Genomic DNA, 45,423 nt, shown 5'->3' with positions numbered 1-45,423 from the left:
GTGTAGCAACCCTAAAATCTAGGTTTAGCTTGCCGCTTTCATGCTCGCTAATACACGGTCAGCCGCTTCTAAGGTCAAGCGCAGTTCTTCTTCGCCATGGGCCATAGACAAGAAACCAGCTTCATAGGCGCTCGGTGCCAAGTACACGCCTTCATCTAACATGCCGTGGTAGAAAGTACGGAACTGCTCGATATTGCATTTTGTGACTTGGTCGAAACGGGTGATCTCTGCTTGTTCTGTGAAGAAGAAACCGAACATGCCGCCAACATAGTTGATCGCCATTGGAATACCGTGCTTGTCAGCTGCCGCTTTAAAACCTTCGGCGATACGTTTGGTTTTCGCGCTCAACTCTTCGTAAAGACCTGCTTCACATAGGGCGTCCATTTGTGCCAAACCTGCTGACATCGCAATAGGGTTACCCGATAACGTGCCCGCTTGGTAAACCGGACCCGTAGGCGCGATAAACTGCATCACATCTTTACGACCACCGAAGGCACCCACTGGCATACCGCCACCAATCACTTTACCAAGCGTGGTTAAGTCTGGTGTGACGCCGTAGTAACCTTGAGCGCCGCTTTGTGATACGCGGAACCCTGTCATCACTTCATCGATAATCAACAGCGCACCAAACTCATCACACATATCACGCAGACCTTGAAGGAAACCTGGGATAGGTGGAATGCAGTTCATGTTGCCAGCAACGGGCTCGATGATGATGCAAGAAATCTCAGTTGGATACTGCTCGAACAAAGTTCTGACTGAATCTAAGTCGTTATACACAGCGGTTAAGGTGTGCTTGGCGAAATCTTCAGGAATACCGGGTGAGCTAGGTTGACCTAAGGTTAACGCGCCAGACCCAGCCTTAACTAACAGGCAATCTGCGTGGCCGTGGTAACAACCTTCGAATTTTAAGATCTTGTCTCGACTGGTAAAACCGCGTGCTAAACGAATGGCGCTCATAGTAGCTTCAGTGCCTGAACTCACCATACGCACTTGCTCGATAGAAGGCACCATAGAGATGACTTTCTCGGCCATTTGCACTTCAAGCTCAGTTGGCGCACCAAAAGACAGGCCATTTTCCACCGCCGCTAATACCGCAGCACGGATTTTAGGGTGATTGTGGCCGAGGATCATCGGGCCCCAAGAACCGACATAGTCGATATAGGCTTTGCCATCGGCATCGTAGATATAAGCGCCGTTTGCTTTTTCAATAAACAGGGGCGAACCGCCGACACCATTAAATGCACGAACCGGAGAGTTAACGCCGCCGGGGATGGTTTTTTTAGCCTGTTCAAATAGCGCTTCGGAACGGGTCATGTTTAGTCCTTAAAGTCTGTAGCCAACTAGCGATCGGCTTTACGTGAATACCAATTAACCGGACACTCATATTTTTCGAGTTGATGATCAACGCCGAGTGTCAATGCAAACAAAGCCATGCGAATTAACAGCCCATTATCCGCCTGTCTGAAGATGGCGAGATTGGGATGGCTGTTCAAATCATTGTCTAACTCATTGGCTTGCGCGCGTGAATCCCTTGGAAGCGGATGCATAATGACAGTGTTAGATTTGCAATGCTGAGTGTAAATACTGCGATTTAAGCGGAACTTGCCGCGATACTTATTCGCTTCTTCCTGTGAAGGGAAGCGTTCTTCCTGAATGCGAGTGAGATACAGAATATCTGCTTTATCTAAATGGCCTTCAAGCTGGTCGGTTATTTTGATGCTATGGCCAGCATTTTCAATGTCGGAGATCACATAATCAGGCATCGCTAATTCAGCAGGTGAAATCAGTGTGAAACTGATGTTCTTATACATGCAGAGTAAGCGTGATAGTGAATGCACGGTACGGCCAAATTTTAAGTCGCCGACCATTGCTATGTGCATGCCATCGATACCGCGGCCGGCACATTTGAGTTCTTTTTGGATAGTGTATAAATCGAGTAGAGCTTGGGTCGGATGTTCGTTCGAACCATCGCCACCGTTGATCACTGGGACGCGACTGCCTTCGGCAAACTCTTTCACTGAATAAGAGTCTGGATGGCGCATGGCAATCACATCGGAATAAGTGGATAACACGCGCGCCGTATCGTACAGGGATTCACCCTTAGATAAAGACGACGAAGCCATACCTGTGGTTTCACGCACATGGCCGCCAAGCAAGTTAAAGGCACAGCCAAAACTTACGCGGGTACGGGTACTGGGTTCGAAAAACAGGTTACCTAAAATGGCGCCATCGAGCACATTATTGCGCTTCTCTCGAAGTGCATAGGGCATCATACGGCTAGCGACATTAAAAATAGTTTGGATTGAGTCAAGATCTAACTGGTTTACGGAGAGGATATGGGATCCTTCGAACTGATTCATCAGCCTGTTTTCCAATTTGCTAGGGGGCATTTTAAGCTGCGGTATCGCGCTTATCTGCCCTGATGTTATGTAGGGTGGCTGAGGCGCGATTGTAGCAGAAGCACAGGGGCAACGAAATAGCCACATTGCCACTGTGTTAGATTTTTGCGATGAAGCCCAAAGCTTTTAATCTGCCGCCTTAGGTTTGGTATCAAGGTTTGGCATCGATATTAGGTTTTGCATCACTATCAGATTTTAAATTGATATCAGGTTTTAAATCGATGTTTTAAATTGACGTTAGGCTTGGCCTAAGCGAATTTCCTGTTGCAGGTTTGACCAACTGATCACCCCGACCACGTTATCGGGCGTATCTTGATAGATAAACACCTCACCGCTGCGCTTGGGTGACAAGAGTAAATAGGCTTCATTGAGCGTAGTGCTGTCGCTTAAGCCTTGCATGGGATGGCGCGATAGCGTGGTACTGTCATCGTAGGATTGCATTTCAAGGCTGAGCATTTCGATAACGCCATCGGCATTGCGAACCAGCACAGGTCGACCTTCTGCCCGTTTAAGCACTTCGAGTAACAATTCATCGTTGTTATTGACGATAACAAAGCGTTTATCCATCAAGGCTCGCACGCCTTTTTTCTGCAGCGCTAAATTTACTGGCGCAACTTTATAGCCTAGCCCCATGATTTCTAATTGTTTAAAGAAAATAGAGTTAGTCTTAAAACCTTGATAGGCAATCAAAAATGCCGGAATAGTCACAAACATCGCTGGCAGAATAATACTGGCATCATTGGTCATTTCTAGCAGGGCGACTAACGCCGCCAGCGGCGCGCTTAAACATACGCCCATCATGGCCGTCATGCCGATCACAGTGTAAAGCCCTACATATGGAGCGATCGACGGGAATAAGATGGCACTGATCAGCGCCAAAATCGCCCCGAGCAGCGCGCCGATGCCATAGAGTGGACCAATCAAACCACCTGGAATACCTAAGCCAATCGCCGCAATAGTGGCAATGATTTTGGCAAATAATAGGGCAATTAACAGCAACAGACTTGGATGTTGACTAATGGCTTCGCTAATGGCGAGATCGCCCGTGCCAAGGGCTTGCGGTAATACTAGACCGATTAGCGTGGTGACGCTGCCCGCCAATAATAGTCGGTAAATCAGTGGCCAATTTTGCCCCGTCGCGGTGACTTTTAAGAGTGAGTAATTAAACAGCGCCGCAGCGCAGCCTAATACCACGCCGCCGATAGCGAGAATAGGGTAGTGATCTAAGGGAATGTGGATCACTTGAATACGGTCAAATTCGTGCACATTACCAAACACTAATTGGCTTGAAACCGCGCCACAAATTGCGGAGAGCATAATCGGGAAGAAGTAATGGACTTTATATTCGCGGACAATCACTTCGAGAACAAAAATCACTGCCGCCAAGGGCGCGTTAAAGGTCGCGGCAATCCCTGCGGCAATGCCACTGGCGCACATAATGCGCACACTGTTATCGGGAAGATTGAATTTTTCGGCGAGAAAGCTGGCACTGACAGCACCCAGATGAATGGCTGGACCTTCACGGCCGACGGAGAAATTTGTGCCGAGGGCGAATAATGCTTGAAAAAATTGCCCTACGGCAGATTGCAACGGAATTTTACCGTAGTGCAGTTTAACTCTATGTAACACATAGGCTATTCCCATGCGCTTATAACGTTTGGAGCCCAGCTTAGCCACAATCCAAATTAATATTGCGCCTAAAAGTGGTAACAGGGCTCGCCAGTCGGCGACGTTCCCCGTAAAATCCAGCGCCTGTATTTGGGTGTAATGATTGGCCCAAACGAGCAAGAGTCGAAACAGTAAGATCACGCAGGATGCGAAAATGGCAAACAGCAGTGCCAGTATGCACAGTTGCGCACTGATCCTCGCTTGGGATAAATGGTCACGTAGCTCATTGGTTAAATACTTTTTGGCTGTGACTATGGCATGTTGAATAGCGACTTTATTTATCGTTAATTGCACTGCATTGGCCTGAGTTGTATTGTATCGAACTCGTTCTTGAGTTGATTGTATTTTATATAAGGGGCTGTTACCTAATGCCAAATTATCATCGTTGGCTAGATCGGCTGCAAGTGATGGATCTCAAGTATCGTCCATCTTCAGTGTATTTATCGCTTTTAGTGTTAGTTTCTATTCTTTTTGGGGCTTGGATAAGTTTTCTGCTACTAAGCAGTGATGAGCCCGTGGTTAAACACATCAGCAGCAAAGCCCAACGCTTGAGTGCTGAATTAGAAACACAGACCCAATTACTAGCGACCCGAAATCTAGAGCTGTCCGTCGAGCGTGAGGCTAACGCCCAAATGCAAGATATGTTTGGCCAGCAGATGAAAAAGCAAAAAGAATTGGAACATGAGCTGGCGTTTTACCGTAGCATTATGACACCGGATGATAATGCCGAAGGTGTCGCCATCCACGGACTTGAAATGACGCCGGGCGTTTTAGCCGATGAGTACAATCTCAAACTGGTATTAACTCAGCTGCAAAAGCGCAAGCAAGCGATTCAAGGTCGAGTCGAATTGACATTAATTGGCGTGCAAGAGGGTAAATCCGTTAGCTTGAGTGTGAACAAACTCACGGGTTCTAAGTTGGAATTTGATTTTCGCTATTTTCAGGTCATAGATACCAAGGTCACTGTTCCTGCAGGTTTTAGTTTACAGCAAGTGAAAGTCAAAGTGCTTGTGCCTTCGAGCCGCTGGACCAAGAATTCGCAGACAGAACATGTCTATAGTGCCCCTGAGTTATTACAGGGTGAAAAAGAACCACGGGTAATACTTGAACAAAACAGTCAGGTAAAGGATAATTTGCCCCAGAAAACTGATGTAAGAGGTAGTAATGACTGATCAAGCTGATACAGCAATGCCAATCCAATTTACCGATGCGGCAGCCGCTAAGGTGAAAGGTTTGCTGGAAGAAGAGCAAAATCCTGCACTTAAGCTACGAGTCTATGTGACTGGTGGTGGTTGTTCTGGATTTCAGTACGGCTTTACCTTTGATGAAAAGGTCAATGACGGCGATTTTACGATAGAAAAACAAGGCGTCCTCTTAGTTGTCGATCCTATGAGCCTACAATATTTAGTCGGTGGTGAAGTGGATTACACTTCAGGACTCGAAGGTTCTCGCTTCTTTGTGAAAAACCCTAACGCAACCACAACTTGTGGCTGTGGTGCCAGTTTCTCTGTGTAAAGAGTTTCTCTATAAAGACTGCTCACTTAGCGCCTTTAAGGTGTGAAGTGAGAGCAAAAAAGCCGTCGCAATGACGGCTTTTTGTTGGGCAAAATTCAGTATGCTACGAACTTAACTCATGATATTCAGGTTAAGCTTAGGTTTAAACCACGCCTTTACCTTTTTATCAAAAGCGACCCAGACTTGCAGTAATGACAAGATGATTAACGCGATAAAAATCACATAGTCAGGCAGTTTGCCCTGCCATTCACCTAAATGCACCGTCGTCGGGCCTACCACTAAATTGCCGGGATCGTACATGATCACTGGCAGCATGCTAATCAAGCCAAGCTGCACGACTGTGTAGCCACGCAGCATAATAAGCGCCGCCTTTTGTCGACCAATAATGGCAATCACCATTAAAAGTGTTAGTAGACAAAATAACACGCCTTGTTTAGCGACTAAGCCACTCACGGACGCAACAACATACACTAGCAGCAGGGCAATCAGTCGTTTGGGTAAACGTGAACTCACGGCCGCGTCAGCCTTAGGTGTCGGTATAGCCGATTCTTGCTCGCTCATAGACATTCTCGCTTAGCGATTGAGATTAATGGCTTTGCTTAGGCGCTAATCGTTGATCTAACTCATAAGGTGGGATAACCACACCTAAATCATCTAATACTGGGAACACGGCAACGAACAGGTCGTCATCTTCCATGCCTGGCACCCATCTTTCGTGAAATTCATCGAATGGGATCGCTAATGTTTGGCAATCGCTCCACTCATCCACAGCCCAAGATTCAGCCGCTTCTTCGGTTGGCCACATTGGAATGCAATCTTCTTCTTCAGTGGTCAGCATTACGCAACCGTCTTGGTCTTGTAATGTCCAAAGAACTTTATGTTCTTTGACTTGCTCAACGAGGTAATCGTAACGGGCTTCTGGTGTCATTGCTGCTGTCTCAGCGAGGGTTTTAACAGTCTTGCTCATGAAAAATATCTCTTTTGCTTGAATAGGGCGAAGCCTGTTGTGTCTCTAATGTAAAAACCTAGGGCACAGCAAAATTCACCAGTTGGCTAAATGGTAACATTAGAGCGGGATTAGAAAAAGAACAACAGCGCCAAGAGGGCGCTGTTGTGTTAGATCTTCGATGTTTATTCTGCCGCGCGGAAGTAGCGATAGATAAAGCCTGCCAAAATGGCGCCGACAATCGGGGCTACCCAGAATAACCAGAGCTGCGATACCGCCCAGTCACCGACAAATAACGCAGGACCTGTACTGCGAGCAGGATTTACCGAAGTATTGGACACTGGAATACTGATAAGGTGGATCAAGGTTAAGCCTAGACCTATGGCAATCGGGGCAAACCCTTTTGGCGCGCGTTCATCGGTGGCACCTAAAATAATGATCAAAAAGAACAGTGTCATAACGATTTCGCAAATCATGACCGACAGCATGCTGTAGCCACCCGGTGAATGTTCACCAAAACCGTTAGAGGCAAATCCACCCGCAAGTGAAAATCCTTCCTGACCAGAAGCAATAAGATACAAGATACCCGCGCCTGCAATCCCGCCCGCGACTTGGGCTATGATATAGGGCAATAATTCTGCCGCTGGAAAACGTCCGCCAGCCCAAAGGCCGAATGACACCGCTGGGTTAAGGTGGCAACCTGAAATATGGCCAATCGCAAAGGCCATAGTGAGAACTGTTAAGCCAAATGCGAGCGCGACACCGAGTAAGCCTATGCCCACCTCGGGAAATGCAGCGGCAATTACCGCACTGCCACAGCCTCCAAGGACTAACCATAAGGTGCCAAGAAATTCCGCCGCCATTTTTTGTGACATATTCATTGATTGATTTCCTATTTAGTCGATTTATGTCTGTGTGGCTTTTGACGCCATTACATAAACCCTTGTTTATCTCGCTGGTTAAGTTTAGCTAGATAAATAACCATTCCCTTAATTAAAGTTTTGCACGCCCAGATTGTTCATGCCAAAGCTGGCCATCACAATCAGAGTGTTGTGTCTTTACTGCTTAGTTAACAATCACTTTAGTTCGTTTACATGGCATAACTGTGATCAAGCATAGATGGGTTTTCATATTGTGCATTTTTGATCATGGCTTATTGCGTCAATGAGCGGATTTTCTGGGGTATTAGCCATTTTTGTTTTTTTACCTGCATAGATTGTATAGATGGCAACCTGGTGATTGAGGGATTGCTTTTCCCTCACCTCTTGCGTATCAAGCCGTTGAGTTATTCTTATAAGTTATTGAAAATAAATAAATAGATATTTAATAGATATAAAACGGGGAAATAAACGAGGGGTATTTCGTTGTCGCTCATTACTAGGCAAAGTAAAAGGGTTGAGTTACTTGAATGTTAATTATGTGTTTCTGTGTTGCTAGCCATGATTAGACCAAAGTCCTTGAAGAAAAATCGCTGACTAAGGCTTTTGGATTAATTCAAGTAACAGTGCCAAACAACAACAAAAATGGTTTGCGATGCCTAAAAGTGAAGGTGGGAAGGATGAAGAAGAAATTATTGACCTTGGCAATCCAAGCTTCGATGTTTGGTATTGCTCCTTCGGTAGCATGGGCTGCCGATACGATTGAAGTGAATGCGGTGAATGAAAGCGCTAATCGGGTTGAAGTTGAGGTAGCTGATAAACAAGAAAGCATCGAAAAAGTGACAGTCACTGGCTCGCGGATTAAGCGTGACAGCTTTTCACTTAGTACTCCACTGCAGGGCCTAGATGCGAAAGATATCGCCGATAGCGGTATTGGATCATTGGCGGATATTCTAGTTGACCAAATTCCTGCATTAGCAGAAGGCGTTAGCAGTACAAATAGCCAATCGAGCGTGCAAAATACGGGTCTTTCAACCATTGATTTACGTAACCTAGGTACAGACCGTACCCTGACCTTGATCGATGGTCGCCGCGTAGTATCAAACAGCTATAGCGGTAACTATGTCAGCTTAAGCACGATTCCAGCCGCTATGGTCGATAAGGTCGAAATCATTACCGGTGGGGCGTCGGCTGTTTATGGTTCCGATGCGATTGCTGGGGTGGTGAACATTATCACTCAACAGAACAAGACGGGCTTTGAGATTAACGCCCGTGGTGGTGAAACCACCGAAGGTGGTGGTCGTGAAACCACTGTCGATGTAGGTTATGGTACTGATTTTAATGGCGATAAAGGTTACATCTTCGCCAGTGCGACTTACGATAAGCAACATGGGTTATTTGCGACCGACAGGGAAAGAGCCCTGTACGAGTCAAGTTTTGCCTACGATGAAAAGCAAATGTGTAATGCCATGAACACTGTCGATGGCGACCAGTGTATGCGCGATATTACCCGAGACGATTGGCGCGAACGCAGTAATGACATCATCGGTGGCCGCTTTAAATCAAACTCTTGGTGGTACGATGGCACTGAGCTTAAAACCGATTTTAAAGAAGAGCGTGATGGTTATAACGGTTACACCACAGGTTTATTAAAAGTCCCTGAGGATACCTTGGCCGCGGCGGTCAAAATGAACTATGACCTAAGTGACGATGTGCGCGCGAATGTGCAAGTGCAGTTTAGCCGCAATAACGCGTTTCGTCGTACCGATGCCGAAGGCCAAGACTATAACGACACTGAACTCTATATCGACCCTGTAACGGGTCTTCCTGGCACTATTGCTGCGGGCAGTATTTCACCAAACAATCCTTATGTGCCAGCCGAAATTGCTGCAATAGCAGGCAAGAGCATCACTTGGGATCGCCGCTTCCAAGAAGTTGGGCCCGTTGAGAGCGATAACGAGCGTACTACTTTGCGTACTTGGGCGGGATTGCAGGGCAACTTATTTGAAACTTGGACCTGGGATGCCTCACTGGGTTACGGGAAGTTTGAACAGCGTCAGCGCCGCAGCAATGAGATCAGTATTCGTCGTCTGCAATATGCTCTGGATGCTGAATACGCCGCAGATGGTGTGACTATCCAATGTGCCAGTGAAGAGGCAAGGGCCGAGGGTTGTGTTCCCGTCAATATCTTTGGTGAAGGTTCAATCAGTAAGGAAGGGGCGGACTATATCCGTGCCAATCCCTATATCAACACGGATATCACGCAATTTAATGCCCTAGGATTTATCTCAGGCGAATTGTTTGAATTGCCCGCGGGTGGCGTGCAATCGGCATTCGGGGTCGAATATCGCCGTGATACTCAAGCCGTCGATACCGATAAAGCGATGCGTGGCGATGCGATAACGTTTAACGATGTGCCGCCCTTTGAAGGGGATGTGACCGTATGGGAAGCCTTTGGTGAAGCGAATCTTCCTTTGTTAAGGGATGAGGCTTTTGCTAATAGGCTCGACCTAGACTTGTCATTACGTCTTGCCGATTACAGCCAGAAAAACATCGACTTAATGTCGAGTTATCGCGCGGGTATCCTGTGGGAGCCTATTGCCAACTATGCACTACGTGCTAACTACTCTCGCTCGCAACGTGCGCCGAATATTACCGAGCTGATTTCTCCACCCCGCGGAGATTACGACAGTATTCGCGATATTTGTGATGGGGTAACAGCAACCTCTACAGGGGCAGGGCATGATAGTTGTCGCCAAGACCCTGGTATTGCAGCCGCAATTGCGACTAACGGTATCTTTGAGGATGCGGGCGGTTCTAAATATTCGCCGAACGCTGGTAACGAAAACCTTACCGAGGAAACCGCGGATACCTATACCTTAGGCTTTACCATGGCGCCAGCCTTCCTCGAAGGCTTTAATCTGGCGGTCGATTATTACGATATCAAAGTTACCGACGCCATTGGTTCACTAAGCAACGAGGATATTCTGGCCGAATGTTATAACTCGAGTAATCCCTATGGCGCCGATAACGAGTACTGTCAGGTCATCAGCCGCGATACTGAAGGGCAAATCACCCAGGTTATCCAACAGGAACAGAACCTAAATGACATTGTCACCCGTGGTGTTGATATCGCCATGGCCTACGAGTGGCAGTTAGACGGTTACGGTGAGCTTAGCTTAAAAACTAACTGGACCCATGTGTTGGAATTCAGCACTAGCTACTATGGCGCCGATGGTTTAGTTGAAGATGACTATGTGGGTGAGCTTGCCAGCGGGATTTTTGAGGACAGAGGTTCAATCTCATTAACCTGGAGCAATGATGATTGGCGTGTACGTTGGAGCGCTAAGTATAAAAGTGCCATGGTCGATAGCCACGATAGAGTTGAAGAGTGGAACGTGCTGAAAGCCGAAAACCAAGCCAAACTCGATGCTGGCGATGCCACTGCGGTAGCCAATCCAGAAACGCCTGCATTCCTATTCTACAGCTCGTATATCACCCACGATTTGTCGGTGTCTTACACTATGGACGTAAGTCAGGCTGAATTACGTTTATACGGCGGTGTGCGTAATATTTTCGACAATCAGGGTCCTTGGGTGGCCGATACTGGTGATTTAGTCGAAACGGGTAATGGTAACTACAGCAGCGCCTATGGCGGTGGTGTTGGTCGCTATGCCTACCTAGGTGCAGAGCTTAAGTTCTAATATCGTTGAATTGATACTAACCACTTAAGTTTGCTCAACCGCATGTGGCTCCCTGCATGCGGTTTTTTATTGCCAATCACCGTTAGACACGGATATCAATAAGTTCATCGTAATCAGTTCATCGTAATCAGTTCATCGCAATAAGTTCGTAGTAATAGGTTTGGTGCACGTAGCAAGCCATAAACTGGAGAGGGTGGTACTAAGCTTTTACTGGTTTTAGACTACGGTAATTAACTTAAACTCTTAACTCTGGCATTTAACTTAAGCTTTAAGACAGGCAGTTAACACAAGCTCCTTGCTCTCGCGGTAAATCTTGGCTCCTCACATAGGCGAATGCTCTTCGGGGCGCTTTGAGTGAGAAAAACAGAGCATAAAGTCAACAGGCTAACGGCGGAATAGTAAAAGACCTAAGAGACAAAGGCTAAAGATACAGAGGCTCAATGCACCAGTGAGGGGGAGATACTCTCTTGAATACTGAATAAACACAGTATTTAGGGATAAGTGATAGCAGTAACTTGTTAAGCGATTGGCGGCTGGTTATGCCGCCAATCCTTTGATGGGATGTACTTGTGGAATGCTAAGCGTTATTTAGCTTATTGGCTCACAGGTTTGTGGACGGCAGATTTGCCTTTAAGAACTGGCTTTGTTCCCAGAGCAAGTGTTCTAGGGATTCCTTAGCCGCATAACTGTGTCCTTCAAATGGCAGGATAACTAATCTTGCTTTACCGCCAAGGCCTTGAATGGCATCGAACAAACGCTCAGATTGCAGCGGGAATGTGCCTGAGTTTTGATCCATCTCACCGTGAACTAATAGCAAGGGTGATTTGATATTATCGGCGTAATTAAACGGTGACATTTGCTGGTAAATATCATTGGCTTGCCAGTAGTAACGCTCCTCATTTTGAAACCCAAAAGGAGTGAGACTGCGATTATAGGCACCGCTTCGGGCAATGCCTGCATAAAACAAATCCGTATGGGCGAGCAAGTTTGCCACCATAAATGCCCCGTAGGAATGCCCGCCTACGGCGATTTGTTTACGATCGGCAATGCCTAAATCCACCAAGGTATCGACAGCCGCCTGTGCGTTGGCAATGAGTTGCTCGCGAAAGCTGTCATTGGGCTCTTTATCCCCTTGAGCGATGATGGGCATAGAGACTTTATCAAACACCGCAAAGCCTTCGGCGACTAATGGGATTGGGCCCATAGGGCTGATGCTGGGATATTGATTGGCGCTAAAGTTAATTTGGCCCGCGATGTCGGGATCGTTAAATTCCCGCGGATAGGCCCACATTAACACGGGTAGGGTGCCTTGCTCCTTGGTGTAATTGGCGGGTAAGTAGAGAGTGCCAGACAGGGGCACGCCATCGGCTCTTTTGTAGGTGATAAGCTGCTTCTGCATTCCCCGATACGCACTCAGTTCATCGGCCTGTTGGTAGAGCACACTTTCTTTGGCGCCATCGATTAAGACAAGGCTTGGGGCTTCAGTCGGGCTTTCACGGTTGATAATCAGTTGTAAGGGCTCAAGATTGAGCACGTAGCGCACCGACTCTAATTGCTGGGCTGGCGATTGCCAAAGCAGTGACGACTCACCCGTCAGTAATGAGGTGCGCTTTAAGAAAGGCTTATCCCCCTGTGGCGATGCCCCTTGGCCGTAGTGAATAAGCCCTGCGGTTTGCGTCGGCTGCAGGCGGATCACATGCCCTTTGCCTTGGGTGTATTCTCTGGAGAATATTCCAAGTTCTTGATATTTATCGCGCAGATTACGCTCGTTCAACGTCTGTAGCCTACTTTCTCCAAGGCGGGTATCTAGGCTACTCAGTCGCAGTAACTGTGCTTTGCTATTGCGCTGGGTCACTAAGGCGATGTTGTTCTCCGCCCAGTCGATATCGATGATCCGCCAAGGGGTTTTGGCGATGAGTTTGGCCTTTTGGGTAAAGGGCGCGTCGAGTTGCCATAGACTGTCCCGTAGCGGCGCCTCCAGCTGGCTATCGCCCTGATCTAGAGCCTCGGTAAAGGCTAAGGTTGCGCTTCGCCCTTGAACCCAATGGAACTGGCGTGGGCCTGGGAGCACTGAGTCTCTTCCTTGGGGCTTAGATTCTCCACTCTGGCTTTGGTGCAGTTGCGTTATGCGTTGGCCATCAAGATTATAAATCTCTGTTAAGGTTGGAAAATCATAATACTTTACTTGGGTTGAGAAGGGCGCGGTGAGCTGATGGGTTAAAATATAGCGCCCATCGGGTGACACCGAAAAGTCCTCAAAAATACCCGGCGCGGCGATAGTTGTCAGCTTGCCATCTAAATCCACTCGGGCCAATTGACTGGTCGTCAGTTGGCTAAAGCGTTGTTTGTCAGCGCTGGTTTTCAATAAGTCCTGATAGGTGCGCTGCGGGCTTTGTTTGCCTGAGGTTTCCTTGGTTTTCGGTGCGTAAACGGCCTGAGCCATGCTTGTGTTGGCATTGGAGGCTAACACAAAGCGAGCGAGTAGACTGTTATTGTTAGCCCACTGATAATCAAGGCTAATCGTGCCATTCAATCTGTTGTCTGACAGGCGCTTGTGGCTATCTTGAGCGAGGTTGTAAACATATAAGTAACCGCCCTCTGGCGTTATGCTCACATAGGACAGATAGCGACTGTCGGGGGAAAACTGCAGCTCAGTAATATCATGGCCGCCGGGCAAGCTAATCATTCGCTGCTGATTGTTTTGAATATTAATTAGCCTGAGTTGGTGGTAGCGTTTGCTAATACGGCTGGGTAAATATTGCTCGGCGGCGATACGTAATCCTGCCAGCTTTTGCTCTGGCTGGGCCAACGTGGCAATGCTCGGCGCCGAAATCGGGCTGATTAATGCCAGCCATTGATGATCGTTTGAGAGTCGTGTCGTGAGGCTGGTACTGTGGTTAATGGTTTGCTGCAATGCAGAGGAAGGTTTTTGGTAGTCTTGTGCTAAGGTCTGTGGGGTAAAAATTGGACATAACATCATCCCGATGCAAATCAAGGCTAAACGAAGCATGTTTGGGTCCCTAACAAAGTGCATAACTCCCGCACAGATAATTTGTAACAGGAGTAAGACGTTGACGCATAAGTTTTTATTGGTCATGCAGTTGTAAGCAATCTGTTGCTTTGTCGCAACCCGCCTCGACTCGATTCTATATTGTTTAAATCTCTATTTTAGATTTTATACGAGCTAATATTTTGAATTTTATATAGTTAGTTTAATTCATTCGTTTGCTAACTGGGCTAAGTCTTAGGTAGTATCTAACCGAATGATGCACTCATTACCCTAACCATAAAAAGATCAATAACTCAGGTGTGAGAAAAATGAAGGATAAGAATAAGTTGAGTTTTTGCTTAGGAAGTTGTCGCATTGACCCTTCCGATAACTCAATTTCATTTCAAACGCAGGCGGATGAAACGTCCCAACATGAAGCCGCTAAGGTGTCACTTCAACCTAAGTTTATTGAAGTGCTTAGCTATCTTGCCTTGCGTCATCCTAATGTGGTGACCCGTGATGAGTTGATCGAAAAAGTGTGGGAGGGCAATGTTTACGTAGGAACTAAGGCACTCACTAATGCGATTTGGCATTTACGGCAGCAATTGTCGCCACTCGAACAGGATGGTGGTGTGATTGAAACCGTGCGTAAGGCTGGGTACCGCCTCTTATTGCCCCCTGTCTACGACATTTCTGATGACACCGACATCGATAAACTCCAAATCACTGAGGCGAAGTTACAGCATACGATGCGACGACTGCATTTTATGGTGATATTGATGGGGGCGGTCATTGTGACTGTTGGTCTATTGATTGGCGTGCACCTGTACCAAGATAAACAGCGGATGACAGAGACCCAAATGACAGTGCTGACCAGAGATCCGGGATCGGAGCGTTATCCTAGGTTATCCCACGATAGGCGTTGGTTAGTGTATGGTGCGAGTCGTCCTGGCGTTACTTCTAGTCTGTATCTTAAAGATTTTAAACGTGAAGACATCCCCGCCCGTCAGTTAACGCCTTCCACATCGGCAGAGCTTCGCGCAGTGTGGAGTTTAGATGACACTAAGTTGTTTTTTGCCTCCCGAACTCAGGGAACGGGAGAGTGCCAAATTACTCAGTTAACCCTTGCAACCAATGAAACCCTCGCCTTAGCGCCTTGCTCGACCGATATGGCGGCAATAGATATTTCTGCTGACGGCCAATATCTTGCGTATGTTTCCTCCCTTGAGGCGGGTAAGGTGGGTGGTATCTACCGTTTGTCTTTGGTGCAACCTGACGCTAAGGCTGAAAGATTATCCTGCGAAGTGCACTGTAACTATGAAGACCGAGATTTAGCCTTCAGTCCTGATGGTCGTTGGCTGGCAATAGCGAGACGCTTTAGTAATATCTCGGAAGATATTTTTATTCGGGATTTAGCCAGTGCCAGTGAGAAACGCTTAACCCACGGACTAGAAGATATTCGCGGCTTGAGTTGGACACCTGATAGCCAGTCGCTGGTTTTTGCCACCGAAGATTCCGGCAGTCGCAACGGTTTTACTATCGATATTGCAACCACGCATATTCAATCTCTCGATGTAGAGGGAATGAGTTATCCCAGCAGTGTATCAGCGGAAGGTGAGCTTGTTTATCACCAGTATCGTCGTCAATTCCAAATGGCGTATTTTTCCCTTGGGGAGTCGGTATCTGGCAGTTTGTTTCCGCTCCTGTATTCTAGTATCAGCCACCGAAATCCCGATTATTCCCCCGAGGCGAAACGGATAGTATTTGTCTCTAGTGAGACTGGCTATAACGAGATTTGGGCGTCAGATATAAACGGCAAAAAACTTGAGCAACATACTCATCTCAAGTCGCGCGTAGCTTACCCGCGTTGGTCTCCCGATGGCTCTAAAATAGCTTTTATCGCCCCCGATGATCGCAATGAAGGTAATCGCATTTTTATTTTAGATTTAGCCAATAAAAATATTACTGCCTTAGCCTCGAGTTATCACAATCACGGTCGCCCCAGTTGGAATTGGCAGGGCACTGCCGTATTAGCATCGACCAGCGATGGCATCACGGAGTTTTATTTAGATAACAGTACACCAAGAGTGATCAGTCCTCTGACTATGGCTGTGGGATTTGCGAAATCGGCTAACGAATTTGTATTTAGCCGTTATGGGGTGAATGGACTCTGGCAGATTGATTTAACGCAGCCTGAGCAGGTTCGAGAGTTAATTCCTAGCAAAGTATTCCGTGCAGGTAATAACTGGGTGCTTACGGCAAACGGGGTGTATTTTAAATCGAGTAATGGTAACGAGCAGCGGCTGAATTTTTGGGAGGCGAGCAATCAACAGCTGACATCACTCCTAAGGGTTCCCCGTTCGAGCTTAAGCGGTTTTGGCTCTATGACGTATATCCAAGAGTCAAACCGCTTAGTGATGACGCTCGATGGCTTCCCACAACGGGATATCATCTTGCTTAAGCATAAGTTACTTAAATAAGTTGCTTTAAGGATTACTTAGCGCTAAATCTTCCGCCGAGTACAGCTTCGCGGGAGGCGCCTGTGACAGCTGGGAGGTTGGCGGGTAAGCCTAAGTGGTTACGCATGGCGAGCCAGGCGAAGGCGATGCCTTCGGCCCATTTAGGGTCGACGCCAAGGGCCGAGGTAGTATCCAGCTTATAACCTGGTAATAAGGCGGCAAGACGTTGCATCAGTTGGCCATTGAACGCGCCGCCACCACAGACGAACAATTCCCCTTCATTGGATAGTTTAATAATGTCTTGGGCTATGCTGTGGCAGGTTAAATCCAATAACGTCGATTGGATATCTTCTTCATCTAAATGATTAAAGGGCGATAATTGCTGCTCTAACCAAGCTTGGTTAAACAGCTCACGGCCAGTGCTTTTAGGATAAGCAAGGGAGAAATACGGGTGTGAAAGCAGTTGCGTTAACAGGCCTTGGTCGGTTTTGCCGGACGCAGCCCATTCGCCATCTCTATCGAAGGGTTCACTTTTCACCTGCTGGATCCAAGCATCGATCAAGGTATTACCAGGTCCCGTGTCGAAACCCAGTACTTGGTCACTGTTGCCCGGTAAATAAGTAATGTTGGCTATGCCGCCAATATTTAAAATGATGCGTTTTTTGCCGACTTCAGCAAAGGTTTGCTGGTGGAATGCTGGCACTAAGGGCGCGCCTTGCCCACCTAGGGCAATATCTTTACGGCGAAAATCGGCAATCACATCAATACCGGTTTCGGTCGCAATAGTATTCGGGTCGCCAATTTGCAGGGTAAAGCCGACTTCGAGGTTTGGCATGTGGCGCACGGTTTGGCCGTGGCTACCTATGGCGATAACCTCTTCTTTGGCAATGGCGCATTTGGTCAGCAGATTATTCACTGCTAAAGCAAACAGTTCACCCACATTACGATCTAAACGGCCGAGGCGGTTAATTTCATCTGTGCTGGGTGAACAAAGGCGCTGTAGGCCTTTGAGCAAATGGCTCGGTATGGCTTCGGTATGGCTGGCGATAAGCTGTGGCTGCGCGCCAGAAAAGTCGACCAATACGGCATCGACACCGTCCATGCTGGTGCCTGACATAAGTCCAATATAATAAGCGTTTTTCATTGGGAGGAATCCGTCCGTCGTTATTGCATTGCCAATTGCGTTTGCTTGTTTTGCGAAAGTGTAGTCATCAATTGCTGGCTAAGTGCATCGAATTGATTTTTTTCTTTTCTCGCAATCGATTCGGCTTTAGGTAGCGTTATGGTTCTTGGATTGCGATGGACGCCATTGACGATAAATTCGTAATGCAAATGTGCACCCGTGACGCGCCCCGTTTTACCTAAAGTACCTATGATTTGCCCTTGCTTAACGCTGGCTCCTTTGCTGACGTTGCGCTTAGTGAGGTGAAGATATTTGGTGGTATAGGTATCGTTGTGTTTGATAAACACATAGTTACCGTTGAATTGATTGTAGCCCGCCTCGATGACGCGTCCGCTACCCGCCGCTTTAATGGGCGTGCCAATGGCGGCGACGTAGTCCACACCGCGATGGGCTTTGACTTGGCCCGTTACTGGGTGCAAACGTCTTGGATTGAAGTTTGAGCTGACATATTTAAAATCGACTGGCGAGCGCAAGAAGGCTTTACGCATGCTAGTGCCATTCTCGGAATAATAGTTACCGTCGGTATAGCGAATGGCGGTATAGCGCTCATCTTGGTTTACAAATTCTGCGGCTAAGATATTGCCGTTACGCAAAAATTCGCCATCGGCATATTCTTGCTCATAAATAATGGCAAAGCTGTCGCCCTCGCGTAAATCTAAGGCAAAGTCGATATCCCAGCCGAATACGGTCGATAACTGCATGATCTGGTTTGCATTCATGCCTGCATCGACGGCGGCGTTCCAGAAGTTGCTCTTAATCTTAGCGCTGGTGAAATGGCTGCGAATTTCCACATCCTTCTCGGATATTTTTTCTTGGTATTGATTTTGATTCTTGGTGATGATGAGCGTCGAAATTGCATTCACGCGATAACGCACTTCGGTCAAATCACCATTAACATCCTTTGAAATCACGATTTCTTCGCCTGGCATAATCTTAAGTAAGTTTTGTTTGGCCAAGGGGAGTTGGGTGATTTCATACACGTCTTTACTGGTTAATCCTGCGCGATCAAATACTGCGGCTAAGGTGTCACCGTTTTTCACGTTAAAATGTTCGACGTCCCTGTGATGGGCACTTTCGAGGGATTCTGTCGCTGGATTATTAGCATCACCCGCGGCAAGCACGTCGGTTGACGATAATGGCGCAGCATTGGTGGGCGCATTGTCTGTTTGGCCCTCTAATAACTCTGGACGTTCAGGCGAGCGAAACGCTAAAGGCACATCATAACGGGTGTTGATTTGAGCTTGGTCATCAATGCTAGTGGTTTGTCTTGAAGCTTGCGCTTCTTCAGAAGGGAGTAGCATGGTTATCATGGTGATAACTGAAAGAATGCTGAGGAGAATTTGATGCTTTTTAGGCAACAATTTAAATAACGTTATAACCTTTCCCATTGACGCCGATACCAATAACCAGAGACTTAAATAATCCCGTTAGTGTACACACTTTCAATTGTGGTGGCTAACAAGTAACATAAGTCTCTTCATTTTATGATCATGGCCTTAGGAGTCCCTGCCGAGATGGCTGATTTAGACCAAGTATTAGCAGAAATTAGACGTGGTACCGATGAGATTTTACTCGAAGCGGATCTGCTTGAAAAACTCAAAGAAGGACGTCCACTCCGTATTAAGTTAGGCGCCGATCCTACCGCTCCGGACATCCATCTTGGACACACAGTAATCTTAAATAAATTAAGGTTATTCCAAGAGTTAGGTCATGAAGTCATTTTCTTGATCGGTGACTTTACTGGTATGGTGGGTGACCCAAGCGGTAAAAACAGTACGCGTCCACCGTTAACCCGTGAGCAAGTATTAGCGAACGCCGAAACCTATAAAGAACAGGTTTATAAGATACTTGATCCAGTTAAAACCCGTATCGAATTTAACTCAAGCTGGCTAGAGCCATTGGGCGCAGCGGGGATGATCCGCCTTGCTTCCAAGCAAACTGTGGCTCGTATGATGGAGCGCGATGACTTTAAGAAGCGTTATGCCTCGGGCCAATCTATTGCTATCCATGAGTTTATGTATCCTTTACTGCAAGGTTATGACTCAGTTGCGCTGCAGGCCGATGTTGAGCTGGGTGGTACAGATCAAAAGTTCAACCTATTAATGGGCCGTGAACTGCAAAAAGCGGAAGGCCAAAAGCCACAAGCTGTGATCATGATGCCGCTGCTCGAAGGTTTAGACGGCGTGAAGAAAATGTCTAAGTCGGCGCACAACTATATTGGCGTGAGTGAACCTGCCAACGAAATGTTTGGCAAGCTGATGTCGATTTCGGACGATTTAATGTGGCGCTACTTTGAGCTGCTATCATTCCGTCCACTGGCTGAAATTGAGCAGTTTAAGCAAGATGTGGCCAATGGGTCTAACCCACGCGACATTAAAATTGCCTTGGCTAAAGAAATCATCACACGTTTCCACGATGAAGCGTCTGCAGAAAGCGCGCATCAAGCTTTTGTTGACCGTGCTAAGGGCATGATCCCCGACGATATCGAAGAAATCGAGTTAGTGGCGGGTGAAGGTATTGCGATTGCAAATCTGTTGAAAGATGCTGATTTAGTGGCGTCGACTTCAGAAGCCATGCGGATGATCAAGCAAGGCGCGGTGAAGATGGACGGCGAAAAGCTGGACGATAGCCGTATGACTTTGTCTGCTGGTACTGTCGCGGTATTCCAAGTCGGTAAACGCAAGTTTGCCAAAGTGACTTTGGTTTAAGACATTGTCTGTTAAATGAAAAGTCGTTAATCGAACAAAAAGAGCGCCTTAGGGCGCTCTTTGTTTTTAAATCTGTTTCACCCCATAAGATTAAGGCGCTGTGTTGGCTTCATGCTCGGCGATATTACATCTGTCGGTGCCAAAGTGTTGCCCATCGCTGCATTTCCACGCCAGTTGCGCCGAACTCACCTGCCATTGTTTTGCATTCTGCTTTAAGGAAATAATCAACAGCATTTGTGGATGTTGCTTGGAGAGCTCGCTCACCTGATAGGTCAAAATGCTGTCTTTATTGGTTTGGGTTCGCACTAAGGTAAATTTGTTGCCTGCGTATTGGCTGCTGATCTGACTTGGGTCTTCCGACCAAGGTTGATGTTGCGCCTGAGCGACACGCAGCTGCTGATTAAAATGACTGACGGGCTGAACGGCGTAGGACACGATAATGGGCTGTAAGGCCTGTGCTTTTGGTGCCAGCATTAAGCCATTAAGGGCGAGTAGGGCTATCAATCCAAAAAACTTCATACAAACCTCATTGAAACGAAACGACTCAGTCAACCTAGCTAAGGTGAAATACGCAGTGGTATTGACTCATTGTTAGTTTCGACCCGTTTTTAGGGATCAAGTTTCAAAGACGGGGAAATTTTGTGACTACTGCATCGCTAATTGATCAGACATGGTCTGGTAATCGATAAGATCCACATGCTCAGTCACCCTATGGTTGAGCATATCGAGTTTAAGGCTAGTGACGCCAGGAATAGCGATGTCGATGATTTTGCCAGGTTTGCCGAATTGCTCGCCCGGCCCTTTGAAGTGATAGTTACCTATCATTACTACCAAAGAGCCAGCGTTATACATATGTTCTATGTTGAAGTCGTACTCGAGTACGCCCTCATGGGCGCGCTCAAGAAAGTCGATGATGAAGCGGCCGCCGGTGTATTTACGGTTAGCGGTTTTGTCGAAGAAGATACTGTCGCGGTTATAGAATTTTCGTAGTGTCTTATAGTCGTGTTCGGTTAGTGCATTCATATACTTTACGGCTAACAGCTGTTCTTGCGGCATTTCACCTGAGTTGGCTTGCGCCGCTGCAGGATTGAGGGCAGGAACAAAAATGAGGCACAAAATAAGACACAATATTCGCAAACTATTCCCTCTTGGTTTTGAGATCAAAGGCCGGTAACGACAGATGCCACTTGATGGCGCTTAAGCGGATAAATAGGGCACTGGTCATCGCCAGAAACAGCGCCGTTTTCTCGCCCATACCGTAGGCTAAACTCACGGTATAGCCGATACCACCAATGATTGAAGCTGTGGCATAGACTTCTGTACGTAACACCATAGGAACTTGTCTGCACAGTAAGTCTCGAATAATGCCTCCTCCCACGCCTGTGATCAAGCCCATAACCACGGCAATCATGCCACTTAAGCCCATATTGAGGGCTTTTTCGGCACCAATCACAGTAAACAAGGCCAATCCAAAGGCATCTGCGACGGGTAAAATATACTCGGGTACCTTACGAGGGCGACGGACTAATAGCAAACAGGCGAGCACAGTTGCGAGGATCACTATGATGTAATTCGGGTCGCGGATCCAGAACACTGGCGTTGCACCAATTAAGGCATCACGAATACTGCCACCACCGACAGCGGTAACCGAGGCGAGCACGATTACGCCAAAGGGGTCCATTCTATGGCGTCCAGCGGCAAGTGCGCCAGATAGCGCAAATACAGCGGTACCCCATAAATCAAAAAAGTAGATCCACTGGCTCATTTACTCATCTCTTTGATATGAATATTTAATGCGTCCACAGAGATGCGGATTTCAATCACAGATAAAATCAGTGAATAGAGCAGTAGTAGCAGGCTAGCGCCAAAAATCACTGAGCCGGTTTTATTAAAGCCGATATAGATAAAAATCATACACAGTACGCATAGGGCAAAGCTTGACACACCTGCTTCCTGCATACGACGAATAATGGTAATACGCTGGCTCAGGTTCTTAATTTGATCTTTATGTACGGGTTTTTCACCATTGCTTAAATTTCGGATTAATGCGGCTAAGGCAAAAAAACGATTGGTATAAGCTAATAGTAACAATGAGATAGCAGGAAATAACAACGCAGGTGTTGTTAATGAAACATGCATGTTTTCGAGCAAGATGGTCAGCCTTTAACTTCACGTTGAGATAATGCGGCATCATATCACAGGCTTTGTAACCAACGTAAACTTGCCCATAACAAGGGCAGTATAATGATAAAGCTAAACCAGATAGCACAGGCACGTGAGGTCAGCTTAATTGCAGGCGTGATGTCATCACTGGTTGGCTGCGGACCGTAGCACAATTTATCCACATTGATACGCACGCCAGCAAACTTCTGTGGTCCACCGAGCTCGATTCTCAAAATACTGGCCACGAGATTCACACTGAGAACATAACCTCGAATAGCGTGATGATTTTTAGGGGCTCTAAAAAGTTTTGCAAACGCCTTAGGCCCGCCTTGAATGGCGAGCGACAGGCTCCACAACCAAGCCGGAATCGCCAGCAAGATAATGGATACACCATTCACAGTACTGCAGAAATGTTGATACTTTGGTTGAATGGGCGGCCAGCTCAATTCGAGTTGTTTGAGCATTCGCACAGCTAGCACTAGCGGTGCTCCAGCAATAGCGAAAAAGAAAATGGTCGATGCTGTGCCGTAAATAGGCGCTGTGGCGAGTTTTTCTATGGTGGCTTTGGCTAGGCCGATTTCCGACAAACTATCGGTATCGCGCACTACCCAAGGCTGTAAAAGCTTTTTTGCGCTGGCATTGTCTCCACGTTTTAAGGCTTTAGCGATTTCATCGGCGACTTGGCTAAACCCTGCATCGGTTAAGCATAGATAAAGCACCAAAAATTCGAAAAACCATGGAAAGGCGGCCAGTTCGAGCAAAAAGGTGATAATGGCCCAAAACGGAAACAGTAACAGCATCATAGCTAAAAAGCCTGCTGTGGCTTGTTGGCTTGGAGAGCGTTCTGGGCGATTTACCTTGGCGGCGAGTTGCTTAGCTAAATGGCCAAACCAAATAAGCGGCTGCATTTCCCGTGGTAATGGCGCTAACCGCGCCAATAACAAAGCAAAAAAAAGTACCAAAAAGCCTTCAAACAAAGCGCCATCTATCTCGACAAGTTGTTGATAAAAAGAGGTGTGCATTCGGTACTTTCCACTTAAGTGATTATTTTATTGCGCTAGGATTCAGTTGCTCAAGCAGCAACATCACCATCAGAGCCGAGTGATAACCCGCTTTGACAATATAAGAGTCGAAATCCACTGGCGAGTCATTGTTGGCGTTATCCGATAAAGAGCGGATAACCACAAATGGCACACCAAACTGATGACAAACTTGAGCGATGGCCGCGCCTTCCATTTCACAGGCGGCCATCGTTGGGAAGTTTTTCAACATGGCTTGGGTGCGAATAGGATCGCAAATAAAGCTATCGCCAGTACAGATTAACCCTTCAATCGCTTTGACTTCGCCTAGTTGCGCAATGGCCTTGTTGGCGGCTTCAACTAAATGTGCGGCTGGGACAAACGCTGCAGGTTGCTGTGCCATTTGGCCAATTTCATAACCAAAGGCGGTGACATCCACATCGTGGTGACGCACTTCAGAAGAAATCACGATATCGCCAATGGCCAGCGTATCGACAAAACCACCGGCAGAACCTGTGTTGATCACGGCATCCGGCGCATATTTTTCGATGAGCAGTGTGGTTGCAATGCTTGCGGCCACTTTACCTATGCCAGAGCGAGTTACGACAACGTCTTTACCCGCAAGAGTGCCAGCAATAAATTCAATACCAGCAATAGTTTGCGATGTCGCATTTGTCATGGCGGCGATCAGGTGAGCGACTTCTGGCTCCATTGCGCCAATAATTCCAATTTTCATGGGAGACCTTTTTGATTCAACACTTAAGAGTGGGACACGAGAATGCTGGCTAATATACCACACAGTTTTGTGCTGTCGTTATGGTGAGATTGGGATTGCTTAATAATGGCAGGGTAAAAAGCGGGAAGGGTTAACGAAAAAAGTGCGTACCCTAAGATGCACACTTTTATCTATTTATTTCATCTGTCTATTTTACTTATCTATTTTTCCATCAACCGATGGCGACAAATCACAAACAAATGGCTGGACTTGTTTGCCTAAGTCCAGCCATTGCAGTGCTTATTAAACGACAGCGGTAAAACAATGTTTCAGCGATAAAACCAACACATTTGCGTTTAAGCTGTAGCGCTTAGTCTAAGTAGTTAAGAATACCTTGAGCAGCATCGCGACCTTCGGCAATGGCTGTCACGACTAAGTCAGAACCGCGCACCATATCACCACCAGCAAACACTTTTGGGTTGGTGGTTTGGAAAGGATTTCCGTCTAACTTACTCGCTTTAACTCGGCCCCATTGATCGAGCTCGATGCCATGGTCGGCAAACCAAGGTGCTGGGCTAGGTTGGAAACCGAAAGCAATAATAATCGCATCGGCTTCGAGCAACTGTTCGCTACCCGCAATAGCTTCGGCGCGTTGACGACCACTGGCATCGGCTTTACCCATGGCGGTTTCGACGCATTCAATGCCGACTACTTTGCCATCTTGGGTTTTAATCGCCACAGGTTGACGGTTAAACAGGAAATCAACCCCTTCCTCCCGTGCATTTTGCACTTCGCGGCGTGAACCCGGCATGTTGGCCTCGTCTCGGCGGTAAGCACAGACTACGCTGCTGGCACCTTGTCTGACGGCTGTGCGCACGCAATCCATCGCAGTATCACCACCGCCTAACACCACCACACGTTTACCTTCAAGGTTCAGGTAGGGCGTTTGCGCATCTTGAGTGCCCATTAAATGGTGGGTATTACCAATCAAATAGGGCAGGGCTTGGTATACGCCTTGGGCATCTTCACCCTCAAGGCCCGCTTTCATCGCGGTATAGGTGCCCATACCAAGGAATACTGCATCGTATTCTTCGAGCAGTTTAGTAAATGGGATGTCTTTACCGACAGTAACCCCGAGTTTGAACTCAATACCCATGCCTTCTAATACACTGCGACGGGTCGCCATGACGGCCTTGTCGAGCTTAAAAGACGGAATACCGTAGGTGAGCAGGCCACCAATTTGTGGATATTTATCAAAGACCACAGCTTTAACACCGTTACGAGACAGAATATCCGCGCAGCCTAAACCCGCAGGACCCGCACCGACAATTGCCACTCGTTCAGGGCGTGGCGTGACCTTGCTCATATCGGGGCGCCAGCCTTGGGCGATGGCTGTGTCGGTAATGTATTTTTCGACATTACCGATAGTGACAGCGCCAAAGTCGTCGTTAAGGGTACAAGCGCCTTCACAGAGTCTGTCCTGTGGACAAACACGGCCGCAGATTTCGGGCAGAGTGTTGGTCTCATGCACTAAATCCGCCGCTTCCATGATGCGACCTTGCTCCGCTAGCTTGAGCCAGTTAGGAATATAATTGTGTAGCGGACATTTCCACTCACAATAAGGATTGCCGCAATCTAAACAGCGATCCGCTTGCTGTGCCACTTCAGGCTGAGCAAAAGGCTGATAAATCTCAATAAACTGAGTCGCACGTTTAGCCGCAGGGTGTTTGGAGGGGTCTTTGCGACCCACTTCAATAAATTGAAAATCGTTACTCATGCGCCATTACCCCGCTTTTACAACTAATTCTGGGCTCGATTTCTCTAACTTGAGCAGATCGGCCACGGCAATATTTTTAGGTTTCACTAATACGAAGCAATCTAACCAGTTACCAAAATCACTTAAGATCATCTTGGCATGTTCGCTGCCCGTTTCGGCCACGTGGGCTTCAATCAGACCTTTCAAATGTTGTTGATGAATGGGGGATTCGAGTTTTTGAGTATCGACAAGCTCAGTGTTCACACGGCGATTGAAGCGGCCGAATTGATCGAATACATAGGCAAAACCACCTGTCATACCTGCGCCGAAGTTCACCCCTGTTTTACCAAGGACAACCACAATACCGCTGGTCATGTATTCACAGCCGTTATCGCCAAGCCCTTCGACCACAGCAATCGCCCCTGAGTTACGGACCGCAAAACGCTCGCCCGCTTGACCCGCGGCGAAGAACTTGCCGCCTGTCGCGCCGTAAAGGCAGGTGTTACCGACAATGGCGCTGCGCTCACTCTGGAACGGGCTGCCAATAGGCGGATAAATCACTATCTGGCCGCCAGACATGCCTTTACCGACATAGTCGTTGGCATCGCCGCAGAGTTTTAACTCAAGGCCAGGGCTGTTCCACACGCCAAAGCTTTGGCCAGCACTGCCGTTAAAGCTCAGTTTGACCGGCGCTTTGGTGCCTTTGACGCCGAGCGTGCTCGCGATATAGCCTGACAAGGTCGCGCCAACGGAGCGGTCGGTGTTGTTGATGCTGTAAGCGGCATCGAAACACTCGCCCTTATCGACGACGCTTTGGCACTCGTTTAATAAATGTTGGTTAAGCAACCCTAAATCCGCTGGTGGATTAGTTTCTTGCCAAGTGCGTGACGAGGTTGCAGGCACTTTGGGTTGATACAAAATCGGTGACAGATCTAAGCCTTGTTGCTTAGCAGTTTGGCCTTCGAGGGCATATAACCATTCGCTGCGACCGACTAAGTCTTCAAACTTACTCACCCCTAAGGTCGCCATCCATTCACGGACTTCCTCGGCGACAAACTCAAAGTAAGTCATCACTCGCTCTGGCAGACCATGGTAATGGTTGTCACGCAGGTTTTTATCTTGCGTCGCTACGCCAGTCGCGCAGTTGTTCAAGTGGCAAATACGCAGGTATTTACAACCTAGGGCGATCATAGGCACAGTGCCAAATCCAAAGCTTTCTGCGCCTAACAACGCGGCTTTAATCACATCTGTACCGGTTTTTAAGCCGCCATCGACTTGCAGGCGAATTTTATGGCGTAGACCGTTTTCTACGAGCGATTGATGCACTTCGGCTAAACCTAGCTCCCACGGACTCCCCGCGTACTTTACTGAGGTGATTGGGCTGGCGCCTGTGCCGCCGTCATACCCTGAAATCGTGATCATATCCGCATAGGCTTTCGCTACGCCGGTGGCGATCGTGCCCACGCCGGGTTCAGACACAAGTTTGACTGAAATCAGTGCTTTAGTGTTGATTTGCTTCAAGTCGAAAATCAGCTGGGCTAAATCTTCGATAGAGTAAATATCGTGGTGCGGCGGCGGTGAAATCAAGGTTACACCTGGGCGCGCATGACGCAGTCCGGCGATTTCAACGCTGACTTTATGGCCGGGTAACTGACCACCCTCACCGGGTTTTGCCCCTTGGGCGACTTTAATCTGTAACACATCGGCATTAACTAAGTAGTGCGCGGTAACGCCAAAGCGCGCCGAGGCTATCTGTTTAATCGCAGAGTTGCGTTCAGTATTAAAGCGGCGAGCATCCTCACCACCTTCACCTGAGTTCGAGCGGCCGCCTAAGCGGTTCATTGCAATAGCCAGCGCTTCATGGGCTTCGGGGCTGAGGGCGCCGATACTCATGGCCGCGCTGTCAAAGCGTGAATATAGACCTGATGCAGCTTCCACATCGGCGACATCAAGCGATGCTTGCGCGCCCTTAATACCGATTAAGTCACGCAGTGTCGCCACGGGACGATTGTCGACGAGGTCGGCAAACTTTTTATAGGTCGCGAAGTTTTTGTCAATCAATGACGCCTGTAAAGTGTTGACCACATCAGGGTTAAAGCAGTGATATTCACCCCCTTCAACGTATTTCAGCAGGCCACCTTGCGGTAATGGCACATGGGCACGGTAGGCGGCTTTGTGCAGAATCGCTTGGTCTTGGGCGATTTCAGCAAAACTGACGCCTTCGATACGGCTAATCACGCCTTTAAAGCACAGTTCAATTACATCACTGGCGATGCCGATGGCTTCAAACTGTTGGCTACAACGATATGAACCGACAGTGCTGATGCCCATTTTGGACATGATCTTACGCAGGCCTTTTTCGATACCGTAACGGAAGTTCAGCATCAATGCTGTGGTATCGGTTAACTGGTGACGTTTCGCCAGTTCAGAAATTGACTCATACACTAAGTACGGATAAATCGCGGTGGCACCAAAGCCAAGCAATACGGCAAAGTGATGCGGATCTCGCGCCGATGCGGTTTCAACAATAATGTTGGTGTCGCAGCGGAGGCTCTTATTTACCAGCATTTGTTGCACAGAACCGACCGCCATGGCCGCAGGGATCACTTGTGCCGTTTTACCTATGGCTCTATCCGAAAGGATCAACAAAGTCGTGCCGCTGCGGGCTAAACGCTCGGCTTCGGCTGTGATGCGGCGAATGGCACTTTCTAAGCCTTCCTGTGGTTCGTAATTCAAATCCACAATGTTGGCGCGATAGTAAGTGCTATCTAATCCCAGTAACTGGTTAAAATCACTGAACAATAAGATAGGTGAGTTGAACATGACGCGGTAAGCATTACCCGTCGTTTCATTAAAGAGGTTCTGCTCACGGCCAATACAAGTGGTCAACGACATAACGTGTTTTTCACGCAATGGGTCGATAGGTGGATTCGTTACTTGAGCGAATTTTTGCCTAAAATAGTCATACAGTGAACGTGACTTTTTCGACAATACCGCCATAGGCGTATCGTCGCCCATAGAACCTGTGGCTTCTTCACCTTGTTTTGCCAGTACCCAAATGACTTGCTCTAATTCTTCACGGGTATAGCCAAATTGTTTTTGGTATTGCAGCAAAAGCTCAGGGCTTAACTCGCTGGCACCGTGCTGCTCAGAGGCTAAATCTTCCGCTGGCGTTAAAGTACGGCTGTTCTTCGCCATCCACTCTTTATAAGGGTGGCGACGTTTCAAGTCGTTATCAATTTCAAAGGATTGGTACAGGCGGCCGTTTAAGGTATCGAGTACCAGTAACTCACCTGGTCCAACGCGGCCTTTTTCAATCACTTCATCGGCTGCGTAATCCCAAATACCGACTTCGGAGGCCAAGGTCAAAATACGATCTTTTGTGATCACATAACGCGATGGACGCAGACCATTACGGTCAACGGCGCAGGCGGCATGGCGACCGTTGGTCATCACAATACCTGCCGGACCATCCCAAGGCTCCATGTGCATGGAGTTAAAGTCGTAGAAGGCTTTTAGTTCGTCATCCATTTCTGGATTACTTTGCCAAGCAGGCGGGATCAATAGACGCATGGCACGATATAAGTCCATGCCACCGGATAACAGCATTTCCAGCATGTTATCTAAGGAAGAAGAGTCTGAGCCTGTTTCATTCACAAAGGGAGCGGCCTGCTGCAAATCTGGCAGTAGCGGTGAATTAAACTTATAGGCACGGGCACGGGCCCATTGACGGTTACCCGTAATCGTATTGATTTCGCCGTTATGGGCTAAATATCTAAACGGCTGAGCTAATGGCCATTTAGGAGAAGTATTCGTTGAGAAACGTTGATGGAATAGGCAGATAGAGCTTTTTAAGCGAATGTCCGCGAGATCGGGATAAAACGCGGGCAAGTCTACAGGCATCATCAAGCCTTTATAGACGATAACTTGGCCAGACAAACTCGCGACATAGAAGTCTTTGTCGTCGGTGATTTGCTGCTCTAAGCGGCGACGCGCCATATAAAGGCGGCGTTCCAAGTCTTTTTCACGCCAGCCAATGGGGGCGTTGATCAGCACTTGGTAGATTTGTGGCAGGCTAGCCTTTCCGATTTCACCTAACACATCGGGATTGACCGGCACTTTGCGCCAGCCTGCAATACTTAAGGTTTCACGCTCGAGTTCGCGCTCAAGAATAAACTTAGCTTGTTCGGCCAATTCATCATCTTGACTTAAAAACAGCATACCTACGGCAAATTTACGGCTCAAATGCCAATCATTTTCCGCGGCAATCGCTTCAAAAAATTGCACTGGCAATTGCATTAATAAACCACAGCCGTCGCCAGTGCGACCGTCGGAGGCAATGCCACCGCGGTGCTTCATGCGATCTAGACCATGGATTGCCGTGCGCACTATACGGTGGCTGGCTTCGCCATCCATCTGTGCTATCAACCCAAAACCACAATTGTCCCGCTCAAAACTGGGATGATATAAGCTCATACAAAAACCTCCCTAGACCTCAACTGATTACTACTCGGGGAGAAAATGTAAAGACTTTCTATAGATATGCACCCGAACCACCCAAATTAGCCTGAGATTCAATAAAGGTCAAACCAAAAATTTGCATAAAACATGGGTATTAATTCATGCTTCATACACAAATCATAATCACTTTACGTTAACGTCAACAGTAAAAAGTGCTGTATAACATTATGAATAAAAAGAATTTTAAAAATGAGGAAACTGTGGGTTTACTAAAGTGTAACATGCTGGTGGGATTGTTTTTGATTTAGACATAGTGATTTTTATTGCAAACACAGTAAATAAATAAAAAATTAAAATTGTTGAATTATTATTCATTTCGACGTGAGCAATATCTCAATGGTAAGCGCGTTAATTTGAGGATGCGCACATTTCTGACAATAAGGGTATGGGTCAGGCGGGAATTTGATGTAGCGCCAAGAAACCTCTCGCTACCTTGTTTACACTAAGCTTTTTCTTCTATTTGTTCACGTATTTTCTTTTCTATTTGTGATTTTATCTTGGTTATTCTTAATGAAGCGATATGAAATTTGGTGGGTGCTCTGATGGGGCTTGATGCATATGTGAACACCTTTGGTGCCGTTTGCAAGGCGCGATATGGTACGCGACTACGAAAACTCACCATAGATGCCAAGTTTACTTGCCCCAACCGTGATGGCACCTTGGGGCGTGGAGGTTGTACTTTCTGCAATGTGGCCTCATTTAGCCACCAAACTGCTGATGTGCTGAGTATTACCGAGCAGCTCGAACAGGGTAAGAGTCGTTATCGTGAGGCGAAACCTCAGGCGCAAGCCGATAAATTTATAGCATATTTTCAGGCTTACACTAGCACTTATGATGAGTATCAGGTGTTAATGGCTAAGTACGATGAAGCCGTTAAAGATGGCGAGATAGTGGGTTTGTGTGTAGGAACTCGCCCCGATTGTGTGCCAGATAATGTACTGGATTTACTGGCAAGTTATCAGGCAAACGGCATTGATGTGTGGTTAGAACTGGGGTTGCAAACCGCTAAAAATGAAACGCTGCGCAAGATCAATCGCGGCCATGATTTCGGTTGTTATTGTGACACAGTGTCGAGGGCGAGAGCTCGCGGACTTAAGGTGTGCACTCATCTTATTCTTGGCTTGCCCGATGAAACCCATAGCGATTATATGGCGACCTTAGCGGCGGTATTGCAGCAGGGCGTTGATGGCTTGAAGTTGCATCCTTTGCATATCGTCGAAGGTAGCACTATGGCCAAGGCGTGGCGAAGTGGGCGCTTACCTTTACTGAGTCTCGAAGATTATGCTCGCAGTGTCGGTGAGATGATCCGCCATACACCCGCGGAAGTGATTTTCCACCGCGTCACCGCTTATGCGAAAAAACCTATGCTATTAGCACCAGATTGGTGTGCCTATCGATGGGATGGATTGGTGGCAATTGTGGATAATTTACAGCTTTATGGTGGACAAGGGCACGTATTAGCGCAACGATAGAGGTAAGTTAGTGGGATACATTTCCTCCTTAAATGCTATGTCGTCGCTATTATTTTGTAAGTGTTTACTTACGACTATTAGTTTGTTTTTTGTTAATTTTAATCTGAATTTGACCATGGATATCGCTATAAGTTGCACAGACAATTTTAGTGGGTATCATGTGATAAATTCGTTTTAAGCATTGGACCACTTAAGGGAGGCCTCATGGCCACAGTTGAATTAGAAGTAATCCTAGATCTCAATACTCTCGAACAGTACTGTAGCGCCATTGGTGCCGGTACTTTACTAAAGAGTGTGGTGTTATTTGAGCAGTTAATGCCTGAATATGTAGGAAATCTAGTGAAGGCTAACGACGCTGCAGATAGAGATACCTTATGTTCAGAAGCGCATAAATTTAAAGGTGCCGCAGGTTCGGTAGGTTTAAAACGCATTCAGCAAATCGCCCAGTTATTACAACATGGTGAAGAGCCTAGATGGGATGCTGAACACGGCGCTTGGGTTGCTGAGATCGTCGAACATGCGAGTGCGGATCTACAACAGTTAAAGTTATTCCTCCAAGCTAAAGCATAAGATATTGATACGCTAAGGCGCAGCAATAACATCTGTTGTTGCGCCCAATTGAGTGAATGATTGCGTTAGATTGTTGCGTTCGTTATTGCGTTAGTTTGACGGCTGAGTTTGTTGCTTTTTACGTTTCCCCGCGAGTGCTTTTCTCCTCTTTGTTTGTTACTCCCACTTAAGGTTTACAGCTAATCGGTTGAATGTCGATTCGGCTCACATTCTTGAAATCTAATGCCGCGTTATTGGCTTTCAGTTATGCTAGAGTAGATTTAATTTCTTAATTCATAACCTTAATGGCAATCGAGAAAATGAAAAGTTTACCTAGCTTAAAAAACTTATTCTATTTGGTGAATCTCCATCAAGAGCAGAATTTTAACCGCGCGGCTAAGGTGTGTTTTGTCAGCCAATCGACGCTTTCGAGTGGGATCCAAAACTTAGAAGAGCAGTTAGGGCATCAGTTGATTGAGCGAGACCATAAGTCGTTTATGTTTACCGCTATTGGTGAAGAAGTGGTGCAGCGCGCCCGTAAAATTCTCACCGATGTGGATGATTTGGTTGAATTGGTGAAAAACCAAGGCGAGCCGATGACAGGCGATATACGTTTAGGGTGTATCCCAACGATTGCGCCTTTCCTATTGAGCCGTGTTATTCGCCAATGCCAGCAGTCTTATCCAGCGATGAGTTTATTACTGAAAGAAGATACCACTGAGCGTTTGTTGGATGCCTTAGGTAAGGGTGAGCTGGATTTATTGATCCTTGCTTTGCCTGTGGATACCAGCGGTTATCACAGTATGAAAGTGGGTAAAGATCCATTCAAAATGGTGATCCATAAGGATTTAGCCGGAGAAATCCATCAGCCGATCGATTACCAAGCCTTGCCAGACGAGAGTATTTTCCTGCTGCAAAGCGAGCATTGCATTACGGGTCATGCCATCACAGCCTGTCAGCTTGGGGATAGCGCGAAAGTCAATCCGTTTGCCGCTACCAGTTTGCATACCTTAGTGCAGATGGTGAACAGTAAACTGGGCACCACATTTCTGCCGCAAATGGCAATTGATGCGGGTATTTTGAACGATACTGATTTGGTGGTGATGACGCCGCCAGGTGAAGCACCTTACCGTGATATTGGCTTGGTCTGGCGTCAAACTACCAGTCGTATCTTAACCTTCCGTACTTTAGGTTTAATGATCCAAAAGTTATTAACTAAAGACGAATAATAAGCTCGCTGCAACAGCGCTAAATTTTGCTGCAATAAAGTGCTGCTGCAAAAAGAGTTGTTGCATTAAAGAGCTGCTGTAAATTAACGCTGATGATGAGAAATCAGAGCGGGGAAACGCCAAACACTTCGATGGAGTGTTGTTTCCCTTTGAGTTTGACGGGACCAAGATTCGATAGGTGATATTGCGTATTGGGGTTATCTAAGCGTCCCGCGAGTGCGCCTGAGATCAACATGCGTTGTCCCAAGGGGTTACACTGATCTTGCAGTCTCGCTAGGGTATTGAGTACATCGCTAAAGAAACTAATCTCTTGTTTTTGCACGCCAACAACCGCAGCTACGACTTGGCCGCAATGGGCCGCCGCTTTAAACTTAGGCACAAAGCCATAGTGTTCTTCAAAGTAACGTCTTTGCCAATTAAGTTGCTGACTAAATTCAAAATAGATATTCATGCAGCGGTCGTGGACTATCCCTTCTTCTAACGGCCAGTGGATCAACACGGCATCGCCCATATAGCGATAAATCTCGGCTTCGTTGTTGGTCACAGTATCCGACAGCAAGCTAAAGCTATCTTGGATCAAGCGACTAAAACGGTAATCCCCAAGTGATTCGGCGTGTGTGGTCGAGGCGACCATGTCTAGATAAAGGAATAATCGCTGCTCGTACCTTGGCTTGTGGTATTTACCTAGACCAATGTTGAGCAGAATACGTGGGCCGACTAACAGCGCCATTTGCTCGACGAAGGCTAAACTGACTCGCACGACCACCAGATAGACGATCAATGCTTGGAATGAAGGACTATAGAGAATGTGCGCTGTCAGCATTTGTCTAAGGGTCGACATATGATTTTCGATGGCCCACATATTCAAAAATTGGGTCATGTAAGCTAATGTCGTCGCACCCAGCAATAAAAACAAGCCTTTAAAGATGACAGAAAACACATAGGGGAGGCGATTGATAGCACTGAAATCAGCAATAACGTTCGACATCCAATGCAGGCTGCCAAAAATTATCCCCATATAGATAGCAAGTGTCGCGAGATCAGCCGAACCTACCGCCCATTGGGGCAGTTCTGGTGATTGGGCATATCGAAAAAACACGAATGCAGCCATGGCAATCGCCCAAGCTAAAATCGCAAAAAGGAGTTTTTTCGCTTGTCTACGTGCTCTCACTGCGTGATGGGTATCCGAATACGGCTGTGATTTCAGAATGCCGTAGTTTATAGAAAAGAGTCACCTTAGTGCCAGTGAAATTTGTGATCTGGATCAATCTAAGTCTATATCGTCACTAAATATTAACCAAAAACCTTATTAAGTATCATGGTGGTGAAACTGGTCTTTAAATAAAAGCCCCTAGGGTTGGTCATTTTGATGCTGCCATCTTCGGCAATGCTTTGCGTTAATGCTTTACTGTTGGCGGCTTTGGGACGTAATTGCAGTACTTCGCCGTGGCGTGCGGTGAGTTTTTCGACTTTGCCGAGGGCGATAAGCTCCATGATCTCTTCCCAATCCTGTTGCAGTAATTGCAACTCCTGTGGATCAGGCTCCCACAATATCGGGGTGCCAATACGGCGCTCTCCCACAGGAATATGCCGCTCACCTTCAACGGGTACCCAAAGGACTCGCTGTAACTTATGGCTGACTAAGCTGTTTTGCCAGGTTAACCCTTGGATATTCGACAGCGGCGCCACGCAAACATAGGTGGTCTCCAGTGGTCGCCCTTGCGCATCTATGGGGATGGTTTTAAGTTCTACCCCTAAATGTAGAAAATCTTGCTCAGGTTTAGACCCCGCCGTCGCGCCTAATTCCATTTCGATTAATTGGCCGACCCAGCCTTTATCGCGTTTAAGATCCTTGGGAACACTTAGGCCTCTTTGGGCGGCAATTTGCGCCAAACTCACGCCAGCCATCATATGGGCGCGTTCGAGTAGCTCAGGGAGATTTTCGGGGGGAATAATTCGATTCATGGCTGGATTTTACTTAAAAATAACCGCTTAGCAATGGCGGTTAAAAAATGAACTCTGCAATTTGAGTAAACTTGTACCGAATGTTTTTATTCTAAGTATCTGATTTTAAATTTCATATCCGAGTTACCCCCCGTTTTGCAAAAAAGTGTTCAAAGTTACTCTCTGCTTTCCCTTGCGTTCCCCACATACTTATCCACAGATATTATGGATAACTCAGTAAAATGCGTCCCTTAACCTAATAAAAACCCCAAGTCAATGCGAATAAAGGGCATTTATTCCGGCTTTTGTGGACAGTTGTGGACACTATTTGTGTATAAAGTTGAGTAATATCGTGAGAACCATAGAAATAGCTCTAGCTGGTTGAATAATGAGCTTTATTGCTTTTTTTGCCATTAATAAATTATAGCTATCATTCAAGTTATTGAATTTGTTTTAGATAAAGTTTTAACTCTAAATTAATCAAATGGCGCTAAATAGATGTTTTTTGAGCGTTATAACAAGTTTACCTGAGTTTCAAACAGAGATATCCACAGAAAATGTGGATATCCCCGCATTTCATCCCCTAGCTTTGTTGATAAATGTCTTTTAAGTGTGATTTTATCCAAGGCCTAGGGTGAAATAGAGGTTTGCTGAGAGACTAGCTTTATGAAACAATCAGTTTATTAAAATTTAATGTGATTTGGAGTCCATGTGATTGATAGCGACGGCTTTCGCGCAAATGTGGGCATTATAATTTGTAACAGATATGGCCAAGTCATGTGGGCCAGACGCTTCGGTCAACACTCATGGCAATTTCCTCAAGGTGGTGTCGATGATGGCGAGACAGCAGAAGAGGCAATGTACCGTGAGTTATATGAAGAAGTGGGCCTAAGACCCGAACACGTGCATATCCTAACCTCGACCCGTTCTTGGTTACGCTATCGTTTGCCAAAGCGTTTAGTCAGGCAAGACAGTAAACCTGTGTGTATTGGGCAAAAACAAAAGTGGTTTCTGTTACAACTGAAAAGCCAAGATAGTGCGATTAATTTAAGTTCCTCTGGGCATCCTGAATTTGACGATTGGCGCTGGGTAAGTTATTGGTATCCTGTGCGGCAAGTCGTGTCATTTAAGCGTGATGTTTATCGTAAGGTGATGAAAGAGTTTGCGGTAACGGCATTGTCATTCCAGACCCTAGAAATACCTAGGAAACGGGGAAGACAAAAAACAACGGGCTGATTTTCAAAAGAGGATTGAAAACAGTGTTAAATACGCTTAGGGATATTACTCAGGCTGTGGCATCTGCCCACAGTTTGGAAACCGCATTAGAAGTCTTAGTCTCATCGACTAAAGCGGCGATGGAAACCCAATGTTGCTCCATCTATATCCTAGAAGAGCAAGAACTGGTGTTATCTGCAACCGACGGTCTTGAAAAAAGCGCCGTTGGTCGGGTACGTATGCCGCTGACCGAAGGTTTAGTTGGACTCGCTGCCCAGCGAGAAGAGGCCGTTAACTTAGCGGATGCGCGGCTTCATCCCAGATTCAAACTTTTCCCTGAAGTCGCCGAAGAAGAATACCGCGCCTTTTTAGCTGTACCTATCATCTACCAGAAAGCCGTGGTCGGGGTGATAGTGGTACAGCAGGCGAGTGCCCGTCAATTCAGTGAAGGCGAAGAGGCCTTCCTGATGACGCTCGCCGCCCAGTTAGCGATGGCGGTGCGCGGTTTGAAACAAAAGGCACAGGTGAGTTCACATCACCAACAAATTCTATTTCAAGGTACGTCGGCGTCGAATGGTATCGCCATTGCCTATGCTTTTGTGCTTGGTGGAGAAATTCCCCTTGAGCAGCCCGACGTGCGCTCTGACGATATTGCCTATGAATCGAGCCGTTTAACAACGGCTATGGTGCGCTGTAAAGAAGCGATTGGCGCTTTGTCTCAGCGGTTTGACCGCGAGCAAGATGACGAAGTCGTCTCTATTTTCAATGCATTACAGCTACTACTTGATGACGCCAGTTTAGGCGGAGAGTATGCCCGTGAGGTGCAATTAGGTTGGGCTGCTGAATCGGCGGTCAGCCGAGTGTCCTTGCGTTACATTCAGCAATTTTTGGCGATGGAAGATCCTTATCTTAAGGAGCGGGCGAGTGATATCCGCGACTTAGGCCAAAAAGTATTACGCCAGCTGATTGAGCCAGAGCGTTTAGAGCTTGAACCCGATAAACCTGTCATTTTAATTACCCGCGAAGCCGATGCGACTATGCTGGCTGAGTTCCCAAGGCAGAAACTTGCGGGGATTGTCACTGAGCTTGGCGGGGTAAACTCCCATGCCGCTATTTTAGCCCGCGCCTTAGGTGTGCCGGCCATTACTGGTGTAGAACAACTGTTATCCGCCAATATTGACCAAAAGCTCTTAGTGGTAAACGCAAGTCGTGGCCAGCTATTGGTATCGCCATCCCCTGCGATTGTCGGCGAGTATCGCAGCTTAATTTCGGCGCAAAAAGCGCTGCAACGCCAGTATGCTCAAGAGTTAGCACTGCCTTCTGTAACCCTCGATGGCTCACGTATTCGCTTGTATCTCAATGCGGGCTTACTCAGTGGCGTGGCCTCAGAAATTGCCGAAGGCGCTGACGGAATTGGGCTATATCGCACCGAAATCCCTTTTATGCTACAACAACGTTTCCCGAGTGAGTCTGAGCAAGTCAAAGTCTATCAACAGGTCTTATCGGCGGCGTCGGGTCGACCTGTGGTGATGCGCACTTTGGATGTGGGAGGCGATAAACCTTTACCGTATTTCCCGATTAAAGAAGACAATCCTTTCCTTGGCTGGCGTGGGATCCGTTTGTCGCTGGATCATCCAGAATTATTTTTGGTGCAGTTACGGGCCATGTTGCAGGCAGGTGGAGATGGTAAGCAATTAAGTATTTTACTGCCCATGGTCAGTAACTTAGATGAAATCGATCAATCCTTAGAATATCTGCAGCAAGCCTATGTCGAACTTAAAAACGATGTAAACAGCAACATAGTGATGCCACGCATCGGCATTATGCTTGAAGTGCCGGCTATGTTGTATCAATTGGATGATGTGGCAAAACGGGTGGATTTTGTCTCCGTTGGCAGTAATGACTTAACCCAGTATTTGCTTGCGGTTGACCGTAATAATCCGCGGGTGAGCTCGTTATTTGACAGTTATCATCCGGGAATACTGCGGGCTTTGCATCAGGCTCACTTAGATTGTCGATATCATAAGCTCGATATCAGTATTTGTGGCGAGTTAGCGGGCGAGCCTATGGGCGCCATTTTGTTGGTGGCCATGGGATACGATCAATTGAGTATGAATCAGGGTAGTTTAGCGCGGATCAATTATCTATTGCGCCGTGTCGCGCGGGCCGATTTGGATCAATTGCTCGCTAAAGCCTTGAGCCTATCAAACGGCTTCCAAGTGCGCGAGCTGGTTAAAGAATATTTGAACCAGCAAGGTCTCTCAGCAATTCTTAATTAACTAATGTCGTCTTTTGCTTTAAGCTAAGGCCCTCAATTTATCACGCTGTAGGTATTCGTGTGGATAGTTTGTTGTCGGTGTTTTTTATTTGCTTAGCATTAGGCGCATTTGTCGGCTTTATGGCAGGGTTATTAGGTATCGGTGGCGGCTTGATTGTAGTGCCTGCACTGCTCTATATTCTGCCCTCGGTCGGTATTAGTTCTGCTCAGTTACCCCATATTGCGATTGCCACTTCGCTGGCGGCCATTATTCTCACTTCTATCTCATCGACGCGAGCGCATCACAAGCGGGGGAACGTGCCCTGGGGATTGTTTCGTACTATGTTCCCTGGGATTGTGCTCGGTGCGTTGATGTCAGGTTTCATTGCCGAACAGATCCCTGCTGCAACTCTTAAACAAGGCTTTGCGGCTTTTGTGATTTTAATGGCGATTCAGATGGCGTATCCCCTTAAAACTGAATCGAACCGAGAATTACCTAGTTCAATTATTCTGTTTGTGGTTGCTGTAATCGTCGCTGTAATTGCAGGATTAATGGGAATTGGTGGCGGAGTATTGTTAGTGCCGTTTTTAACCTTCTTTGGTCTGCAGATGCGTTACGCGGTTGGGTTTTCGGCGGCGACAGGTTTGTTGATCTCCCTGTCGGGCAGTTTCGGCTATATCATCGCAGGCCTTAATGCGCCCGAGTTACCTTATGGCACCTTAGGTTTTATCTTTTTACCTGCTTTGTTTGGTTTAGTGATCACTTCTGTCCTGATGGCGCCCATTGGCGTGAAAGCGGCAAGCACTTGGCCAACATCGGTACTTAAAAAGATATTTGCACTGTTATTGCTGTGTGTTGGCCTTAAGTTAATTCTGACTTAGTTTTTATATTTACCTCTATTTGAGGCTGCTAATGGATGTGTTATGGCGTTGAGTTTCCCCAATATCGATCCCGTGATCGTATCATTTGGACCCTTTAATCTGTTTGGACAAACCTTTGAACCTGCACTGCGTTGGTATGGTTTTACCTATTTAGTCGGATTTGTTGCGGCTATGTGGTTGCTCAATCGACAAGCTGACCGCTCCAAGGGAGTGTGGTCGCGGGAGCAATTGTCAGATTTACTCTTTTATGGTTTTCTTGGGGTGATATTGGGCGGGCGTGTCGGTTATGTGCTTTTTTATCATTTCGATTATTTCCTCGCCAGCCCTATGTATTTATTTAAAATCTCCGAAGGCGGTATGTCCTTCCACGGCGGTTTGATGGGCGTGATAGCTGCGATGATTTATATTGCCTGGAAACAAAAGCGCACCTTCTTTACAGTAGCCGATATGGTGGCACCTGTGATGCCTATTGGTTTAGGCGCAGGACGAATTGGTAACTTTATTAATGGTGAACTCTGGGGTCGAACCACAGACGTCCCATGGGGCATGGTGTTTCCAACTGGAGGCCCCGAACCGCGCCATCCTTCCCAGTTGTACCAATTTGCACTTGAAGGTGTGGCGTTATTTCTTTTACTTTACTGGTTTAGTAAACGTACCGATAAAGTTGGTGCCGTCTCTGGTATGTTCTTAGTCGGTTACGGTATTTTCCGTATTATGGTAGAAACGGTGAGACAACCCGATGCACAGTTGGGACTCTACTGGGGATTGATGACCATGGGGCAGATACTGTCTATTCCTATGGTGTTAATCGGTTTGTACTTGATTTTTCGTAAGCAAGGTAAGCAGCAATGAAACAGTATTTAGACTTAATGAAGCACATCTTAGCCGAAGGTGTGGATAAATCGGATCGCACAGGTACGGGGACTCGCTCAGTATTTGGCTATCAAATGCGCTTCGATTTGAGCAAAGGTTTTCCTTTGGTAAGCACCAAGAAATGCCACATGCGCTCTATCATCCACGAATTGCTGTGGTTCCTGAAGGGTGAAACTAACGTTGCCTATTTACGCGAAAACAAGGTCAGCATTTGGGATGAATGGGCCGATGATAATGGCGATTTAGGGCCGGTTTATGGTGCCCAGTGGCGTAGCTGGCCAACCCAGAGTGGCGATGCTATCGATCAGATTTCACAAGTAATTGCTCGGATAAAATCTCAGCCAGATTCTCGCCGCCTTATCGTTTCTGCCTGGAACGTGGGCGAGCTGGATAAAATGGCCTTGGCGCCGTGTCATGCGTTTTTCCAGTTCTACGTGGCTGATGGCAAATTATCTTGTCAGCTGTATCAGCGCAGCTGTGATGTGTTCCTTGGCTTGCCATTTAACATCGCCAGTTATGCTTTGTTAACTATGATGGTGGCCCAGCAATGTGACTTGGCCTTAGGTGATTTTGTGTGGACCGGTGGCGATACCCATTTATATTCTAATCATATGGAACAGACGGCACTGCAGTTAAGCCGTGAGCCAATGCCGTTGCCAACCATGACGATTTTACGTAAACCTGAATCAATTTTTGATTATCAATTCGACGATTTCGAGCTAACAAACTACGCTCCACATCCCCATATCAAAGCACCTGTCGCCGTATAACGTGCATTTTTTCGACTAATACCTCGGAATAGCCGAGGTGTTAGGTCGAAACTTACGATTATATTTGTTGTTACAATTCGTCTACACTCAATTCATTATGATTTTTAGGAGTGCACGATGGAAAAAGCAATTAGAAATTTTCTGAGCCAAGAATCGGCTGGCGGTATCCTATTATTGGTTGCTGTTGCCTTAGCTATGCTGATGGCCAATTCCCCTTTATCTGGACTTTATCAAGGCTTTTTAGGCACTGACGTACAAGTTAAAATTGGCGAGCTCGATATTCATAAGCCGCTAATTCTGTGGATCAACGATGGCCTGATGGCCGTATTCTTTTTGCTTATTGGTTTAGAAGTTAAACGTGAGTTACTCGAAGGCGCCTTATCGAGTGTCGCTCAAGCCTCTCTGCCTACCTTTGCGGCCATTGGCGGCATGTTAGTCCCTGCTGGGGTGTACTTGCTGTTTAACTATGGCGATCCGGTCACACAAGCGGGCTGGGCGATTCCTGCCGCGACGGATATTGCGTTTGCTTTAGGTATTATGGCGCTGCTTGGGAGCCGCGTTCCCGTTTCGCTGAAAGTCTTCTTACTTGCTTTAGCGATTATCGATGACTTAGGTGTCATTGTGATTATCGCGCTGTTCTACAGCACCGACCTATCAACCATCAGTTTAGTGATTGCCAGTTTAGCGATTGCGGGCTTGGTTGGGTTAAACCGTAAAGGGGTCACCTCACTTTTACCTTATGGCATTTTAGGATTAATCCTTTGGGTCGCCGTACTGAAGTCTGGAGTGCATGCGACTCTGGCTGGCGTCATCATCGCTTTCTGTATTCCATTACGGGCAGAGGATGGCAGCTCACCTTCGGAAGGCTTAGAGCACAGTTTGCACCCTTGGAGCACCTTCTTCATTCTGCCAGTGTTCGCTTTTGCCAATGCGGGGGTTTATGTCGGTAATATGAATTTGGAGACGTTAATTTCTCCTGTCCCCGTTGGTATTGCACTGGGCCTGATGTTAGGCAAGCCTATTGGTGTGATGGTGTTTAGCTATATTGCGGTGAAACTCAAACTGGCTCAGTTACCCGATGGCGTAAGTTGGAAGCAAATTGCCCCTGTCGCGGCCATGTGCGGTATTGGTTTTACTATGTCCATGTTTATTGCGTCGTTAGCCTTTGAACATGCAGACCCTATGTACGGTGACTTAGCACGCCTAGGAACCTTAATCGGTTCGATTATGGCGGCGTTAGTCGGGTATTTCTGGTTATCAAAAGTGTTACCTAATAAAGGAGTATAACTATGATAAAGTTGAAATTAATGGGAATGGCAACACTCTTATGTCTATCGACAACCGCGACGGCATCGCAAATATCGGCCTGTAATCAGGATGCGAACTCTCAGACTTGCCAAAGCTATCTTGAAGGGATAGTCGATGGCGCTCTGATGTTTAAATCTGATTCCTTAGGGGCGAGATTAGAAACCAATGGTTATGAATCAAGGGCGCTTAAATATCGCGGCGGTAAACGTTTCCAAGAGGCGAATCGGACCTATTGCGCTGAACGTATCCCTGAACGTCATGTTTTAGTCTCAGGTGTCACTGAAGCGGTAAGTCTGGGTAATGCGACTGATTTGGAGCAATTACAAGGCATAGTCACTAACTTGCTTGATTGCCAGCGTTTGCAATAAACTGATTTATAACAATAGGTTTTTATCCCTCAGCGCCTTGGGCGTATGAGGGACGATTCACAACGGATGAGCATGCTGCACTTGAATTACAACCACCTGTATTATTTTTGGATGATTAAGAAAAAGGGCTCGGTTGCTAAGGCTGCCGAAGCCCTCTGTTTAACGCCGCAAACGATAACGGGGCAAATTCGTGCCCTAGAAGACAGGTTGAATGGCAGTTTATTCAAGCGAGTAGGGCGGACACTGGAAGCCACTGAGTTAGGTGAGTTGGTATTTCGCTACGCAGATAAGATGTTTAGTCTTAGTTATGAAATGCTCGATTTACTTAACTATCAAAAAGATGATGCCATGCTTTTCGAAGTGGGTATCGCCGATGCTTTGTCTAAAGCCTTAGTCAGCCGTGTCTTGTTATCCGTCGTCCCCAATGACAGTTCTATGCATTTAGCTTGTTATGAGGCGACCCACGAAAGCCTGATGGCGCGTTTGCGTGAGCATAAACTGGATATGATCCTCTCCGATTGTGCTGGTGAATCACTGAAGTATCCCGAAATATTATCTAAAAAGTTGGGCGAGTGTGGTGTGAGTTTTTTCTCCGCTGATACTTATAGTGCTGATTTCCCCGCCTGTTTAGAGCAAGGCCAGCTATTAATCCCCGGCCGCAGAACCTCACTTGGACAGCAGTTATATCGCTGGTTTGACGAACAAAATCTTAAAGTCAGTATCTTGGGTGAGTTCGACGATGCGGCCATGATGAAGGCCTTTGGTTACCTTAAACGGGGGATTTTTGTCACGCCGTCGATTTATCGCCAAGAAGTGATTTCCCATGGGATGAATTTGCTCGGTGAAACCACCGATGTGAAAGAGGAATACCATGTGATGTTTGCTGAGCGTATGATCCAACACCCTGCGGTAAAGCGTTTGTTGGACACAGATTTCAGCGATCTTTTTGCGGGACGCGATATGCAAGTAAAACAATGCTAATTTTGTGAGCCAATGTGAAGGGTTAATCGACACTTTAGTCACTGAACTGATAGACTAATGCCAAATCTGTGTTGGGAGAAATACCTTGGAATTAATGAACATCGCAAGGGTTCGCTGGGCATGTCGCCGCGGGATGCTGGAATTAGACGTTTTGTTTCAACCTTTTGTTGAAAATTTCTATCAAGAAATGTCCGATCAAGATAAAACCGTGTTTATCCGTTTGTTGGAATGTGAAGATCCCGAATTGTTTGCATGGTTTATGGGTCATGAAGTGTGCCCTGATGCTGAGCTTGCGCGCATGGTAGTGAAAGTCCGTGGAAGACCGGCACCATAGTTTCAGTGTAAAAGCCTCCTTCGACCAACGACTCTCGTTGGTCGTTTTTATTTGTGTCTGCTCTAGCTCATTTCTGCTCTGGCCTCAAAGCGACAATCTCACTTTATCCCTGCTTAAATATATGTTTATCCTGCTAGTTTGTATTTTCTTGCTGTCGCAGTTGTGGCGACTGCAGCATTGGCGTTTAGATTTTGTGCTGAGTGATAAAGGCGAGGGACGTTTGTCAACGGGTGAGCACTTTCAGGTATTAAAGCGAACTTGGGTGACACCCTTTGTTTGCTTGATGTATATCGAAGTGGATACTCAGTTGCGGCTCTTGATGGTTTGGGCGGATATGTTAGACGATACTGACTATCGGCATTTATGTCGGCTGTTGCTGCGGGCTAAAATACAACAGACTAAACCTCATACTGAGATTTAGTCTGTTTATCATTAAGTCACATAAGAACTTAAGCGGTTACTTTTCTGGTAGTAATATAGTCGGGCGCGGCGCGTCTAATTTCTCTGGATGGTCAATATTAAAATGCAGACCACGGCTTTCTTTACGCTCCATGGCACAGCGAATAATCAACTCGGCCACTTGCACTAAGTTACGTAATTCGAGCAAGTTATTGC

At 46.9% G+C, this 45,423-nt stretch carries 38 protein-coding genes (1 of these 38 running past the window's edge); 18 read left to right on the top strand and 20 right to left on the bottom strand.

Features of this window, described 5'->3' with window-relative positions:
- Positions 1-24: 24 nt before the first annotated feature.
- From hemL to Q4Q57_RS01950, 3 genes are all read right to left on the bottom strand, one after another.
- Positions 25-1,317 (bottom strand): glutamate-1-semialdehyde 2,1-aminomutase, encoded by a 1,293-nt coding sequence (hemL, locus tag Q4Q57_RS01960; protein WP_311889475.1) that lies wholly within the window; start codon positions 1,315-1,317, stop codon positions 25-27.
- Between the two features lie 26 nt (positions 1,318-1,343).
- Positions 1,344-2,363 (bottom strand): aspartate carbamoyltransferase, encoded by a 1,020-nt coding sequence (locus Q4Q57_RS01955; protein WP_006080739.1) that lies wholly within the window; start codon positions 2,361-2,363, stop codon positions 1,344-1,346.
- A gap of 276 nt (positions 2,364-2,639) precedes the next feature.
- Complete coding sequence (locus tag Q4Q57_RS01950; RefSeq protein ID WP_006080740.1) at positions 2,640-4,364, bottom strand: chloride channel protein; 1,725 nt, start codon at positions 4,362-4,364, stop codon at positions 2,640-2,642.
- Between the two features lie 74 nt (positions 4,365-4,438).
- Between Q4Q57_RS01950 and Q4Q57_RS01945 the strand changes: the two genes are divergently transcribed.
- Both Q4Q57_RS01945 and erpA read left to right on the top strand, forming a co-directional pair.
- Positions 4,439-5,242, top strand: coding sequence for a DUF6776 family protein (locus tag Q4Q57_RS01945; protein ID WP_011846148.1), 804 nt, complete (start codon positions 4,439-4,441; stop codon positions 5,240-5,242).
- A complete protein-coding gene (gene erpA / locus Q4Q57_RS01940) occupies positions 5,235-5,585 on the top strand; it encodes an iron-sulfur cluster insertion protein ErpA (protein ID WP_006080742.1) in 351 nt (116 codons plus the stop codon). Before Q4Q57_RS01945 ends, erpA begins: the two co-directional genes overlap by 8 nt.
- Positions 5,586-5,696: 111 nt before the next feature.
- Here the strand turns inward: erpA and Q4Q57_RS01935 are convergent, their stop codons facing one another.
- The 3 genes from Q4Q57_RS01935 to aqpZ form a co-directional block, all read right to left on the bottom strand.
- Entirely contained in the window at positions 5,697-6,146 is a 450-nt protein-coding gene (locus Q4Q57_RS01935; RefSeq protein WP_006080743.1) for a hypothetical protein, read from the bottom strand.
- Positions 6,147-6,171: 25 nt separating this feature from the next.
- Entirely contained in the window at positions 6,172-6,552 is a 381-nt protein-coding gene (locus Q4Q57_RS01930; RefSeq protein WP_006080744.1) for a DUF2750 domain-containing protein, read from the bottom strand.
- A gap of 164 nt (positions 6,553-6,716) precedes the next feature.
- Complete coding sequence (aqpZ, locus tag Q4Q57_RS01925; RefSeq protein ID WP_006080745.1) at positions 6,717-7,412, bottom strand: aquaporin Z; 696 nt, start codon at positions 7,410-7,412, stop codon at positions 6,717-6,719.
- Between the two features lie 677 nt (positions 7,413-8,089).
- Here aqpZ and Q4Q57_RS01920 point away from each other — a divergent pair.
- On the top strand, positions 8,090-11,113 hold the full coding sequence (locus Q4Q57_RS01920; RefSeq protein ID WP_311889471.1) for a TonB-dependent receptor domain-containing protein: 3,024 nt from the start codon (positions 8,090-8,092) through the stop codon (positions 11,111-11,113).
- Positions 11,114-11,714: 601 nt separating this feature from the next.
- On the opposite strand, the gene Q4Q57_RS01915 is transcribed toward Q4Q57_RS01920, so the two are convergent.
- Entirely contained in the window at positions 11,715-14,123 is a 2,409-nt protein-coding gene (locus tag Q4Q57_RS01915; RefSeq protein ID WP_311889469.1) for a prolyl oligopeptidase family serine peptidase, read from the bottom strand.
- A gap of 308 nt (positions 14,124-14,431) precedes the next feature.
- Between Q4Q57_RS01915 and Q4Q57_RS01910 the strand changes: the two genes are divergently transcribed.
- Complete coding sequence (locus Q4Q57_RS01910) at positions 14,432-16,582, top strand: winged helix-turn-helix domain-containing protein (protein WP_311889467.1); 2,151 nt, start codon at positions 14,432-14,434, stop codon at positions 16,580-16,582.
- Positions 16,583-16,595: 13 nt separating this feature from the next.
- Here the strand turns inward: Q4Q57_RS01910 and Q4Q57_RS01905 are convergent, their stop codons facing one another.
- The gene (locus Q4Q57_RS01905) at positions 16,596-17,705 is read right to left on the bottom strand and encodes an anhydro-N-acetylmuramic acid kinase (protein WP_311889466.1); all 1,110 of its coding nucleotides are present in this window, start codon (positions 17,703-17,705) and stop codon (positions 16,596-16,598) included.
- Positions 17,706-17,725: 20 nt separating this feature from the next.
- Complete coding sequence (locus Q4Q57_RS01900) at positions 17,726-19,132, bottom strand: peptidoglycan DD-metalloendopeptidase family protein (RefSeq protein WP_311889463.1); 1,407 nt, start codon at positions 19,130-19,132, stop codon at positions 17,726-17,728.
- A 126-nt stretch (positions 19,133-19,258) separates the two neighbouring features.
- Here Q4Q57_RS01900 and tyrS point away from each other — a divergent pair, with 126 nt between their 5' ends.
- Entirely contained in the window at positions 19,259-20,452 is a 1,194-nt protein-coding gene (gene tyrS / locus Q4Q57_RS01895; RefSeq protein ID WP_012088587.1) for a tyrosine--tRNA ligase, read from the top strand.
- 90 nt (positions 20,453-20,542) lie between these two features.
- Here the strand turns inward: tyrS and Q4Q57_RS01890 are convergent, their stop codons facing one another.
- The 8 genes from Q4Q57_RS01890 to gltB form a co-directional block, all read right to left on the bottom strand.
- Positions 20,543-20,971: a hypothetical protein gene (locus Q4Q57_RS01890; protein ID WP_012088588.1), complete on the bottom strand. Its 429-nt coding sequence runs from the start codon at positions 20,969-20,971 to the stop codon at positions 20,543-20,545.
- Positions 20,972-21,097: 126 nt separating this feature from the next.
- A complete protein-coding gene (locus Q4Q57_RS01885; protein WP_012088589.1) occupies positions 21,098-21,589 on the bottom strand; it encodes a nuclear transport factor 2 family protein in 492 nt (163 codons plus the stop codon).
- A 1-nt stretch (position 21,590) separates the two neighbouring features.
- Positions 21,591-22,217, bottom strand: coding sequence for a trimeric intracellular cation channel family protein (locus Q4Q57_RS01880; protein ID WP_006080751.1), 627 nt, complete (start codon positions 22,215-22,217; stop codon positions 21,591-21,593).
- Positions 22,214-22,591 (bottom strand): DUF2721 domain-containing protein, encoded by a 378-nt coding sequence (locus tag Q4Q57_RS01875; RefSeq protein WP_012088590.1) that lies wholly within the window; start codon positions 22,589-22,591, stop codon positions 22,214-22,216. Before Q4Q57_RS01875 ends, Q4Q57_RS01880 begins: the two co-directional genes overlap by 4 nt.
- A 56-nt stretch (positions 22,592-22,647) precedes the next feature.
- The gene (locus Q4Q57_RS01870; RefSeq protein WP_012088591.1) at positions 22,648-23,637 is read right to left on the bottom strand and encodes a cobalamin biosynthesis protein; all 990 of its coding nucleotides are present in this window, start codon (positions 23,635-23,637) and stop codon (positions 22,648-22,650) included.
- Positions 23,638-23,659: 22 nt separating this feature from the next.
- A complete protein-coding gene (locus tag Q4Q57_RS01865) occupies positions 23,660-24,370 on the bottom strand; it encodes a 5'-methylthioadenosine/adenosylhomocysteine nucleosidase (RefSeq protein WP_012088592.1) in 711 nt (236 codons plus the stop codon).
- A 349-nt stretch (positions 24,371-24,719) separates the two neighbouring features.
- Positions 24,720-26,126: an FAD-dependent oxidoreductase gene (locus Q4Q57_RS01860; RefSeq protein ID WP_311889462.1), complete on the bottom strand. Its 1,407-nt coding sequence runs from the start codon at positions 26,124-26,126 to the stop codon at positions 24,720-24,722.
- A 6-nt stretch (positions 26,127-26,132) separates the two neighbouring features.
- Positions 26,133-30,581 carry a glutamate synthase large subunit gene (gene gltB / locus Q4Q57_RS01855; protein WP_311889461.1) on the bottom strand — a complete coding sequence of 1,483 codons (4,449 nt, stop codon included), beginning with the start codon at positions 30,579-30,581 and terminating at the stop codon, positions 26,133-26,135.
- 587 nt (positions 30,582-31,168) lie between these two features.
- Between gltB and Q4Q57_RS01850 the strand changes: the two genes are divergently transcribed.
- From Q4Q57_RS01850 to oxyR, 3 genes are all read left to right on the top strand, one after another.
- The gene (locus tag Q4Q57_RS01850) at positions 31,169-32,098 is read left to right on the top strand and encodes a TIGR01212 family radical SAM protein (RefSeq protein WP_311889460.1); all 930 of its coding nucleotides are present in this window, start codon (positions 31,169-31,171) and stop codon (positions 32,096-32,098) included.
- 204 nt (positions 32,099-32,302) lie between these two features.
- Positions 32,303-32,668, top strand: coding sequence for an Hpt domain-containing protein (locus Q4Q57_RS01845; RefSeq protein ID WP_006080758.1), 366 nt, complete (start codon positions 32,303-32,305; stop codon positions 32,666-32,668).
- Between the two features lie 299 nt (positions 32,669-32,967).
- Positions 32,968-33,876, top strand: coding sequence for a hydrogen peroxide-inducible genes transcriptional activator OxyR (gene oxyR, locus Q4Q57_RS01840; protein ID WP_311889459.1), 909 nt, complete (start codon positions 32,968-32,970; stop codon positions 33,874-33,876).
- Positions 33,877-33,979: 103 nt separating this feature from the next.
- On the opposite strand, the gene Q4Q57_RS01835 is transcribed toward oxyR, so the two are convergent.
- Together Q4Q57_RS01835 and mutH are read right to left on the bottom strand one after the other, a co-directional pair.
- Complete coding sequence (locus tag Q4Q57_RS01835; protein WP_006080760.1) at positions 33,980-35,047, bottom strand: adenylate/guanylate cyclase domain-containing protein; 1,068 nt, start codon at positions 35,045-35,047, stop codon at positions 33,980-33,982.
- Between the two features lie 122 nt (positions 35,048-35,169).
- Complete coding sequence (mutH, locus tag Q4Q57_RS01830; RefSeq protein ID WP_311889458.1) at positions 35,170-35,841, bottom strand: DNA mismatch repair endonuclease MutH; 672 nt, start codon at positions 35,839-35,841, stop codon at positions 35,170-35,172.
- A 690-nt stretch (positions 35,842-36,531) separates the two neighbouring features.
- Here mutH and rppH point away from each other — a divergent pair.
- From rppH to Q4Q57_RS01780, 10 genes are all read left to right on the top strand, one after another.
- Positions 36,532-37,056 carry an RNA pyrophosphohydrolase gene (gene rppH, locus Q4Q57_RS01825; protein ID WP_006080762.1) on the top strand — a complete coding sequence of 175 codons (525 nt, stop codon included), beginning with the start codon at positions 36,532-36,534 and terminating at the stop codon, positions 37,054-37,056.
- 23 nt (positions 37,057-37,079) lie between these two features.
- Positions 37,080-39,314 (top strand): phosphoenolpyruvate--protein phosphotransferase, encoded by a 2,235-nt coding sequence (gene ptsP, locus Q4Q57_RS01820; RefSeq protein ID WP_259215195.1) that lies wholly within the window; start codon positions 37,080-37,082, stop codon positions 39,312-39,314.
- 59 nt (positions 39,315-39,373) lie between these two features.
- Positions 39,374-40,174: a sulfite exporter TauE/SafE family protein gene (locus Q4Q57_RS01815; RefSeq protein ID WP_311889457.1), complete on the top strand. Its 801-nt coding sequence runs from the start codon at positions 39,374-39,376 to the stop codon at positions 40,172-40,174.
- Positions 40,175-40,216: 42 nt separating this feature from the next.
- On the top strand, positions 40,217-41,026 hold the full coding sequence (gene lgt / locus Q4Q57_RS01810) for a prolipoprotein diacylglyceryl transferase (protein ID WP_311889456.1): 810 nt from the start codon (positions 40,217-40,219) through the stop codon (positions 41,024-41,026).
- Positions 41,023-41,817, top strand: a complete 795-nt coding sequence (gene thyA, locus Q4Q57_RS01805; RefSeq protein ID WP_311889455.1) for a thymidylate synthase — start codon at positions 41,023-41,025, stop codon at positions 41,815-41,817. Before lgt ends, thyA begins: the two co-directional genes overlap by 4 nt.
- Before the next feature lie 117 nt (positions 41,818-41,934).
- Positions 41,935-43,104 (top strand): Na+/H+ antiporter NhaA, encoded by a 1,170-nt coding sequence (gene nhaA, locus Q4Q57_RS01800; protein WP_311889453.1) that lies wholly within the window; start codon positions 41,935-41,937, stop codon positions 43,102-43,104.
- A 2-nt stretch (positions 43,105-43,106) separates the two neighbouring features.
- Entirely contained in the window at positions 43,107-43,493 is a 387-nt protein-coding gene (locus tag Q4Q57_RS01795; protein WP_126492497.1) for a hypothetical protein, read from the top strand.
- Between the two features lie 72 nt (positions 43,494-43,565).
- Positions 43,566-44,474, top strand: coding sequence for a transcriptional activator NhaR (gene nhaR, locus Q4Q57_RS01790; protein WP_063884532.1), 909 nt, complete (start codon positions 43,566-43,568; stop codon positions 44,472-44,474).
- Between the two features lie 85 nt (positions 44,475-44,559).
- Positions 44,560-44,808 (top strand): succinate dehydrogenase assembly factor 2, encoded by a 249-nt coding sequence (locus Q4Q57_RS01785; RefSeq protein WP_126492496.1) that lies wholly within the window; start codon positions 44,560-44,562, stop codon positions 44,806-44,808.
- Complete coding sequence (locus Q4Q57_RS01780) at positions 44,789-45,229, top strand: protein YgfX (protein WP_259589190.1); 441 nt, start codon at positions 44,789-44,791, stop codon at positions 45,227-45,229. Before Q4Q57_RS01785 ends, Q4Q57_RS01780 begins: the two co-directional genes overlap by 20 nt.
- Positions 45,230-45,265: 36 nt before the next feature.
- Here Q4Q57_RS01780 and nadB read toward each other — a convergent pair whose 3' ends face one another.
- A protein-coding gene (gene nadB / locus Q4Q57_RS01775; RefSeq protein ID WP_006080772.1) for an L-aspartate oxidase crosses the window boundary here: on the bottom strand, positions 45,266-45,423 show its end. Its footprint extends 1,456 nt past the window's final position; only the last 158 of its 1,614 coding nucleotides appear in the window; the start codon falls outside the window, past its right edge — the gene reads right to left on this strand; the stop codon is at positions 45,266-45,268.

It is taken from the genome of Shewanella sp. SP2S2-6 (genome assembly GCF_031931965.1).
Classification (GTDB): Bacteria; Pseudomonadota; Gammaproteobacteria; order Enterobacterales; family Shewanellaceae; genus Shewanella; species Shewanella baltica.
The sequence above is the reverse complement of the archived record's forward strand: the minus strand, read 5'-3'. Positions and strand labels throughout refer to the sequence as shown.

Bases quoted from the DNA above. Each gene is read 5' to 3' on its own strand.
- hemL (WP_311889475.1), bottom strand. From the start codon at position 1,317: ATGACCCGTTCCGAAGCGCTATTTGAACAGGCTAAAAAAACCATCCCC.
- Q4Q57_RS01955 (WP_006080739.1), bottom strand. From the start codon at position 2,363: ATGAATCAGTTCGAAGGATCCCATATCCTCTCCGTAAACCAGTTAGAT.
- Q4Q57_RS01945 (WP_011846148.1), top strand. From the start codon at position 4,439: ATGCCAAATTATCATCGTTGGCTAGATCGGCTGCAAGTGATGGATCTC.
- erpA (WP_006080742.1), top strand. From the start codon at position 5,235: ATGACTGATCAAGCTGATACAGCAATGCCAATCCAATTTACCGATGCG.
- Q4Q57_RS01935 (WP_006080743.1), bottom strand. From the start codon at position 6,146: ATGAGCGAGCAAGAATCGGCTATACCGACACCTAAGGCTGACGCGGCC.
- Q4Q57_RS01930 (WP_006080744.1), bottom strand. From the start codon at position 6,552: ATGAGCAAGACTGTTAAAACCCTCGCTGAGACAGCAGCAATGACACCA.
- aqpZ (WP_006080745.1), bottom strand. From the start codon at position 7,412: ATGAATATGTCACAAAAAATGGCGGCGGAATTTCTTGGCACCTTATGG.
- Q4Q57_RS01920 (WP_311889471.1), top strand. From the start codon at position 8,090: ATGAAGAAGAAATTATTGACCTTGGCAATCCAAGCTTCGATGTTTGGT.
- Q4Q57_RS01915 (WP_311889469.1), bottom strand. From the start codon at position 14,123: ATGCTTCGTTTAGCCTTGATTTGCATCGGGATGATGTTATGTCCAATT.
- Q4Q57_RS01910 (WP_311889467.1), top strand. From the start codon at position 14,432: ATGAAGGATAAGAATAAGTTGAGTTTTTGCTTAGGAAGTTGTCGCATT.
- Q4Q57_RS01905 (WP_311889466.1), bottom strand. From the start codon at position 17,705: ATGAAAAACGCTTATTATATTGGACTTATGTCAGGCACCAGCATGGAC.
- Q4Q57_RS01900 (WP_311889463.1), bottom strand. From the start codon at position 19,132: ATGGGAAAGGTTATAACGTTATTTAAATTGTTGCCTAAAAAGCATCAA.
- tyrS (WP_012088587.1), top strand. From the start codon at position 19,259: ATGGCTGATTTAGACCAAGTATTAGCAGAAATTAGACGTGGTACCGAT.
- Q4Q57_RS01890 (WP_012088588.1), bottom strand. From the start codon at position 20,971: ATGAAGTTTTTTGGATTGATAGCCCTACTCGCCCTTAATGGCTTAATG.
- Q4Q57_RS01880 (WP_006080751.1), bottom strand. From the start codon at position 22,217: ATGAGCCAGTGGATCTACTTTTTTGATTTATGGGGTACCGCTGTATTT.
- Q4Q57_RS01875 (WP_012088590.1), bottom strand. From the start codon at position 22,591: ATGCATGTTTCATTAACAACACCTGCGTTGTTATTTCCTGCTATCTCA.
- Q4Q57_RS01870 (WP_012088591.1), bottom strand. From the start codon at position 23,637: ATGCACACCTCTTTTTATCAACAACTTGTCGAGATAGATGGCGCTTTG.
- Q4Q57_RS01865 (WP_012088592.1), bottom strand. From the start codon at position 24,370: ATGAAAATTGGAATTATTGGCGCAATGGAGCCAGAAGTCGCTCACCTG.
- Q4Q57_RS01860 (WP_311889462.1), bottom strand. From the start codon at position 26,126: ATGAGTAACGATTTTCAATTTATTGAAGTGGGTCGCAAAGACCCCTCC.
- gltB (WP_311889461.1), bottom strand. From the start codon at position 30,581: ATGAGCTTATATCATCCCAGTTTTGAGCGGGACAATTGTGGTTTTGGG.
- Q4Q57_RS01850 (WP_311889460.1), top strand. From the start codon at position 31,169: ATGGGGCTTGATGCATATGTGAACACCTTTGGTGCCGTTTGCAAGGCG.
- Q4Q57_RS01845 (WP_006080758.1), top strand. From the start codon at position 32,303: ATGGCCACAGTTGAATTAGAAGTAATCCTAGATCTCAATACTCTCGAA.
- oxyR (WP_311889459.1), top strand. From the start codon at position 32,968: ATGAAAAGTTTACCTAGCTTAAAAAACTTATTCTATTTGGTGAATCTC.
- mutH (WP_311889458.1), bottom strand. From the start codon at position 35,841: ATGAATCGAATTATTCCCCCCGAAAATCTCCCTGAGCTACTCGAACGC.
- lgt (WP_311889456.1), top strand. From the start codon at position 40,217: ATGGCGTTGAGTTTCCCCAATATCGATCCCGTGATCGTATCATTTGGA.
- thyA (WP_311889455.1), top strand. From the start codon at position 41,023: ATGAAACAGTATTTAGACTTAATGAAGCACATCTTAGCCGAAGGTGTG.
- nhaA (WP_311889453.1), top strand. From the start codon at position 41,935: ATGGAAAAAGCAATTAGAAATTTTCTGAGCCAAGAATCGGCTGGCGGT.
- Q4Q57_RS01795 (WP_126492497.1), top strand. From the start codon at position 43,107: ATGATAAAGTTGAAATTAATGGGAATGGCAACACTCTTATGTCTATCG.
- nhaR (WP_063884532.1), top strand. From the start codon at position 43,566: ATGCTGCACTTGAATTACAACCACCTGTATTATTTTTGGATGATTAAG.